This window comes from Nocardiopsis coralliicola (assembly GCF_054779695.1).
Map to the genome: position 1 here is coordinate 1 of NZ_BAAGXT010000029.1, position 56,931 is coordinate 56,931.

Annotated in this window: 48 protein-coding genes (1 of these 48 only partly in view); 22 read left to right on the forward strand and 26 right to left on the reverse strand. The window is 75.1% G+C overall.

Annotated features, from left to right (window positions below):
- Positions 1 to 581 precede the first annotated feature (581 nt).
- On the reverse strand, positions 582 to 1,709 hold the full coding sequence (locus ACYVGT_RS18865; protein ID WP_460860170.1) for a hypothetical protein: 1,128 nt from the start codon (positions 1,707 to 1,709) through the stop codon (positions 582 to 584).
- Positions 1,710 to 1,778: 69 nt separating this feature from the next.
- Positions 1,779 to 5,780: a tetratricopeptide repeat protein gene (locus ACYVGT_RS18870; protein WP_460860173.1), complete on the reverse strand. Its 4,002-nt coding sequence runs from the start codon at positions 5,778 to 5,780 to the stop codon at positions 1,779 to 1,781.
- A gap of 192 nt (positions 5,781 to 5,972) precedes the next feature.
- Here ACYVGT_RS18870 and ACYVGT_RS18875 point away from each other — a divergent pair, with 192 nt between their 5' ends.
- Positions 5,973 to 6,194: a hypothetical protein gene (locus tag ACYVGT_RS18875; RefSeq protein ID WP_460860175.1), complete on the forward strand. Its 222-nt coding sequence runs from the start codon at positions 5,973 to 5,975 to the stop codon at positions 6,192 to 6,194.
- A gap of 59 nt (positions 6,195 to 6,253) precedes the next feature.
- On the opposite strand, the gene ACYVGT_RS18880 is transcribed toward ACYVGT_RS18875, so the two are convergent.
- The gene (locus ACYVGT_RS18880) at positions 6,254 to 6,763 is read right to left on the reverse strand and encodes a hypothetical protein (protein ID WP_460860177.1); all 510 of its coding nucleotides are present in this window, start codon (positions 6,761 to 6,763) and stop codon (positions 6,254 to 6,256) included.
- 474 nt (positions 6,764 to 7,237) lie between these two features.
- Between ACYVGT_RS18880 and ACYVGT_RS18885 the strand changes: the two genes are divergently transcribed.
- Together ACYVGT_RS18885 and ACYVGT_RS18890 are read left to right on the forward strand one after the other, a co-directional pair.
- Positions 7,238 to 9,328: a heavy metal translocating P-type ATPase gene (locus ACYVGT_RS18885; protein ID WP_460860178.1), complete on the forward strand. Its 2,091-nt coding sequence runs from the start codon at positions 7,238 to 7,240 to the stop codon at positions 9,326 to 9,328.
- A gap of 125 nt (positions 9,329 to 9,453) precedes the next feature.
- The gene (locus ACYVGT_RS18890; protein ID WP_460860180.1) at positions 9,454 to 9,906 is read left to right on the forward strand and encodes a PaaI family thioesterase; all 453 of its coding nucleotides are present in this window, start codon (positions 9,454 to 9,456) and stop codon (positions 9,904 to 9,906) included.
- 111 nt (positions 9,907 to 10,017) lie between these two features.
- Here the strand turns inward: ACYVGT_RS18890 and ACYVGT_RS18895 are convergent, their stop codons facing one another.
- From ACYVGT_RS18895 to ACYVGT_RS18905, 3 genes are all read right to left on the reverse strand, one after another.
- Positions 10,018 to 10,605: a Dps family protein gene (locus ACYVGT_RS18895; protein ID WP_460860182.1), complete on the reverse strand. Its 588-nt coding sequence runs from the start codon at positions 10,603 to 10,605 to the stop codon at positions 10,018 to 10,020.
- A gap of 151 nt (positions 10,606 to 10,756) precedes the next feature.
- Positions 10,757 to 11,284, reverse strand: a complete 528-nt coding sequence (locus tag ACYVGT_RS18900) for a class I SAM-dependent methyltransferase (RefSeq protein WP_460860185.1) — start codon at positions 11,282 to 11,284, stop codon at positions 10,757 to 10,759.
- A gap of 570 nt (positions 11,285 to 11,854) precedes the next feature.
- Positions 11,855 to 13,075, reverse strand: a complete 1,221-nt coding sequence (locus ACYVGT_RS18905) for a GNAT family N-acetyltransferase (RefSeq protein WP_460860189.1) — start codon at positions 13,073 to 13,075, stop codon at positions 11,855 to 11,857.
- Positions 13,076 to 13,295: 220 nt separating this feature from the next.
- Between ACYVGT_RS18905 and ACYVGT_RS18910 the strand changes: the two genes are divergently transcribed.
- A complete protein-coding gene (locus ACYVGT_RS18910; RefSeq protein WP_460860192.1) occupies positions 13,296 to 13,907 on the forward strand; it encodes a carboxymuconolactone decarboxylase family protein in 612 nt (203 codons plus the stop codon).
- A 185-nt stretch (positions 13,908 to 14,092) separates the two neighbouring features.
- On the opposite strand, the gene ACYVGT_RS18915 is transcribed toward ACYVGT_RS18910, so the two are convergent.
- The 3 genes from ACYVGT_RS18915 to ACYVGT_RS18925 all read right to left on the reverse strand — a co-directional run bounded on the left by ACYVGT_RS18915 (position 14,093) and on the right by ACYVGT_RS18925 (position 18,645).
- Positions 14,093 to 15,883, reverse strand: coding sequence for a BCCT family transporter (locus tag ACYVGT_RS18915; protein ID WP_460860194.1), 1,791 nt, complete (start codon positions 15,881 to 15,883; stop codon positions 14,093 to 14,095).
- Between the two features lie 490 nt (positions 15,884 to 16,373).
- Positions 16,374 to 17,357: an aldo/keto reductase gene (locus ACYVGT_RS18920; protein WP_460860196.1), complete on the reverse strand. Its 984-nt coding sequence runs from the start codon at positions 17,355 to 17,357 to the stop codon at positions 16,374 to 16,376.
- A gap of 514 nt (positions 17,358 to 17,871) precedes the next feature.
- Entirely contained in the window at positions 17,872 to 18,645 is a 774-nt protein-coding gene (locus ACYVGT_RS18925; protein WP_460860198.1) for a TetR/AcrR family transcriptional regulator, read from the reverse strand.
- A 329-nt stretch (positions 18,646 to 18,974) separates the two neighbouring features.
- On the opposite strand from ACYVGT_RS18925, the gene ACYVGT_RS18930 reads away from it, so the two are divergent.
- The 13 genes from ACYVGT_RS18930 to ACYVGT_RS18990 all read left to right on the forward strand — a co-directional run bounded on the left by ACYVGT_RS18930 (position 18,975) and on the right by ACYVGT_RS18990 (position 34,411).
- Complete coding sequence (locus ACYVGT_RS18930) at positions 18,975 to 21,101, forward strand: acetate--CoA ligase family protein (RefSeq protein WP_460860200.1); 2,127 nt, start codon at positions 18,975 to 18,977, stop codon at positions 21,099 to 21,101.
- A gap of 125 nt (positions 21,102 to 21,226) precedes the next feature.
- A complete protein-coding gene (locus tag ACYVGT_RS18935; protein WP_460860202.1) occupies positions 21,227 to 21,964 on the forward strand; it encodes an enoyl-CoA hydratase-related protein in 738 nt (245 codons plus the stop codon).
- A 34-nt stretch (positions 21,965 to 21,998) separates the two neighbouring features.
- Positions 21,999 to 23,576 carry an ABC transporter substrate-binding protein gene (locus ACYVGT_RS18940; protein ID WP_460860203.1) on the forward strand — a complete coding sequence of 526 codons (1,578 nt, stop codon included), beginning with the start codon at positions 21,999 to 22,001 and terminating at the stop codon, positions 23,574 to 23,576.
- A gap of 103 nt (positions 23,577 to 23,679) precedes the next feature.
- Positions 23,680 to 24,624, forward strand: a complete 945-nt coding sequence (locus ACYVGT_RS18945) for an ABC transporter permease (protein WP_460860205.1) — start codon at positions 23,680 to 23,682, stop codon at positions 24,622 to 24,624.
- A complete protein-coding gene (locus ACYVGT_RS18950) occupies positions 24,621 to 25,580 on the forward strand; it encodes an ABC transporter permease (protein ID WP_460860207.1) in 960 nt (319 codons plus the stop codon). The genes ACYVGT_RS18945 and ACYVGT_RS18950 overlap by 4 nt, the downstream gene beginning before the upstream one ends.
- 7 nt (positions 25,581 to 25,587) lie before the next feature.
- Entirely contained in the window at positions 25,588 to 26,676 is a 1,089-nt protein-coding gene (locus ACYVGT_RS18955; RefSeq protein WP_460860209.1) for an ABC transporter ATP-binding protein, read from the forward strand.
- A complete protein-coding gene (locus ACYVGT_RS18960; RefSeq protein WP_460860211.1) occupies positions 26,673 to 27,743 on the forward strand; it encodes an ABC transporter ATP-binding protein in 1,071 nt (356 codons plus the stop codon). Before ACYVGT_RS18955 ends, ACYVGT_RS18960 begins: the two co-directional genes overlap by 4 nt.
- 142 nt (positions 27,744 to 27,885) lie before the next feature.
- Entirely contained in the window at positions 27,886 to 29,043 is a 1,158-nt protein-coding gene (locus tag ACYVGT_RS18965) for an acyl-CoA dehydrogenase family protein (RefSeq protein ID WP_460860213.1), read from the forward strand.
- A gap of 50 nt (positions 29,044 to 29,093) precedes the next feature.
- Entirely contained in the window at positions 29,094 to 30,215 is a 1,122-nt protein-coding gene (locus ACYVGT_RS18970; protein WP_460860215.1) for an acyl-CoA dehydrogenase family protein, read from the forward strand.
- A gap of 105 nt (positions 30,216 to 30,320) precedes the next feature.
- Positions 30,321 to 31,184, forward strand: coding sequence for an enoyl-CoA hydratase/isomerase family protein (locus tag ACYVGT_RS18975; protein WP_460860217.1), 864 nt, complete (start codon positions 30,321 to 30,323; stop codon positions 31,182 to 31,184).
- A 260-nt stretch (positions 31,185 to 31,444) separates the two neighbouring features.
- A complete protein-coding gene (locus ACYVGT_RS18980) occupies positions 31,445 to 33,031 on the forward strand; it encodes a class I adenylate-forming enzyme family protein (protein WP_460860220.1) in 1,587 nt (528 codons plus the stop codon).
- Between the two features lie 89 nt (positions 33,032 to 33,120).
- Positions 33,121 to 33,513 (forward strand): peptidase inhibitor family I36 protein, encoded by a 393-nt coding sequence (locus ACYVGT_RS18985; protein ID WP_460860222.1) that lies wholly within the window; start codon positions 33,121 to 33,123, stop codon positions 33,511 to 33,513.
- 103 nt (positions 33,514 to 33,616) lie between these two features.
- Positions 33,617 to 34,411, forward strand: coding sequence for an SDR family NAD(P)-dependent oxidoreductase (locus ACYVGT_RS18990; RefSeq protein ID WP_460860299.1), 795 nt, complete (start codon positions 33,617 to 33,619; stop codon positions 34,409 to 34,411).
- A 51-nt stretch (positions 34,412 to 34,462) separates the two neighbouring features.
- On the opposite strand, the gene ACYVGT_RS18995 is transcribed toward ACYVGT_RS18990, so the two are convergent.
- A complete protein-coding gene (locus ACYVGT_RS18995; protein ID WP_460860224.1) occupies positions 34,463 to 35,251 on the reverse strand; it encodes an SDR family oxidoreductase in 789 nt (262 codons plus the stop codon).
- A 163-nt stretch (positions 35,252 to 35,414) separates the two neighbouring features.
- A complete protein-coding gene (locus ACYVGT_RS19000; protein ID WP_460860225.1) occupies positions 35,415 to 36,023 on the reverse strand; it encodes a TetR/AcrR family transcriptional regulator in 609 nt (202 codons plus the stop codon).
- Between the two features lie 80 nt (positions 36,024 to 36,103).
- Between ACYVGT_RS19000 and ACYVGT_RS19005 the strand changes: the two genes are divergently transcribed.
- From ACYVGT_RS19005 to ACYVGT_RS19015, 3 genes are all read left to right on the forward strand, one after another.
- The gene (locus ACYVGT_RS19005) at positions 36,104 to 36,553 is read left to right on the forward strand and encodes a nuclear transport factor 2 family protein (RefSeq protein WP_460860228.1); all 450 of its coding nucleotides are present in this window, start codon (positions 36,104 to 36,106) and stop codon (positions 36,551 to 36,553) included.
- A 58-nt stretch (positions 36,554 to 36,611) separates the two neighbouring features.
- Positions 36,612 to 37,616, forward strand: a complete 1,005-nt coding sequence (locus tag ACYVGT_RS19010; RefSeq protein ID WP_460860229.1) for a DUF2804 domain-containing protein — start codon at positions 36,612 to 36,614, stop codon at positions 37,614 to 37,616.
- A gap of 314 nt (positions 37,617 to 37,930) precedes the next feature.
- On the forward strand, positions 37,931 to 38,194 hold the full coding sequence (locus tag ACYVGT_RS19015) for a twin-arginine translocase TatA/TatE family subunit (RefSeq protein ID WP_460860231.1): 264 nt from the start codon (positions 37,931 to 37,933) through the stop codon (positions 38,192 to 38,194).
- 823 nt (positions 38,195 to 39,017) lie between these two features.
- Here ACYVGT_RS19015 and ACYVGT_RS19020 read toward each other — a convergent pair.
- The 5 genes from ACYVGT_RS19020 to ACYVGT_RS19040 all read right to left on the reverse strand — a co-directional run bounded on the left by ACYVGT_RS19020 (position 39,018) and on the right by ACYVGT_RS19040 (position 45,122).
- Positions 39,018 to 40,610 (reverse strand): N-acyl-D-amino-acid deacylase family protein, encoded by a 1,593-nt coding sequence (locus ACYVGT_RS19020; RefSeq protein ID WP_460860233.1) that lies wholly within the window; start codon positions 40,608 to 40,610, stop codon positions 39,018 to 39,020.
- Between the two features lie 114 nt (positions 40,611 to 40,724).
- Positions 40,725 to 42,260 (reverse strand): Na+/H+ antiporter NhaC family protein, encoded by a 1,536-nt coding sequence (locus ACYVGT_RS19025; protein WP_460860237.1) that lies wholly within the window; start codon positions 42,258 to 42,260, stop codon positions 40,725 to 40,727.
- Between the two features lie 244 nt (positions 42,261 to 42,504).
- Positions 42,505 to 43,620, reverse strand: coding sequence for an o-succinylbenzoate synthase (menC, locus tag ACYVGT_RS19030; RefSeq protein WP_460860301.1), 1,116 nt, complete (start codon positions 43,618 to 43,620; stop codon positions 42,505 to 42,507).
- A 3-nt stretch (positions 43,621 to 43,623) separates the two neighbouring features.
- On the reverse strand, positions 43,624 to 44,361 hold the full coding sequence (locus ACYVGT_RS19035; protein WP_460860239.1) for a MurR/RpiR family transcriptional regulator: 738 nt from the start codon (positions 44,359 to 44,361) through the stop codon (positions 43,624 to 43,626).
- Positions 44,361 to 45,122: a GNAT family N-acetyltransferase gene (locus ACYVGT_RS19040; RefSeq protein ID WP_460860241.1), complete on the reverse strand. Its 762-nt coding sequence runs from the start codon at positions 45,120 to 45,122 to the stop codon at positions 44,361 to 44,363. The genes ACYVGT_RS19035 and ACYVGT_RS19040 overlap by 1 nt, the downstream gene beginning before the upstream one ends.
- A gap of 318 nt (positions 45,123 to 45,440) precedes the next feature.
- On the opposite strand from ACYVGT_RS19040, the gene ACYVGT_RS19045 reads away from it, so the two are divergent.
- Complete coding sequence (locus tag ACYVGT_RS19045; RefSeq protein ID WP_460860245.1) at positions 45,441 to 46,637, forward strand: M20/M25/M40 family metallo-hydrolase; 1,197 nt, start codon at positions 45,441 to 45,443, stop codon at positions 46,635 to 46,637.
- 264 nt (positions 46,638 to 46,901) lie between these two features.
- Here ACYVGT_RS19045 and ACYVGT_RS19050 read toward each other — a convergent pair whose 3' ends face one another.
- The 6 genes from ACYVGT_RS19050 to ACYVGT_RS19075 are packed head-to-tail and all read right to left on the reverse strand — an operon-like array spanning position 46,902 to position 52,037.
- Positions 46,902 to 47,702, reverse strand: coding sequence for an ABC transporter ATP-binding protein (locus ACYVGT_RS19050; protein WP_460860247.1), 801 nt, complete (start codon positions 47,700 to 47,702; stop codon positions 46,902 to 46,904).
- A 59-nt stretch (positions 47,703 to 47,761) separates the two neighbouring features.
- Complete coding sequence (locus ACYVGT_RS19055) at positions 47,762 to 48,526, reverse strand: ABC transporter permease (protein ID WP_460860248.1); 765 nt, start codon at positions 48,524 to 48,526, stop codon at positions 47,762 to 47,764.
- Positions 48,523 to 49,335 carry an ABC transporter permease gene (locus ACYVGT_RS19060; RefSeq protein WP_460860250.1) on the reverse strand — a complete coding sequence of 271 codons (813 nt, stop codon included), beginning with the start codon at positions 49,333 to 49,335 and terminating at the stop codon, positions 48,523 to 48,525. The genes ACYVGT_RS19055 and ACYVGT_RS19060 overlap by 4 nt, the downstream gene beginning before the upstream one ends.
- Positions 49,332 to 50,321 carry an ABC transporter substrate-binding protein gene (locus tag ACYVGT_RS19065; RefSeq protein ID WP_460860252.1) on the reverse strand — a complete coding sequence of 330 codons (990 nt, stop codon included), beginning with the start codon at positions 50,319 to 50,321 and terminating at the stop codon, positions 49,332 to 49,334. The genes ACYVGT_RS19060 and ACYVGT_RS19065 overlap by 4 nt, the downstream gene beginning before the upstream one ends.
- A gap of 55 nt (positions 50,322 to 50,376) precedes the next feature.
- Positions 50,377 to 51,201 carry an SDR family NAD(P)-dependent oxidoreductase gene (locus tag ACYVGT_RS19070; RefSeq protein ID WP_460860255.1) on the reverse strand — a complete coding sequence of 275 codons (825 nt, stop codon included), beginning with the start codon at positions 51,199 to 51,201 and terminating at the stop codon, positions 50,377 to 50,379.
- Positions 51,198 to 52,037, reverse strand: a complete 840-nt coding sequence (locus ACYVGT_RS19075) for a sugar phosphate isomerase/epimerase family protein (RefSeq protein ID WP_460860257.1) — start codon at positions 52,035 to 52,037, stop codon at positions 51,198 to 51,200. Before ACYVGT_RS19075 ends, ACYVGT_RS19070 begins: the two co-directional genes overlap by 4 nt.
- Positions 52,038 to 52,280: 243 nt before the next feature.
- On the opposite strand from ACYVGT_RS19075, the gene ACYVGT_RS19080 reads away from it, so the two are divergent.
- A complete protein-coding gene (locus ACYVGT_RS19080; protein WP_460860259.1) occupies positions 52,281 to 53,177 on the forward strand; it encodes a LysR family transcriptional regulator in 897 nt (298 codons plus the stop codon).
- 105 nt (positions 53,178 to 53,282) lie between these two features.
- Here ACYVGT_RS19080 and ACYVGT_RS19085 read toward each other — a convergent pair whose 3' ends face one another.
- The 4 genes from ACYVGT_RS19085 to ACYVGT_RS19100 form a co-directional block, all read right to left on the reverse strand.
- The gene (locus ACYVGT_RS19085) at positions 53,283 to 54,473 is read right to left on the reverse strand and encodes a beta-1,3-glucanase family protein (protein ID WP_460860262.1); all 1,191 of its coding nucleotides are present in this window, start codon (positions 54,471 to 54,473) and stop codon (positions 53,283 to 53,285) included.
- A gap of 242 nt (positions 54,474 to 54,715) precedes the next feature.
- A complete protein-coding gene (hflX, locus tag ACYVGT_RS19090) occupies positions 54,716 to 56,143 on the reverse strand; it encodes a GTPase HflX (RefSeq protein ID WP_460860264.1) in 1,428 nt (475 codons plus the stop codon).
- A 182-nt stretch (positions 56,144 to 56,325) separates the two neighbouring features.
- Positions 56,326 to 56,766, reverse strand: coding sequence for a nuclear transport factor 2 family protein (locus ACYVGT_RS19095; RefSeq protein WP_460860266.1), 441 nt, complete (start codon positions 56,764 to 56,766; stop codon positions 56,326 to 56,328).
- Between the two features lie 88 nt (positions 56,767 to 56,854).
- Positions 56,855 to 56,931: the final stretch of an urea carboxylase-associated family protein gene (locus tag ACYVGT_RS19100; protein WP_460860268.1), read on the reverse strand. 754 nt of this gene lie beyond the right edge of the window; 77 of the gene's 831 nt are visible here — the last part of the coding sequence; its start codon lies off the right edge, out of view — the gene reads right to left on this strand; its stop codon occupies positions 56,855 to 56,857.

A 56,931-nucleotide genomic window follows, 5' to 3' on the forward strand; every position in this document is an offset into this window, starting at 1 on the left:
CGGCAGGGCCGCCGGTGCGTTCCGGGCCGGGCGCCGCCGGTCCCCGATCCGATCCGGAGACCCGCTGCGGCCCCGCGCCGGCCGGGACGCGTGCGGGGCGGGCCGCGCGGCGGCGGGGCCGGGAGCCGCGCACGGCCCAGCCGTTCCCCGGGGCGCCCCGATGGCCGATGCCCTCCGCCACCGCCCCGGCGCCTCGCCGGCGTCCTGCTCGTGCCGGTGCTGCCCTGACTGCCCGGTGCCTCCTTCGCCGAGCTGCTCGCGGGGACGGCGCGGCTGCCCCTCACTCCGGCCGGAACGGTGCTGCCGGTCCCCGGTGTCACCGCCGGTGCGGTTCTGATCGGCGCTGCCGGCGTACCGCGCGTGCCGCCGCGCGCGTCGCCGACCCCGGCGGCCGTGTTCCCGGCCTGCGCGGCCGCCCTGCTCGCCGCGATACGGCGATGAACAGGCCGCTCCTCGGCGCGAGGCCGGCCTTCTACGGCGGTCGATCGCTCCGGGCTTCTATCTCCCGGCCGGCGGCCTGCTCCTCAGCTGAATCCGGCTGCGGGGCGCGGGCGCCGTCCGCCCACCGCCCGCACCGCCGGTCACGGGGTCGGGGACAGCGGCATGCCGTACAGGCGCAGCCGGTACCGGAGGCTGCGGCCGGAGAAGACCAGGACGGGGTCGTCGGAGCCGTCGAGCGGCATGAGGCCGTCCGGTCCGGTGACCCCGAGCGCCCGCGCGCTCGCCCCGAGCAGCCGGGCCATGGCGCGGCCGTCGACGTCGGCGGCGTCGACGGCGCGGGTGTGGAAGGGGACCGGGTCCTCGGGGTCGTGCTCCAGCTCCGCGGGCTCCTCCGCCGCGCTGACCCACCCCAGGCCGCCCACCCCGGCGGCCTCCAGCTCGGCGCGCTCGGCCGCATAGGGGAAGATCGCCATCTCGAACCGGCGGCCCGCCATGATGCTGAACAGCATCGGGCTGTCCCGGGGCAGGCGGCCGTACATTCCGAGCTGGAAGTCGTGGCCGAGGGCCGGCGCCGCAGCCGCCACCGACTCCAGCAGCGCACCCGCGGAGCGCTCCCACTCGTCCCAGTCGGAGTCGGGGATGCGCCCGCCCGGCGTGTACTGGCCGATGTTCTCCTCCACGAGCGCGTCGCCGAGGAACCCCTCCGGCATCCCGTTCTCGGTCGCCCAGGTGAAGTGCCCCTCGGTCCAGTCGGTCTCGTGCAGGACGAGTTCCAGGCCGCCGCAGACGGGGCGCAGCGTCAGGCTGGACCCGGGCCGCCGCCAGCGCACGAAATAGGGGGCGTACTCGCCGGCGCAGCAGAGCGCGTCGGCCCAGTCGCTGCCGCCGCCGAACACCGACGGCGGCCGGTCCAGCGCCTCGGTGACCGTGCGCGCCGCAGCCGCGAAGCGGTCAGCGCCGTCGCCGCGGAACACCGCGACCGGGACGTGCAGCGAGAAGTAGCCGCCGCTCTTCTCCCCGCGGGGCACCCGCGACAGCGGCAGGAGCAGCGGGCTGCCCGCGGCCGGGGCCGGAACGGGGCCGGCCGCGGGCGCGGGCGCGCCGGTCTGCAGGGCCACGGCGCCGTCCTCGCCGTCCTCGCCCCACGTCCAGCCGAGCGCCCGCACCAGCGAGCGGAGCTCCTCCTCGCGCCATCGGCCCGTGTCGGCGGAGTCGAGCAGCCGCGCCAGCCGGCCGAGCTCGGGCGGGGTGAGGAAGGTGTCGGTCACTGCGGGAGCCTTTCCTGCGGTCGGTTGGGGCGCGCCCGCGAGGGCGGTGCGGCCCGGGGCGGGAGGGGGTCAGCCCGGACCGGGCCGGCCCGGCTGCCGGTCGGACGCGGCGAGGATGCGCTGCACGTGGGCGCGCCACGCCTGGGCGGTGGCGTGCTCGCCGAGCTGCTCTGCGGTGCGGACCAGCGCCTGCGCGGCGCCCGCGTGGTCCTGCCGGGCGGCCGCGTCGTAGTGGTTGATGGCCTCCTGCAGGCGGCCGTCCCCGGCCAGCAGCTCGGCCAGGGCGAACGCGGCATCCGGGTCGCCGGCCTGCGCGGCGATCCCGAACAGCTCGGCGGCCTCGGCGCGGTCCTGCCCGGCCAGCGCCTCGCGGCCGAGTCGCAGCGCTGCCCTCGCGTCGCCCTGCTCGGCGGCCTCGCGCAGCGCCCGGTGCTGCTCGCCGCGCCACCGGGCGAGCCGTCCGCGGTCGTCGACGGGCTCGGAGAGCATCCGGACCAGGGCGTCCACCGCTCCCTCGAAACCGCCCTCGGCCGCCTTCTCCATCCAGTCCAGCGCCGCGGCGCGGTCCCCGCCGGCCTGCAGCGCCCGCGCCAGGTTGACGGCGCCCGCGAGGCTGCCGCCGTTGGCCGCGCGCCGCACCCAGCGGTCGGACTCCTCCCGGTCACCGCGGGAATCCAGCGCCCGGGCGTACTCGTTCATCGCGTCGGCGTGGCCGCGGTGTGCGGCGCGGTCGAACCACTCGGTGCTCTCGTCCGTGCGCTGCTGCTCCGCCAGCATCTGGCCGAGCAGGAACATGGCGTGCGGACCGTCCTGCTCCGCGGCATCGCGCAGGCACTGCTCGGCCGCTGCAGCGCGGCCGTCCGCGGTGAGAACGGCGGCGAGGAGGCGCAGGCCGTTCTCCGAACCGGCCTCGGCTGCGGTGCGCGCCTCCTCTTCGGCCTCACCGGTGCGGCCGGCATCGCGGAGCACCTCGACGAGGTTGCAGCGGGCGCGGGTATCGCCCTTCGCCGCGGCGCTGCGGAACCACTCCTCGGCTTCGCCCGCGCGGCCGAGCCGGCGCAGCGCCTGCCCGACATTGCGCAGGGCCTCGTCGAAGCCGGCGCCGGCCGCGGCCCGGAAGGCGGCCTCGGCCTCCGCGGTCCGCCCGGCCTCGAAGTGCAGGACGCCGATCCGGTTGGCCGCCTCGCCGTCGCCCTCGTCGGCGAGGGGCTGCAGCGCAGCCGCGGCCTCTGCGGTGCGCCCCGCCCGGGCGAGAACGCCGGACAGGTTCCAGCGGACGCCGGGACCGCCGCCGGCCTCGACGGCGCGGCGGAACCACTCCTCGGCCTCGCCGGGGCGGCCCTGCTCCCGCAGCACCACGCCGATATTGCGCACGGCCTCGTCGGAGCCGGCCGCAGCTGCGGCGCGGAAGTCCGCCTCGGCCTCGGCGTAGCGCTGCTGCTCGAAGAGGTGGCACCCGATCGTGTTCGCGGCGTCCGCGTCGCCGGCGTCCGCCAGCGGGCGCAGCACGTCCACCGCCTCGTCCCGGCGCCCTTCCCGGCCGAGGAGGCGGGAGAGCAGGTGGCGCGCCTCGGTGTAGTCGTGGTCGTCGATGGCGCGGCGGTACCACGTTTCGGCTTCGCCGGGCTGGTCCAGCTTCTCGTGCGTCACCCCGAGGTTGTAGGCGCCGTCGACGGATCCGGCTTCGAACGCCGCGCGGAACCACGGGACGGCATCGGCCGGGGAGTCCCTGCGCATGTGGCACCGGCCGATCTCGGTGGTGGCCCACCGGTCTCCGTCCTCGGCGAGCGGCCGGAGCGCGGCGATGGCGTCGTCATGGCGCTCGCCGCTGATGAGGAGGTCGGCGAGGTTGCGGCGGGCATCGGCGCTGCCGTGCTCGTCGGCGGCGCGGCGGAAGCTCTCCTCGGCCTCGGCTGTCCGGTCCTGCTCCAGCAGGACCAGCCCGAGGTTGTAGGCGCCGTCGGCCGAACCGGCCTCCGCCGCTGCCCGGAACGCCTGCTCAGCCTCGCTGTCGCCCTTCTGGGCGCGGAGCCGGCAGCCGAGGCTGTTGAGGGCCCGCGCGTCGCCCGCGTCGGCGAGCGGTCGGAGGACGGCGATGGCGTCGTCATAGCGGCCGCTGGCCGCATAGATCCCGTCGAGCGCGTGCCGCGCGTCGGCATAGTCGTGCTCGCGGACGGCGCGGCGGAAGCTCTCCTCGGCCTCGGCGGCCCGGTCCTGGCCCTTCAGGGCGAGCCCGAGATTGTAGGCGCCGTGTACGGATCCGCGCTCCTCAGCGGAGCGGAACCACGACTCCGCCTCGGCATAGTCCTTCCGGCGCAGGTGGTGGCGCCCGATCTCGTTGGTGCCGTAGGCACTGCCCGCATCGGCGAGGGGACGGTAGGCCGCGATCGCCTCGTCGGCGCGGCCGGCTTCGGTGAGCAGGTCGCCGAGGTCGCTGCGGGCCTCGTCGCTGCCGTGCTCCTCGGCCGCGCGGCGGAACCACTCCTCCGCCTCGCCGGGGCGGTCCTGCTCCCGCAGCGCCAGCCCGACGTTGCGCACGGCGTAGTCGGCCCCGGCGTCGACCGCCGCGCGAAACCACTCCTCGGCCTCGTCGAAGCGGCCCTGGGCGAACCGGCAGCGGCCGACCCCGTTGGCCGCGTCCGTGTCGCCGCCGTCGGCGAGCCCCTGCCACAGGGCGGCCGCCTCGTCGAACTGCCCGAGTTCGAACAGCGTCGCGGCCAGGCGGTTGGCGGCGCCGTCGACCCCGCGGTCGTGCGCCAGCCGCAGCGGCTCCTCCGATTCGGTGAACCGCTGCTGCCGGCGCAGCAGCTTTCCCAGCCGCAGCGCGGCCTCGGCGTGCCCGGTCCGGAACGCCCGGTGCAGGACGTCCTCGGCCTCGGTGGTGCGCTCCTGGTAGACGTAGAGCCGCCCCAGCGCGGCGAGGGCGCTGGGCGTGCCGGCGCGCACGAGCGGGTCGAGCAGCTCCTCGCTGGCCTGGTCGAACTCCTTGTACTCCACGAGCACATCGGCGAGTTCCGCGGCATCGCTGCTACTGAGCTCGCCGCGGCGGCGCCCGGCGGGGAAGGCCGCGGTGGCGGCGCGCAGCGCCTGCTTCGCCTCGGTGTGCCACTTGCCCTTCAGGAAGAGCGCGGCCAGCCGGGTGAGCGCCCGCACGTCGCCGCTCTCGGCCAGTGCGGGCAGCAGGCCCGCAGCCCGGGGGAACCAGCCCAGTTCGCTGAGTGCCGCCGCCTCGCCGGCTGCCGCCGACTGCAGCCGGAGGCCGCCGTCCACCCGCGCCTTCCGGTACAGCTCCGCGGCCTCGGCGTAGCGCTTGGCGTGCAGGCGGCGGGAGGCGAGGTCGGCGGTGGGGCGCGGGTCGGTGCGCACGTCGACAGCGGCGAAGCAGAGGTCGGCGTCCTCGTGCAGCGGCGACCCCCGCAGGGAGCGGCCCAGGCCGTAGAGGGCCGCCGGGTCGCCGGCCCGGGCGGCCTCCTCGAAGAGGGCGCCGGCGGTGGCGATGTCGCCGCTGGGCGAGGACTGGACGCGATACCCCTCCTGGGTAAGGCAGAGCAGCTGCCATGCTGCCGCGACCGGAGACGACGGGGGGAGCTCGGCCGCGGGAGCGCCGCCGGCGCCGCCTTCTCCGGCGGCCGGGGGAGCGGCGAGCCACGCGGGCAGCGCTGCGGCCTCGCGCGGGTACATCTCGCGCTCCTGCCGCAGGGTCTGCTCGCGCTTCAGCACCCGGATCGCGGGTTCGCCGTCGTAGTCGTAGGAGACCGTGAACGCCCGGTCGGCGCCGATGCGCAGCGCCAGCGTGAACCAGGTTCCGGCGCCCTCCCGGTACATCCCCTTGCGCAGCTGCGCCACCAGCCGGTACAGCGCCGGCGGGGTGCCCGGGCGGCGGGTGGCGCGGGTGCAGTCCAGCTCGATGGCGTACTCGCTCTGCGTGGCGAGGGAGGCCACCCGCATGCGGAGCTCGCTCCACTCCTCCTCCCGGTGCGCGGTCTCGGCGTCGGCCATGTCGGCCAGGGCCGCGCAGACCGACTGCAGGAGCTCGTGCTGCTCAAGCGGGGTCAGGGACTCAGTTGGCACGGGGGCGCTCCGGGCGGGGGTCGGGGGCTGGGCAGCCCTGGCAGTGCGGGGTTCCGCACTCGATGACGGTTGGGGCGCCCGTTCGGTTCCGTGGCGCCTTCACGTTCTCGCTACGCCCGGATCGGGGAGAATTCCGGGCGACGGTGCCGCACCACCGCGCGGGCCGGCCGTGCAGACGAGGAGACCGACGACGTGTTCCAGCCCGACATGAAGCGCATCCGCCTCGCAGTCCCCGACCAGCCGGAGTTCGCCCCCATCCGCGACCTCGACGGAACCCTCACCGAGGTCGCCGACCCCAAGGACGGCTACCGCTACAAGCGGGGCGACGCCACCTACGAGTTCTCCGCCTCCGGCCACCGCGCCGACACCGACGGCACCCCCGTCGAAGTCTTCACCGCAACCGGAGTGAAGTAGGGCCCGCCCGCCGGGCCGCGCCGCCGAGCCACGGCGCGGCCCGCCGCTCTGCTGCGGCTTTACCAGTTGCCGCTCAGGCGCTCCAGCCTTCTGGCGACGGATTCCAGGTGCTCCGCCAGCGACGGCAGATCGCTCAATATCACGGCGGCGCCGTACAGCCTCCCCACGACATCTTCGTCGAGCCGTCCCCGCAATTCTCGGCTGGCGAGGTAGAGGGTTTCGACGGACTCGGGATTGAGAATTGTGGATCTCCGGAGAGTTTCGAGTTCCTCCATCATCTCGCGGAGTTGCCCTGCTGCTTCGAGATCCACGGATTCCAGCTTGTCGATGGCGCCCTCGACCTTTTTGGTCTGCTGTTCTAGGGCAGTGGCGATGAGTTCTTGGAGACGGTCTTCTGTGATATTTCTTAGCCCCGAGAGAGCGGACTGCCCATCGGCCTCTCTCGTTGATTTCCACTGGTAGAGAGTTTCTGGAGGGAACTTTTCTGGTGCCCGTTTGTCGACCACATTGTGGTGTGCGTGGCACAGGAGGATTAGGTTTCCGAACGAGTTCCTTGCTTCATCGCTCATGCCCTCGCGATAGCGAGGTCCTCCTCGTTCAAGTGCGTGGATATGGGCCACTTGAAGGTTGCTCTCCGGGTTTCCTTCCACGAATCGAATGACCGGTTCCCCGCAGTCTGGCCAATAGCAGGATCCTCGGCTCAAGGATGTGAGGGCGGCCCTAGTTCCTGTCGTGTAGTTGCGCTTATCGGCCAATTCTGACCTCCTCGGTCACTTCAGGATTCTCCTTGGCCGGCTGAAGGGAAGGGAGGGCGTGGCCGCATCGGGCCGCCCGCCCTCGGTTCGGTGTGCAGTGCGGACGACCTCCGTCCTGTGTGCGTGGTGCCTTTGCGCCTTCGGTCTTCAGGGGGGCGCCACTGGACAGACATACCCCCCAAGGGTATAAAGGGAGATGCCCCCGGGGGGTATGTCGGCTCCGGGGTGCGGCGGGCCGGTGGGCGCGTCGCGGACGCTGTCGTCGAACCAGGCTCGGAGAATGCCGCTATGAACGCACACGCCGGACCGCACAGCCATGAAGGCCACCAGGAGCCGGCTGGCAGTGCCGAGCACGCCGGACACGGGGGAGGACACTCGGGCCACGGCGGGCACGGGGACCACGTGGGGCAGTTCCGCCGGCTGTTCTGGGTGATGCTGGTGCTGGCGGTGCCCGTGGTGCTGCTGTCGGACATGTTCGCGATGATCGTCGGCTACCGGCTCCCGGACCTCCCCGGAATCGGCTGGGTGTCCCCGGTACTGGGCACCGTGATGTACGTGTGGGGCGGGTGGCCGTTCCTCACCGGCGCGGTCAGCGAGGTCCGGTCCCGCAGGCCGGGCATGATGCTGCTCATCGGGCTCGCCATCACCGTCGCGTTCTTCGCGTCGTGGGGCGCCGCGCTCGGCCTCCTCGACCACCAGCTCGACTTCTGGTGGGAGCTCGCGCTCCTGATCGTCATCATGCTGCTGGGCCACTGGATCGAGATGCGCTCGCTGGCCCAGACGACCTCGGCGCTCGACTCCCTGGCCGCGCTGCTGCCCGACACGGCCGAGCGGATCGAGGACGGCGCAGTCACCGCCGTCGCGCCGGCCGACCTGCGGGTCGGCGACACCGTCCTGGTGCGCCCCGGCGGCAGCGTCCCCGCCGACGGCCAGGTGACCGACGGGCACGCGGCGATGGACGAGTCCATGGTGACCGGCGAGTCCCGCCCCGTCGGCCGCGGCGTCGGCGACCGGGTCACCGCCGGCACCGTCGCCACCGACTCCGGCCTGCGCGTCGAGGTCACCGCCACCGGCGACGACACCGCGCTGGCCGGTATCCAGCGGCTCGTCACCGACGCCCAGAACTCCACCTCGCGCGCCCAGCGCATCGCCGACACCGCCGCCGCCTGGCTGTTCTGGTTCGCACTCGGCGCGGCGGTCGTGACCGCGCTCGCCTGGACGCTGCTGGGCCTGCCCGACGACGCTGTGGTCCGCGCGATCACCGTCCTCGTCATCGCCTGCCCGCACGCCCTCGGCCTCGCCATCCCGCTGGTGGTCTCCATCGCCACCGAGCGCGCGGCCCGCGGCGGTGTTCTAGTGAAGGACCGGCTCGCCCTGGAGAGCATGCGCACGGTCGACACCGTCCTGTTCGACAAGACCGGCACCCTGACCCGCGGCGAGCCCGCCGTCACCGGCGTGGAGCCCGCCGCAGGCTACGACGCCGGCACCGTGCTGCGGCTCGCGGCGGCCGCCGAAGCCGGCAGTGAGCACCCGCTCGCGGCGGCCGTCGTGGCCGCGGCCCGCGAGCGCGGCCTGGACATCCCGGAGGCGGCCGACTTCCGCTCGGCGCCCGCGGTCGGCGTGTCCGCGACCGTGGAGGGGCGCGCGGTGCGCGTCGGCGGTCCGCGGATGCTGGCCGAGGCCGGCGCGGAGTCCGGCGAGGCGGGCGCGGCGGAGGAGTGGCGCTTGGAGGGCGCTATCGTCCTGCACGTGCTGGTGGACGGCGCCGTCGCGGGCGGGCTCAAGCTGGCCGACGCGGTGCGTCCGGAGTCGCGCCGCGCGGTCGAGGCGCTGAACCGGCTCGGCGTGCAGACCGTCATGATCACCGGCGACGCCGAAGCGGTGGCCCGCTCGGTCGCGCGCGAGACCGGCATCGACCGCTACTTCGCGGGCGTGCGGCCGGAGGACAAGGCGGCGACAGTGCGCGAGGTCCAGGGCGAAGGGCGCCGCGTCGCGATGGTCGGGGACGGCGTGAACGACGCCCCGGCCCTGGCCCAGGCCGACGTCGGCATCGCGATCGGCGCCGGCACCGACGTCGCCATCGCCTCCGCCGGCGTGATCCTGGCCAGCGACGACCCGCGGTCGGTGCTCTCGGTGATCGCGCTGTCCCGCGCGGCCTACCGCAAGATGAAGCAGAACCTGTGGTGGGCCGCGGGCTACAACCTGGTCTCCGTGCCGCTGGCCGCCGGCGTGCTCGCCCCGGTCGGGTTCGTGCTGCCGATGTCGGTCGGCGCCGTACTGATGTCGCTCTCCACGGTGATCGTCGCGCTCAACGCCCAGCTCCTGCGCCGCCTCGACCTGCGGCCGGAGCGCAGCGCCGACGACGTCCTGGAGCACTGATCCGGAGCGCAGCGCCCGCGCCGTCCGGGGCGCGGCTCGGGCGCTGCGGGCCGGGGGCGGGGATCCCTTGACCGGAGTGCGGCGGCGCATCATGCTCGGTTGCCGACCGCGCGAGACGGAGGACTATGGACACCCGAACCGCGATCACGGTGGAGGACGCGCGCCGCGTGCTGGCGGCGCAGCCGTTCAGCTCCCTGGTCGGCGCCGAACTGGAGGAGTTCGGCGGCGGCCGGGCCACCCTGGTCATCGACGTCCGCGACGCGCTGCGCCAGCAGCACGGATTCCTGCACGGCGGCGTGCTCGCGTATGCGGCCGACAACGCGATCACCTTCGCCGCGGGCACCGTCCTCGGCCCCGAGCTGCTGACCCTCGGCATGGCCATCGACTACCTCCGGCCCGTCCGCGGCGGCCGGCTGTACGCGCGGGCCTCCGTCGCCGGGTCGGGCCGCAGCCGCGCGACCTGCCGCTGCGACCTGCTCGTCCTCGACGGCGCGGAACCGCAGCTGTGCGCCGTCGCCCAGGGCACCGCCGTCGTCCCCACTGCCGGTGCTCCGCAGCGCGCCGGTACCGGGGACTGAGGCCCGCCCGCCGGGGCCGCGCCGGCCCCGGCAGACGCCGGCGGCCGGGCCCGTCCGGGCCCGGCCGCGCAGCTCGGCCGCCGCTGTGCGGACCGGGCGGGCAGAGCGGCATCACACGTGCACGAGCGGCGTGTCCACCAGGTGCTCGGCGACGAACCACGTCTGCAGCTCGTTGGTGCGGATCACTTCGGAGACCAGCACGTCGTTGGTGCCGTCGTCGCCCATCTCCTGGGTGCGCGCCGCGGCGTCATGCGCCTCGGTCAGGATGATCTCGTGCGCCTCCAGCAGGCGGGAGAGCATCGCCGGGACCTCCTCGGCGCCGTTCGGCGGCCGAGGCACGTTGGTGAGCTCCGCGACGTGCCGCGGATCGCCGACCGCGATGCCGCCGAGGGACTGCACCCGCTCGGCCATCGTGTCGATCAGCGCGAGCTGCTCGTCGTTGTGCTTGTCCATCAGCAAGTGGAGCTGGTAGAAGGTCGGCCCGCGCATGTTCCAGTGGCACTTCTTGTACAGGCTCTGCATGATGCGGGTGTCGGCGAGGACCTGGTTCAGCCGCTCGCAGGAGTACATCCGCGCGTCGTAGGACAGCGCCACCGGGAACTGCCGGACCGTGCCGAACTCCTGGACCTCCACACCCTCCTGGTGCAGCCAGGGCTGGCTGCTCCGGGGCTTGGGCGTCTGCTTCTGCGTGGTGGCCACGTTGGCTCCCCTTCTCTGCCGAGCAGGAACACGTTCGATCAGCCAGTCTTCGCCACCGCGCGTAATCAGCCCTCCAACTGGCGCTCATGGACCGGCAAGACTTCGCCCACCGCCCCGGAGCACCCGCACATCGGGGTCCGGACGAGGAGCGTCAGCGAGGCGCGCCCGCCTCGACCAGCCGCCAGCGCACGCTGTCCAGCATCGGGCCGACTGTGTCAGCCTCGGCCAGCAGCGTGTCGGCGGCGGTAGCTCCCAGGTCGGCCCGCAGCGCGTCGGCATGCTCGCGGAACGCCGCATACAGCCGCCGCCACCCGTCGGACAGGCCGGGCAGCTCCACCCCCGGCCCGGGATGCAGCCCGGCCGCGCGCAGCAGGCCGGTCCAGGGACAGGCGCCCTCGGCCGGCGCCGCGGCAGTGAAAGCCAGCCGGCCGCCGGGGCGCAGCAGCCGGGCGGCCTCGGCGGCCGCCGCCTCGGGGTCCGGCGCCAGCGGAAGGGCGTCCAGGGAGACGGCGGCGTCGGCGCACGCGCCGGGCAGGCCGGTGTCCTCCAGCGTGCCGACGCGCAGGTCGACCCGGTCGGCCGGCAGCCGCGCGCCGGACCGGCTGCGCGCGGTCTCCACCGCGACGGCCGAGAAGTCGACGCCGATCAGGCGGGTGGCGGTGGCGCGGGCGAGCCACATGCCTGGGCCGCAGAGGGCGTGTGGGGTGGGTGGCGTTCGTCGCGAGCGGTGTCCTGGTGCACCCGTCGCAAGGCCGACGAAGGAGTCAGGGCGGGTTTTTTCCCTGTCGATTGAGGAGAACGCCGCGAGGGGCGTGCCAGGGCGCCGCGCAGCAGGGCAGTTGCCCACCACACACGCCCTAGCCCGCACCCCATGTCGACGAGCACACCGCCGTGCGGCGGCCGGAGCGAGGCCGCCGCGGCGCCGAGCACCGGCCAGGTGCAGGCGCTGAACGGGGCGGCTTCGCGCGGATAGCCCGCACCCCGCGGCTCGGCCCAGATGCCCGCCAGGAGTGCGCTGTCGGCCTGCGCGCGGAACCGGGCGTCGAACGCTCCGGGGGCCGGCACGGCCGGATCCGCGGCACAGCACCAATCGGCCCGGGGGAGACGGCTGCCACCTCAAGGGTGCGCCGCAGCCGGACGCCGCGCCGGGGCGGCCCGCCACCGAGGGCGGCACACCGCCGGTCGGCACGGCTCAGCCCCCCGCGGAGCTCCGCCGCCCTCCGGACCCGCTGGGCAGGGCGCGGCCGGCTCAGAAGTCGTCGGCGGCGTGCGGCCGGAACGGGGTGCGCAGCGCCGCGGAGAGCGCGGCCGCCGCCCCGGGCGTGTGCTCGGCGAGCACGCCGGCTGCTGCAAGGTGCACCGGGTCGGCTCCGCCGGTGTAGGCGGCGGCGAGGTCGCGTACGTCGACAGCGAGGTCGGCGCGGTCCCGGGCCGGGGTGCAGGAGCAGCCCCCGGGGCCCGCGGACAGCCGGAACCGGCCCGCGTTCGCCGGCACCTGCGCGTCGGCCACGTCCAGCACCAGATCGACCGGCGCCGCCCAGGACCGCGCCTCCATCGCCGCGCGCACGTCCAGCAGCCGCGCCCACAGCGCGGGCTCCACACCGGTGACGCGCACCTGGTCGCGGTCGGCAGCGGCGGCCAGCAGCACGTCGTCGCCGGGACGGTTCTGCGCGCGCACCGTGGACGCCAGGTCGATCGAGGCGAGGTAGGACCACAGGGCCGCGGCGACCGCCGGGGTCTCCGCCTCCAGCTCGTCGACCAGCACCGCGCCCTGCCCGCCGGTACGCCGCGTGCGGTAGACCGCATAGCCCTCGGCCGGATCGCCCTGCACCACGGTCAGCGGCGGCCCCGCGCCGGGCTGGCCGGCGTCGACCGGGTTGAGGACCTCCCGCTCCCACCACTGCGCCGAGCGGGAGAACCGCCCGGCCCGGCGTGCGCGCGAGCGCTCGTACACCGCGCCCACGGTGTTCAGGACCTCACCGGCCGGCACGAGCCGGAGCGGGCGCGGGTCCGGCTCGGTGCGCAGCCGGAGCGGGGTGCGCGCGTCGATCTCCACCGTGTGGGCGTGCGAGGCGGCGCCGAAGCCGAACCGCCCGTAGATCGCCGCTTCCGAGGCCCACAGCCACGCGACCGGCGCCGCGGGCCCGGCATTCTCGAACAGCAGCGCGCGCAGCATGCCGGACAGCACGCCGCGCCGCCGGTGCGTGGGCGCGACGGCGACGAACGAGACCGCAGGCCCGGGGAGGTCCGCGCCCGGTACGGAGAAGGCGAACGGGAACGCTGCCGCGAGGCCGACGAGCGTGCCGCCGTCGTAGGCGCCCACGCGTTCGGCCGAGGCGAGCGCCTCGCGCATGCGGGCGCGCAGTGCGGCGTCCGGCGTCTCGTGGAACACCAGCAGGGCAAGGTCCAGTGCCTCGTCGAGGGTGTCGGGCCCCACACCGCCGATCTCCGGGGTCGCGCGCAGATCCATGGCGGGAACGCTAGCCGCTGCCTCTGCGCAGCGCACGCCCATTTTCCGAGTGGCGCGGCGGTCCCGGAACCCGCCCGGTCTGCCGCGGACCGCCCGCCGCGCCCGCTCTGCGGCCCGCCCGTGCGGAGCGGACGCGGCGGGGCGCGGCTCTCGCCCGCCGGCGGGTCCGGCAGGATGGGCGCGGATGCGGCCGGGCAGCCGCAGCGGAGGGAGCACACCGATGGACGCCGAACGCCTGCCGCGCCTGGCCCCCGAGGAGCTGGACGCCTCCCAGCGCGCGCTGCGCGCTGCCATCACCGGCGGTCCGCGCGCGGCGGGGCCGCGGCACTTCGCGCTGGAAGGCCCCGACGGTGCACTGAACGGCCCGTTCGGCCTGATGCTGCACGCACCGGAGCTCGGCGCGCCCCTCCAGGAGCTCGGCGCCGCCATCCGGTACCGCACCGGGCTCAGCGCCCGGGCCCGGGAGATCGCGATCCTCACCGTCGCCGCGGCCGCCGACAGCGCCTTCGAGCGGCACGCCCACGAGCGCGTCGGTGCTGCGGCGGGGCTCACCGGCGGCGAGCTCTCCGCGCTGCGCAGCGCCGCCTTCACCTCGCCCGACCCGGTGGAGCAGGCGGTACACACCGCCTGCCGTGCGCTGATGGCGGACCCTGGGCCGTGGGACTCCGGCCGCTACGCCGCGGTCGAGGGCGCCCTCGGCGCCGGCACCCTGCTGGAGCTGACCGTGCTGGTCGGCTACTATCGCACGCTCGCCCAGATGATGAACGTCTTCGGCGTCGGTGCGCCCGGTGCGGAGCACGGGGCCGGCGGAGAAGGTGCTGCAGGCGGCTGACCGGCGGCGTGTGCCGGCGGCGGAGCTGTGTGCCGGGACCGCGCGGGCGTCCGGAGCCGCGGCGGGCGGGGCGCGCGGCCGTCCGCGCCGGCCCCGGAGACGCCGCAGGGCGGCCCGGCGCTCTGCCGGTGCCGCCCTGCGTGCGGTGCGGCGGCGGAGACCGCCGCCGCTGCAAGCCGGTCCGCCTACTTCGGCGGGTCCGCCTTCGTCTCGTCCGCGTCCGCGGTCGAGCTTTCCGTGCTGTCGCCGTTGAGCGGGCTCGTGACGATCTCGAACTCGCCGTGGTGCTCGCGGGCACCGGTCACCACGGCCGCGCTCACCACTTCGTCCGCCACCGCCGAGCGCAGCACCAGCGGGTCGCGGCGCAGATCCTTGATCAGCGCTGCGGCCATGATGAGCATGACGATGGTCCACGGCGCCGCGACCAGGATGGTCAGCCGTTGCAGGCCGTCCAAGGCGGTCGAATCACCGCCGGAGGCGGACAGCATGATCGCCGCCACCGCCGCCATGAGGACGCCCCAGAACACGGTGATGAGCCGGTTGGGCTCGTTCGCACCGCGCTGGGAGAGCGTGCCCATCACGATCGACGCGGAGTCCGCACCGGTGATGAAGAAGATCGCCACCAGGATCGCCACGACCACGCTGACGAACGTGGCCAGCGGGAACTCGGCGAGCAGCCCGTAGAGCATGCTCTCCTCGTTGCCGTCGCCGTAGACGTTGGTGCCCGCCTCCTGCAGGTTCAGCGCGGTGCCGCCGAGGATGGCGAACCAGATCAGGCTCACCGCGGACGGCACCAGGATGACGCCGCTGACGAACTGGCGGATGGTGCGGCCGCGGCTGATCTTGCCGATGAACATGCCGACGAACGGCGTCCAGGAGATCCACCACGCCCAGTAGAAGACGGTCCAGCCGGTCAGCCAGCCGTCGACGTCCTCGCCGGAGCTGGCGCCGGTGCGGCCCGCCATGCCGAAGAAGTCCTGCAGGTAGGCCCCGAGCGAGGTCGGGATCATGTTGAGGATGTAGACCGTCGGGCCGACCACCAGCAGGAACACCAGGATCAGCGCGGCCATGCCCATGTTGATGTTGGACAGCCACTGGATCCCGCGCTCGATGCCGGAGACCGCCGAGGCCACGAACGCGACCATGAGCGCCGCGATGATGCCGATCAGCAGCCCGATGCTGAGCGTGCCCACCCAGCCGAGCTCGCGGAAGCCGCCGGCGATCTGCAGTGCGCCCAGGCCCAGCGAGGTCGCCGAGCCGAACAGGGTCGCGAAGATGGCGAGCACGTCGATGAGCTTGCCCACCGGTCCGTTGGCGGCCTTCTCGCCGATCAGCGGAATGAACGCGGCGCTGATCAGCTGCCGCCGGCCGCGCCGGTAGGTGCCGTAGGCGATGGCCAGGCCCACCACGGCGTAGATGGCCCACGGGTGCAGGGTCCAGTGGAAGAGGGTGGTCGCCATGGCGACCGCGGGGTCGGCTTCACCCGTGCCCGGGGGAGGCACCACGTAGTGCCCGAGGGGCTCGGCCACGCCGAAGAACATCAGGCCGATGCCCATGCCGGTGGCGAAGAGCATCGAGATCCAGGAGATCGTGTTGAACTCGGGCTTCTCGCCGTCCCGGCCCAGGGTGATGTTGCCGTACTTGCTGAAGGCCAGCCAGAGGGAGACGACCACGAAGGCAGAGGCGGCGAGGACGAAGCCCCACCCGCCGTTCGCGATCAGGCCGTTCAGCGCCCGCTCGGAGACGCTCGCGAGCGTGTCGGGCATCAGCGCGCCCCACACCACGAAGGCGATGGCGAGGAACCCCGCGATGGAGAAGACCAGCCAGTCGGTGCGGGGGCGGAGGCCGGCCTGGGTCTGCGCCGGGGGCTGCCACAGGATCTCCTCGGCGAGCTCCTCCGGGGTCAGACCGGCGGTGCCCTCCCCGTTTCCGCCGGCATCCGGGCCGGAACCGTTGTGCGTATCGTTTACCGCCACTGTGCTGCGGCGCTCGGGGCGCCGCCTCCTTTCAACTCGTCGGTGATCCGGTGTTCCGCGCGGGCCGTCCACTTGGGGGAGGGGGCGGCCGGCCCCGTCGGGCGGACCTGGAGCAGGATAGGGGCTCGAAGGCGAGCGCTCGGTTCAGCGGTTGCTCGATCGACCGCGTTCGGGCACGCACCGTCACCGTGGCGCGGTGCAGGGCGCGGCGGAGTGGGACGTGCCGAGGACCCGCTGAGTATCCCCGATTGGCGGGCTGTTCACGCGCGCGGGCGCACATGGTCACCAGACCGTGCCCTCCTCGGGATGGACCCGTCACTGTTCGCGGCGAGCGGACAGCGGGCCCTCGCGGAATCCGCCCGCTGGCGTCCGGTGCCGGCGCCGGCGGTGCGCAGGGCGCAACGGATCGGTGCGCGGAGTGTCGATTGCGGGGCGAAAGGGACACGGATTCACTCAGCGGTGAACAAGTCCATTCTCCGGACATGCGGGATCACTGAGCGTAGCCTTCGGGGGCGCGCGGGGTGTAGTGCTCTTCCAACCGGGCGACCTCTTCGCCGGACAGCTCCAGTCCGACGGCTGCCAGGGCGTCCTCCAGGTGGGCGGCGCGCGTGGCGCCGACGATGGGCGCCGTCACCACCGGCTTGTGCAGCAGCCAGGCCAGGGCCACCTGGGCCCGCGCCACCCCGCGCTCGGCGGCGATCGCGGCGACGGCGGCCGCGGTGCGCCGGTCGGACCCCTCGTCCTGGCCGTACAGGGTGGCGCCGAACGCGTCGGTGCGGCTGCGCTCGGTCGCGCTGCCCCAGTCGCGGGTGAGCCGTCCGCGGGCCAGCGGGCTCCACGGGAGCACGCCGACACCTTCGGCCGCGCAGTAGGGGAGCATCTCGCGCTCCTCTTCGCGCATCAGCAGGTTGTACTGGTCCTGCATCGACACGAACCGCGTCCAGCCGTGCAGGTCGGCGGTGTACTGGGCCTGGACGAACCGCCAGGCGGGCATGGAGGAGGCGCCGATGTAGCGCACCTTGCCGGCCGTGACCAGGTCGTGCAGCGCCGCCATCGTCTCCTCGATCGGCACCTCCGGATCGTGCCGGTGGATCTGGTAGAGGTCGATGTGGTCGGTACCCAGCCGCCGGAGGCTGGCCTCGCACTGGGCGATGACCGCCGCGCGGGACAGGCCGCTCCCGGTCGGACCGGGGCCCATCCGGTTGCGCACCTTGGTGGCGATGACGACGTCGTCGCGGCGGGCGAGCTCGCCGAGCAGCCGTCCGATGATCTCCTCGCTGGCGCCCAGCGAGTACACGTTGGCGGTGTCGAACGCGGTGACGCCGGCCTCCAGCGCCCGCCGCACGATCGGGCGCGCCTCGTCGATCCCCAGCACCCAGTCGTGCGTGCCGCGGCCCTTCTCGCCGAAGCTCATGCAGCCGAGCATGATCCTGGAGGTCTGCAGCCCGGACGCGCCGATGCGGGTGTACTCCATGGCAGCTCCATCCATCTCGCCGTTGCGCCGGCCCCGACGCTACTCCGGGCCGAATCGGCGCCCCTGCCCGGGAGCTGCCGTGCGCTCCGTGCCGCCCAGTCCCGGAAGGGGCGCGTGCCCCGCGAGCGGGGGAGGAGCGCGGTCGGGGGAGGGCGATGGCGGCAGGGTGCGCTTGCCGCGGCCGCCGTGCCGGAGCCGGAGCAGCGTGTCGGCGGCAGGGCGTCCGCGGCCGGGGTGTCCGGGCCGAGGGCTGCTGCCGGCCGTACGGGAGGGGAACTCCATCGCGTCCGACTCCGCTGCGCACCGCGTCGCGATCGCCGATAGCGGCACGGCGGAAGCGGCCCACCGGGCCGGGGCCGACGGCGCGCACGCGGCCCCGGCAGCGCTGGGCGGCGGCGAGCAGCGGGAGCCGGCCGGGAACGCCGAGTGGCTCGACGCCGCGGTCCAGGCGCGCGTGCAGGACCGCGGCTGCGCCGAGCAGGCGGGCGGGTACCGCCTGAGGTGCGCCCCACGCTCAGTCCTTCAGCTCCAGGGCGGAGGCCCACAGGCTGGTGAGGGTGTGCACGGCCTGGTCCTCGCCGTAGTCGCCCTCGCCCATCACGATCCAGAAGTGCGAGAAGTTGCTGACCATGGAGACCAGCGCGGAGGCCGCGGCGAGCGCGTCGAGGTCGGTGCGGACCAGCCCCTGGGCCCTCCACCGCAGGATGCTGCGCCGGATCCGCTCGACCGAGACCTGGCGGACGACGAGGCGCAGGTCCCGCACTTCGTCGTCGTGCGAGATCATCTGCTCCATCTGCGCGAGCATCGCCGCGTTCTCGCGGAACACCTGGACGAACCGCCGGTTGCCGCGCTCGATGCGCTGGCGCGGTGTGAGCTCCCCGGTGCGGTCGGCGGGCGGGCCGCCGCCGGCCTCCTCCGCGCCCCCGGTGCCGCCCGCGGCGGTGCCCGCGTTGGTGTCGTAGACCTTCGCCATGACGTCGGCGACGATGATGCGGAACACCTGCGGCTTGGAGTCGAAGTAGGTGTAGAAGGTCCCGTGCGCGACTTCGGCCTCGGCCGCGATGTCGGCGATGCGCGCGGCGAGGAAGCCGTCCCGCTCGAACACGGTGCGTGCCGCCCGCAGCAGCCGCTCCCGCGTGCGGCGCCCCTTCGCCGAGGTCGGCACCGTGCCGAACGCATCGGGGGAGAGGAACGTCGGGCGCGCGGGCGCCCCGGCGGCGCCGGCCGCCCCGGCCGGAGCGGTGGCGGGCGGGTCCGCGAGGCGCTCCGCGGTGCCGTCGTCTGCCACGGTCGTCCACCCCCGGTCGCACGGTGCTCCGGCCGGTGCCGCGCCCGCCATCGGTCGTCGTCGGTCGGCGGGCCGCAGGCCCGCCCGGCACCCAGCGTAGCGAAGTTGATTCCGGCGTCAATATTGCTCCGACGGGTTATTGACATCGACCTCAACTTCAGTTTTGATCGGCGCGTCACCCCCCGAAGAGTGGCCCGCATCACAGGACTGCTCGCCCCCTGGAGGCGCACGTGCGCGATGCCGCCGATGCCGTAGCCGACCCCGCGTCCCCGCCCGCCGGCCCTGCCGGTTCTGCCCCCGAGCCTGATCCCCGCACGCTGCTCCGGCGGATGCTCGCCCCGCGCGCTGTTGCGCTGGTGGGTGTGTCGGGACGTGCAGCCAGCATCGGCTCCCGTCCGCTGCGCTACCTGGCCGAGCAGGGCTTCGCCGGCGATGTGTACCCGGTGAACCCGCACTACAGCGAGCTCGGCGGGTACCGCTGCTACCCGTCACTGGACGACCTGCCCGGCCCCGTCGACCTCGTCCTCGTCCTGGTGCCCGCGGCCCGCGCACCCGGTGTGGTCCGCCAGGCCGGGCGCGCCGGCGCCGCCGCGGCCGTCGTCTTCGCCTCCGGCTTCGCCGAGACCGGCCCGGACGGGGCGCGGCTCCAGGAGGAGCTGGTCCGCGCCGGCCGCGAAGCCGGCGTCCGCGTCCTCGGCCCCAACTGCCAGGGCGTGCTGTACGGCCCCACCCGGATGGCCGCCACTTTCACCGCGGCGGCCGACGCCCCGCTCGGCGACGGCAGCGGCGCCGCCTACGTCGGCCAGAGCGGCGCGGTCGGCGGGTCCGTCCTCGACCTGGCCCGCGAAGCCGGCCTCGACCTGACCGCCTGGGTCAGCACCGGAAACCAGGCCGACCTCGACCTCGTCGAGATCGCCGCCGGCCTCGTCGCCGACCCCGCCGTGCGGGTACTGATGCTCTACGCCGAGGCGGTCTCGGACGGCGCCGCCTACACCCGGCTGGCCGCCGCCGCGCGCGCCGCCGGCACCCGCCTCGTCGTGCTCTCCTCCGGGCGCAGCGACGCGGGGCGCCGCGCCGCCGCCTCGCACACCGGCTCCATGCTCGGCGACGATGCCGCGTTCCGGCTCGTCTCGGCGCAGCACGGCGTCGTCCTGGTGGACGACGTCGACGAACTGCTCGCGGTGGCGGCCGTGCTGCTGCGGCACGGCCGGCCCGCCGGGCGCAGGGTCGGCGTCGTCACCACCTCCGGCGGCGCGGGCAGCCTCGCCGCCGACCACGGCACCGACCACGGCCTGGCGCTGCCCGAGCTCACACCGGCCACGCAGGAGGCGCTCGCGCCGGCCATCCCCGACTTCGGTGCGCTCGCCAACCCGGTCGACGTCACCGCCCAGCTGTTCAACCGCGAAGGCGGCGACCGCGCGCTCGGGGAGGTCTGCCGCACGGTGGCCGCCGACCCCGGCGTGGACGCCGTCGCCGTCGTCCTCACCATGGTCACCGGCGCGGCCGGCGAGCGCATCGCCGCCGACCTCGCCGAGACGGCCGCGGACCTGGAGGCGCCGCTGCTGGTCGCCTGGCTGGCCGGGCGCGAGCAGACCGCCGCGGGGCGCGCGGTGTTCCGCAGCGCCGGCGCCCCGGTGTTCGGCTCGGTCGCCGCGCTGATGCGCACGGTGTCGCTACTCGCCGACGGGCCGGCGGCTTCCGCGGCACCGGACCGCGGCCCTGCGGCGGGGGCCGGTGAGGATCCGGGCGCCGCCGCGGCAGCCGGTGCGCTGCGTGCCGCGCTCGCCGGGCACGCCGCTGCCGGGGCCGGAGGCGCCGTCCTCGATGCGCTCGGCGTGCACCGCCCCGCCGCGCAGCTGTGCGCCACCGCCGAGGAGTCCGCGGCGGCTGCCGAGCGGCTCGGCTTCCCCGCGGTGCTGAAGCTCCAGGCCGACGGCCTGGACCACAAGTCCGACATCGGCGGGGTGCGGCTCGGGGTGGCCAGCGCCGCCGAAGCCGCCGCCGTCCACACCGAACTCCTGGACACCGCCCGCCGGCACGGCGCGCGCGGCGTCCAGGGCGTGCTGGTGCAGCAGACCGCGCCCGCCGGAGTCGAACTGCTGGTCGGCGCCACCTGCGCCGGCGACGGCTATCCGCCGGTGGTCACCGTCGGCATCGGCGGCGTCACCACCGAGCTCTACCGCGACACCGCCTCGGCGGCCGGGCCCGTCACCCCGGAGCGCGCCGCCGCGCTGATCGGAACCCTGCGCGGCGCACCGCTGCTGGACGGCTACCGCGGCGCGGCGCCCGCGGACGCCGCCGCGGCGGCGTCGGCGGTCTCGGCCGTCGCGCGCGCCGCCGCCGCGCTGGCCGCACAGGACCCCGCCGCCGCCTTCGAGTTCGAGATCAACCCCCTCATCGCCGCCGAGCGGGGCCGCGGCGCCCACGCCGTCGACGTCCTCGTCCGCGCAGGCTGACTGGCGCCCCCGCGGCACCCGCGCCAGGCTGCTGCGTCCGCGCGCACCGCTGCCCCGCCGGCCCCCGCCCGGCGCCCGCAGCCGGAACCGACCCCGCCCCACCGCACGAGAAGAGAGGCCCCACCGTGGGACACGTCAGCCTGGAGACCGCGGACGGCGTCGCCGTCTTCACCGTCACCTCTCCCGAGGTCAAGAACGGCCTCACCCCCGACATGGGCCGCGAGCTCGCCGCGCACTGCGACACCGTCGACGCCGACCCCGCCATCGGCGCGGCCGTCGTGCGCGGCGCCGGCGGCACCTTCTGCTCCGGCGCGGACCGGCGCACCTGGGATCCCTCCCGCGACCAGTCCGAGGACGCCGCCTTCAAGGACACCGGCGCCGTCTACCGCTCCTTCAAGCGGTTCGGCGAGCTGAGCGTGCCGACGATCGCCGCGGTGCGCGGCGCCGCCGTCGGCGCCGGCGTCAACCTGATGCTCGCCGCCGACCTGCGCATCGTCGCCCTCGACGCCCGCATCCTCGCCGGCTTCCTCCGGATCGGCCTGCACCCCGGCGGCGGCTTCTTCACCATCGCCGGCCGCACCGCCGGCCGCGAGGCCACCGCCGCGATGGGCCTGTTCAGCGAGGAGGTGGACGGCGCCCGCGCCCGCGAGGCCGGCCTGGCCTGGGACGCCCTGCCCGACGCCGGCGTCGAGGAGCGGGCGCTGGCACTGGCCCGCCGCGCCGCCCGCGACCCGGAGCTGGCCCGCGAGGCGGTCCGCTCCTTCCGCACCGAGCTGGGCCCGCCCGGTATCGGCTGGGACGCCGCCCTGCACTTCGAGCGCGCGACGCAGATGTGGTCCCAGCGCCGCCGCAGCCGGCCCTGACCCGGCGCCCTCCCGCACCCCGAAGGAGGAGACCATGCCATCGCACCGCCCCCTCGCCCTCCTCGGCTGCGCCGTGCTGGTGCTGGCCGCCGGCTGCTCCGGCGGAGGCCAGGGCACCGCGGCCGTACCGCGCAGCGGTACCGAGGAGTGCCCGCCGCTCACCGGCGACGTCGCCGAGAGCGAGAGCTTCACCTGGATGTACAGCGTCGGCAACTCCAGCTTCGACCCCGACGCGATCAACACCAACAACAGCCTCATGTACCTGTTCCCGGTCTACGACAGCCTCGTGCACATCGACGAGCAGGGCGTGCCGCAGCCGATGCTCGCCGAGGACTGGGAGGTCGGCGACGGCGGTGACACGCTGCGGATGGACCTGATCAGCGACTGGGAGTACCACGACGGCGAGCCGTTCGACGCCGACTCGGTCGTGGCCAACATCGAGCGCGCCAAGGAGCCCGGCTCCTTCAACGAGAACGCGCTGCGCATCGTCACCGGAGTCGAAGCCGAGGACGACGGCACCGTCGTGTTCACCACCGACGGCGCCGCCGGTGCGCTCGTCGGCGTGCTCGGCGGCGCGCCCGGGATGATGATGAGCCCCGCCGTGATGGACGACGAGGGCCAGGGGCTCGCGCCCACCGGCGGATCCGGCGCCTACGAGATGACCGAGTACGTCTCCGGCAGCCGCGTGGTCTACACCGCCGTCGACGACTACTGGGACCCGGACGCGCAGAACACCGCCGAGATGGTCTTCCTCATCTCCGGCGACGACAACGCCCGGCTCAACGCCGTCGCCACCGGCTCCGCCGACGCCGTCTTCCTCCGCGCCAGCATGTACGGGCCCGCGAAGGAGGAGGGCCTGGTGCTGTGCGAGCAGCCCAGCCTGTCGGCCTACAACCTCAACCTCAACACCGAGCGTTCCGAGTTCGCCTCCCGCGAGGTGCGCGCGGCGCTCAACCACGCCATCGACCGCGAATCCGTCTCCGCCATGACCGACGGCTTCTGCGAACCGGCCATCCAGTCCTTCCCGGACTGGTACTACGCGCACGGCGACACCGTCGACCCCGCCGACTTCGCCTACGACCCCGACCGGGCCCGGGCACTGCTCGCCGACGCCGGCCTGGCGGAGGGCTTCAGTTTCGAGCTGGAGGTGATCAACCTCCAGCTCTACCAGCAGATCGCCGAAGTGGTGCAGGCCAACCTCGCCGACATCGGCGTCACCATGGAGATCCGCCCCGTCGAGATCGACGCGATGGGCGAGAACTTCTCGGTGCACCAGACCGCCGACGCGTCCCTGAGCGAGCAGAAGGCCGAGGCCGACCCCAGCATCCTCACCTCCTCCTACTTCCTCCAGGACGGCTTCAACAACCCCGGCGGCTGGGGCACCCCCGAGATCGCCGAGCTCAACGACGCGGCGATGGCCGGCGCCACCCCCGAGGAGCGCAGCGGCGCCTACGACGAGCTGTTCGCCGCGGTCGCCGACGAGGTCGCCCCGAGTATCTCCCTCTGCCACCTGACCACGCCGTTCGCGATGAACGACCAGGTCAAGGGGATGGAGATCTACGCCGACGGGTCCCGCCAGTTCCGCGGCGTCGGCATGGAGCCGAGCGGATGAGCCCGCGCCCCGGGGCGCACCCTGCGGAGCGCCCCGCCGCGCAGCCGGCGCGGCCCGCATCCCTACCGCAGCCAAGGACAGGCCCCAGCCCCCGGAGGCCCCAGTGATCCAGCTCCTCGCCCGCCGGCTCCTGATGACCGCGCCGCTCCTGCTCACCGTGAGCCTCCTCGTCTTCGCCCTCGTCCACCTCGTCCCCGGCGACCCGGCAGTCGCGCTGGCCGGCGAGAACCCGACCCCGGAGCAGATCGCGGCGGTCCGCGCCGAACTCGGCCTGGACGACCCCTTCCTCGTGCAGTACGCGCACTGGCTGGCCGCCGCCGTCCAGGGCGACCTCGGCACCTCGCTGTTCAGCGGCGAGCCGGTGGGGGCCGCGATCCTCTCCCGGCTGCCCGCCACCCTCTCGCTGGCCCTGCTGTCGCTGCTCATCGCGGCCGTCCTCGGCGTCGCCGCCGGCGCGGCGGCCGGCCTGCGCCCCGGCACCTGGATCGACCGCGCGGCCACCGTCACCGCCAGCGTCGGCGTCGCCGTCCCCTACTTCTGGGTCGGCATGATCCTGGTCCTGCTGCTGGCCATCGAGGTCCCGCTGCTGCCTGCGGTCGGCTACAGCCCGATCAGCGCCGGAGCGGGGGAGTGGCTGCGCCATCTGGTGCTGCCCGCCGTCGCGCTGGCCGTCGCCCCGGCCGCCGTCATCGCCCGCCAGACCCGCGCGGCGCTGGCATCGGTGATGGACGAGGACTACGTGCGCACCGCCCGCGCCAAGGGGCTCGCCCCGGTGCGCGTGGTCGGCAAGCACGCCCTGAAGAACGCCGCGGTGCCGGTGGTGACGGTGTTCGGCCTGGAGGCCAACCGGCTCATCGGCGGCACCGTGGTCATCGAGCAGCTGTTCGCCGTGCCCGGCGTGGGCCAGCTGGCCTTCCAGTCGGTGTTCGCCCGCGACCTGCCGATGGTGCAGGGCGTGCTGCTCACCACGGCCGCCATGATCCTGCTCATCAACCTGCTCGTCGACGTCTCCTACGGCTACTTCAACCCGAGGATCAGGCAGACATGACCGACGACACCCCCGCCCGCTCCGGCGCTCCCGCCGCCGGCGGCGGCACCGCACCCGCGGACGGCCCGGCGGGTCCCGCCGCCGGCGCCTCCGCCGGCACCGCCCCGCGGCCCGGTGCGGCGGCCCGGTTCCTGCGCCGCTTCGCCGCCAACCGCCTCGCCCTGGCCGCCCTCGCCGTCCTCGCCGTGATCGTCGCGGCGTCGCTCGGCGCGCCGCTCCTGGCGCCGTTCCGCCCCGAGCAGATCGACGTCGCCAACCGGCTCGCCGCGCCCTCGGCCGAGCACTGGCTGGGCACCGACGCACTCGGCCGCGACACCCTCACCCGCCTGATGTACGCCGGCCGGGTCTCGCTGGCCGCCGCGGTGACGGCGGTGGGCATCGCCGTCGCGGCCGGCGTGCCGCTCGGCCTGGTCGCCGGCTACTTCGGCGGCTGGGCCGACTGGGGGCTCGGCCGCGCCGCCGACGTGCTGCTCACCTTCCCCGCCGTCGTCCTCGCCATCGCCATCATCGCGGTGACCGGGCCCGGTCTGACCAACGCCATGCTGGCGCTCGGCGTGGTCTATGCGCCCCGGCTGTTCCGGGTGGTGCGCGGCGGGGCACTCGCGGTGCGCCAGGAGACCTACGTCGAAGCCTCGGTCAGCATCGGCACGCCCGCACCCGCCATCATCCTGCGCCGCGTCCTGCCCAACGTGCTGTCGCCGCTGCTGGTGCAGGTCTCGCTCCTGCTGGCCGCGGCCCTGCTCGCCGAAGCGGCGCTCAGCCTCCTCGGCCTGGGCGTGGTGCCGCCGACGCCCAGCTGGGGCAACCTGCTCGGCCGCGGCTTCACCGAGATCCGGACGACGCCCGAGCTCGTCTGGTTCCCGGGACTGGCCATCGCCGCCACCACCCTCGCCTTCAACCTCATCGGCGACGGCCTGCGCGACGCCTTCGGGCGCGAGACCCGGAAAGGGGACTGACACCGCCATGGCCGAAGACAGCACCACACCCCGGTACCGCGGCGGCCACCGCCGCGAGGAAGGCCCGCAGGGCGCCGGGGCCGACGGCGGCCGGGAGACTGCGCCCGGGCTGCTCGCCGTTGAAGAGCTGCGCGTCGACTTCGCCACCGGCCGCGGCTGGGCCACCGTCGTCGACGGCGTCTCGCTCACTGTCGGCGACGGCGAGACCGTCGGGCTGGTCGGCGAGTCCGGATCCGGCAAGACGGTCACCGGCCTCTCGGTGCTGGGCCTGGTGCCCTCGCCGCCCGGCCGGCGCAGCGGCGGCCGCATCCTGCTGCGCGGCGAAGACCTCGCCGCCGCGGACGCCGCGCGGCTGCGCGCGGTGCGCGGCGCGGAGATCGCGATGATCTTCCAGGAGCCGATGACCAGCCTCAACCCCGCGTTCACCGTCGGCGACCAGATCGCCGAGTCCTACCGGCTGCACCGCGGCGCCTCGCGGGCCGCGGCACGGCGGCGGGCCGCCGAAGTCCTGGACCTCGTCGGTATCCCCAACGCCGCGCGGCGGCTGCGCGACTACCCGCACGAGTTCTCCGGCGGGATGCGCCAGCGCGCCATGATCGCGATGGCGCTGGTCTGCGAACCGCAGCTGATCATCGCCGACGAGCCCACCACCGCGCTCGACGTCACCGTCCAGGCGCAGATCCTCGACCTGCTCCTCGCGCTGCGCGCGGAGCTGGGGATGGGGCTGCTGCTGATCACCCACGACCTCGGCGTCGTCGCCGAAGTGTGCGACCGGGTGGCGGTGATGTACGCCGGCCAGGTCGTGGAGGAGTCGCCGGCCGCGCCGCTGTTCACCGAGCCCCGCCACCCCTACACCGACGGCCTGCTCACCGCGATGCCGCAGGTGGGCGGCAGCGCCGGATCCGGGCGGCTCGCGTCGATCCCGGGGGCGACGCCGGAGCCGTGGGCGATGCCGCCGGGCTGCCGGTTCGCGCCGCGCTGCCCGCACGCCGCCGACGCCTGCACCGCACCCGTGCCGCTGGCCGCGGCCGGCGGCACCGACCGCTCCGTCCGCTGCGCGCGCAGCGGCTCCATCGAACTGCGAGGGATCCGATGACCGCAGCGACGGGCGCTGGCAGCAGCGCCGCACCCGCAGCACCCGGAGCCCCGGACGGCCCGCTCGTCCGGGCCCGCGACCTGTCCGTCCGGTTCCGCACCCGGCGCGGCTTCGCCCGGGCGCGGACCGTGCGCGCCGTGGACGGCGTCGGGTTCGACATCGCCGCCGGAGAGACACTCGGCCTGGTCGGCGAGTCGGGCTCGGGCAAATCCACCACCGGACGCGCTCTGCTGCGGCTGGTCCCACTGGCCGGCGGCAGCGTCACGGTGGACGGCCGCGAGCTGTCCGGACTGGGCCGCGGGGAGCTCCGCGCGGTCCGCCGCGACATGCAGATGGTGTTCCAGGACCCCTACTCCTCCCTGGACCCCTCGGCGACGGTCGCCGCCAGCATCGCCGAACCGCTGCGGGTGCACGACGGGTTGACGGCGGCGCAGGCGCGGCCGCGGATCACCGAGCTGCTGGAGACGGTGGGGCTGCGCGCCGCGCACGCCGACCGCTACCCCTACGAGTTCTCCGGCGGCCAGCGGCAGCGCGTCGCCATCGCCCGCGCGCTGGCCACCCGGCCGCGGCTGGTGGTCTGCGACGAGGCGGTGTCGGCGCTGGACGTGTCGACCCAGAACCAGGTCATCAACCTGCTGGAGGACCTGCGCAGCGAGTTCGGGCTGTCCTACCTGTTCATCGCGCACGACCTCGCCGTGGTGCGGCACATCGCGCACCGGGTGGCCGTCATGTACCTGGGCCGCATCGTCGAAGAGGGCTCCGCCGAGCGGGTCTACACCCGGCCCGCCCACCCCTACACCCGCGCCCTGCTGTCCGCGATCCCGGTGCCCGACCCGCGGCGCCGCGGCACCGCGGCCCGCTCGGCACTCCGCGGCGAGCTGCCCGATCCGGCCGCGCCCCCGTCCGGCTGCACCTTCCGCACCCGCTGCCCCGAGGCGATGGACATCTGCGCCCGGCAGGTTCCGGTGCCGGTCCCGGTACCCGGCGGCGGCACCGCGGCCTGCCACCTGCTCACCGCCGGCCCCTCCCCGTCCGGCGGCGCGCCGGACGCCGGACCGGCCGGGTAGCACCGGTGAGCGCCGCCAGGGCCTCTCCGCGGGGCGGCCGGGTGGTGTGTCCGCATCCCCCCGATCCCTTCCGAGCCCCCGTCGCGGCGCACGCCGCGGTACGACGGCGCCCCGGCGCCACAGAACAGAGCACGGAGCACTGATGGAATTCGCCGCCGCACCGCTCACCCGCGCGGAACTGGACCTGCGCGCCGAGGTCCGCGCCTTCCTCGCCCGGGAGCTGCCCCGCGACCGGGTCCCCGGGCTCGGCATGGCCGCCGGACACGACCCCGCCTTCTCCCGCGCGCTCGCCGCCGCCGGCTGGGTCGGCATGGCGATACCGCCGGAGTACGGCGGGCACGGCCGCTCTACCGTCGACCGGTTCGTCGTCACCGAGGAGCTGCTCGCCGCCGGCGCCCCCATCGGTGCGCACTTCGTCGCCGACCGGCAGACCGCGCCGGCCATCCTCAAGTTCGGCACCGAGGAGCAGCGCCGCTTCTTCCTGCCGCGCATCTGCGCCGGCGAGTGCTGGTTCTCGCTGGGCATGTCCGAACCCGACTCCGGCTCGGATCTCGCCTCGGTGCGCACCCGCGCCACCCGCACCGACGGCGGCTGGCTGGTGAACGGCACCAAGGTGTGGACCACCGGCGCCCACCGCAACCACTACTTCGCCGTGCTGTGCCGCACCGCGCCCGCCGACGGCGACCGGCACCGCGGCCTCAGCCAGCTCATCGTCGACCTCGGCGCGCCCGGCGTGGACATCCGGCCCATCCCGTTCCTCAACGGCGCGCACTCCTTCAACGAGGTCGTGCTCGACGACGTGTTCGTTCCGGACGCGATGGTGCTCGGCGAGCTCGGCTCCGGCTGGCGCCAGGTCACCTCCGAACTGGCCTATGAGCGCTCCGGCCCCGACCGGTTCCTCAGCGCCTTCACGCTGTTCCGGCACTTCCTCGCCGCCTACGGGGCCGGCAGCGGCGACGGCGGTGCGCCCGCGGCGGAGGTGCAGGCCGCGGTCGGCGAGATCACCGCGCGGTTCTGGACCGTGCGGCAGCTGTCGCTGTCGGTGGCCCGCGCACTCGACCGCGGATCGGCGCCTGCCGTGGAGTCGGCCCTGGTCAAGGACATCGGAACCCGGTTCGAGCAGCAGGCCATCGAGCGGCTGCGGGCCGCGGCCGAGACCGAGCCGGGCAGCGGCGCCGCCCGCGAGGACCTCTTCCACACCCTGCTCGCCGAGGCCGTCGTCACCGCCCCCAGTTTCACCCTGCGCGGCGGCACCACCGAGGTCCTCCGCTCCATCGCCGCCAAGGCCCTCCGCGCCTGACCCGCCCTGCGCTGCCGTCCGCCCGCACCGCTGACGAAAGGGAGACCCCCATGACCAGCCCGTCCACCCGCGAGGACCGCGCCGGGATCGCCGACGCCGCCGGCGCGATCCTCGCCGACCACGCAGCATCCGATGCGGAGGCGCTCGCGGCGCAGGAGCGCGCCGGCTGGAACGCGCCGCTCTGGACCGCACTCGCCGACTCCGGCTTCACCCTGGTCGGGGTCGCCGAAGAGGCCGGCGGTTCGGGGGGCGGCGCGGCCGAGGCGTGCGCCGTGCTGTACGCGCTCGGCCGGCACGCCGGTGCCGCACCGGTCGCCGAGACCGGCCTGCTCGCCGGCTGGGCGCTCGCGGCGGCCGGCCTCGACCTCCCCGCCGGTCCGGCCACGGTGCCCGCCGGCCGTCCCGGAGCCCAGCGGCTGGAGCTCCACCGCGGTGCCGGCGGGCTGCGGGTTTCCGGCCGGCTGGACCGCGTGCCGTGGGCCGAGCAGAGCGAGCGGCTGGTGGCCGCCGTCCCCGACCCGCACTCCGGCGGCGGCACCGCGCAGGTGGTGTCGGTCCCGCTGGACTCCCGCGGCGCCCGCATCAGCCCGGGGCGCAACCTGGCCGGGGAGTCGCGCGACACCGTGGAACTCGACGGGGTTCCGCTCACCGGCGCCGACGCCGCACCCGCCCCGGACGGCCTGGACGCCGCGGCGCTGTTCCGCCGCGGCGCGCTGGCCCGCTCCGCGGCGATCGCCGGGGCGCTGGAGCGGGTCAGCGAGCTGACCGTGGCGCACACCGCCGTGCGCGAGCAGTTCGGCCGGCCGCTGGCGCGCTTCCAGGCGGTGCAGCGGCACGTGGTGCGGGTCGCCGAGGCGACCCAGTCCGCGGCCATCGCGGCCGAGGCGGCGGCGCTCACCACCGGCACCGGCGCCGCCGACCTGTTCGACGCGGCCGCCGCAAAGATCACCGCCGGCCGGTCGGCGACCGACGCGGCCCGCGCGTCCCACCAGGCGCACGGCGCGATCGGCATGACCCTCGAATACGAGCTCGGCCGCCTCACCCGGCGGCTCTGGGCCTGGCGCGACGAGTTCGGCTCCGAGGGCTACTGGAGCCGCGACCTGGGCGCCCGCGTCGCCGCGGCCGGCCCCGACGCCCTCTGGCCGCGCATCGCGGCCGGAGTGCCGTCCTAGCGGCGGCCCGCTGCGGCACCCCTTGCCGCAAGCGTGCCGCAGCGCAGAAGCAGAGCAGGGCGGCGGCCCGGCGGGCGCCGCGGACGAAGGACGAAGGGAGCCGGTATGGCAGGCGGCGGTGCGGCCGACAGCGGAGGCAGGGGAGCGGCCGGTGCCCGGGGGGCGGAAGCGGTCCCCGGCCCGCAGCGGACGGAGGGCGGGCTGGTCATCGAGGTGGCCGACCGGGTCGCCACGGTCGTACTGGACCGGCCGGAGCGGCTGAACGCGCTGGCCACCGCCACGATGGCCGACCTGGTCCGGGTGTTCGACGCGCTCAGCCGGGACGACCGGGTGTGGGCGGTGCTCATCACCGGCGCCGGCGACCGCGCGTTCTCCGCGGGCATCGACCTGAAGGAGAACGCCGGTCCGGACCGCGCCGCGCGGATGGCCGCCATGCCGATGGGCGGCGAGCGCAAGAACGCCTTCGAGGCGATCCTGGAGTGCCGCAAGCCGGTCGTCGCCGCTCTGAACGGCACCGCCGCGGGCGGAGGCTGCGAGGTGGCGCTCGCCTGCGACGTCCGGATCGCCGCGGAGTCGGCCCGCATCGGCCTTCCCGAGGCCAAGCGGGGTATGGGCGCCAACTTCGGAGCGCACGTCCTGCCGCGCCTCATCCCGCAGGGCATCGCCTACGAGCTCCTCTACACGGGCGAGCTCATCAGTGCCGGTGAAGCCCACCGGATCGGCCTGGTCAACCGCGTCGTGCCCGACGCCGTCCTGCACGCCGAGGCCGCCGGCCTGTGCCGCCGCATCGCCGCCAACGCCCCGCTCACCGTCCAGCGCTACAAGTCCGCCATCACCCGCGGCGCCACCCTCCCGCTGGCCGCGGCCCTCCGCCTCGATACCACCCCCAACCCCTACACCAGCCGCGACTCCGCCGAAGGCGTCGCCGCCTTCCTGGAGAAGCGCCCGCCCCGCTGGGAGGCCCGCTGACCTCTGCGCCCCGCCGGCGCCTTTCAGCGACCGCCTCGTCTCCGGACTGGCGCGGGCATCCGTTTCGGATGGCCCGTTTCGGCGGGCCGGCCGGCGTGAAGGCGCCCCCAGAGCGGGACAGCCCCGCCCGAACCGGCGGGTGTCCCGACGCGGACACCAGCGGATCCGCGCGTCCGGGTGGGCCGGCCCGCGTTCTCGGGCAGGGCGGTTGCGGTGGGCCCGCGCACCCGGCGCGGGCCCCGCGACGCGGAAGGGCGACGATGGTGGTGGAACGAGTACTGCAGGCCTTGGCGGACGACCCGGACCGGATCGCGATCAGTGACCCCCGCGAGGCCTACACCGCGGGCCGCGTGCGCCGGGAGGCCTACCGGACCGGCCGTGCCCTGCTCGCCCGCGGGGTCGGCGCCGGAACGACCGTCGCCCTGTCCGGCCGGGTCAGCCCGCGGATGTACATCCTCACCCTCGCCATCCGCCTCGTCGGCGCGGCCCACCTGGACGTGCCTGCCACCCTGTCCCCGCGGGAGCAGGCCGACCTCCTGGCCGAGTGCGGAGCCGGCCTGATGGTCATCGACCCCGACCAAACCGGCGCGGGCGCCATCCGCACGCTGGCCGCGGCCCCCGGCCTGGACCTGTGCTCCCTGTCCCCGTCGGCGTGGGCCCAGGACCTGTTCGCGCAGGCCTCCGGCCATTCCGGGGCCCCCTTCCCGGCATCGGTACGCCACGGCGACCCCTGCCGGATCTCGACAACCAGCGGTACGACCGGGCGGCCCAAGGTGATCGTGCGGACCTACGCACCCGCCCCGGCCCGGCCCTCCGGCCCCTCCTGGATCGGCGAGTGCTTCACCCCCCACCGGGGCCCGTCGCGCTTTCTCCTGACCGACCGCTTGTCCGGGCTGCCGCATACGCTGGCCGACGCGGCCCTGGGCACCGGCAACCGGTTGCACACCCTGCCCGAGCACGGCGTCGGGGAGCTGCTGTCGACCGTGGCGTCCGAGCGCATCACGCACCTGTACCTGTCCGTGCACAAGCTCGCCGAGATGGTGGCTGCCGCCGAGTCCGCCGAAGCCGACCTGTCGTCCCTGACGTCGGTGATCACTGCGGGAAGCGCGGTCTCGCCGGCACTGCTGCGCCGGGCGGTGGACCGGCTCGGGCCCGTTGTCCACTCCCTCTACGGCCAGACCGAAGCCGGCAACATCTGCGTCCTGTCCCCTCGGGACTACACCCCCTGGAACGACACGGCCGCACGCAGCGTCGGACGGCCCCTGCCCGGAGTGGAGATCCGGATCCGTCCGGACGAGGACCAGCGCTCGGCCCCGGAACAGGGCGACGGCGCCCGTGCACGCGGGCGGGTGTGGGTCCGCGCGCCCCGGCTCATGGACGGGTACCTGAACCGGCCGGAGGAGACCGGCCGGGTGCTCCGCGACGGTTGGCTCGACACCGGCGACGTCGGGCACCTGGACGAGGACGGGCGCCTGGTTCTGCTGGGCCGTTCTGCGGACGCCGTGACCGTCAACGGGCGGATCGTCTTCCCCTCGGAGATCGACGCGGTGATCCAGGAACACCCGGAGGTGCAGGACAGCGCCACCTTCGATGTTTCGGGCTCCGACGGGGCCGAGCTGCACACCGCGCTGGTGTACGAGGCCGGCGCGCGACCGGATACCGAGGGCCTGCTGCGGCGGGTGGAGAAGGCACTGGGCCCAGGGCTCGCCCCCGCCTCGGCCGCCGTCGTGCAGCGCATCCCCTACACCTTCTCCGCCGACCCGTGCCGCCGCACCCTGCGCCAGTGGCACGCCCAGAGGCAGGCCACCGCGGACGATCCGCCCGAGAACCGCACCGTGCTCAACTGACGGCTCCATCGGAAACCCCTGCGCCCGGGGCCGTGCGCTGGGAGCATGGGGCTGGACCGGCGCGGGGGCGCCGGGGAAACGGGGGGCTCATGGGGTACGGGAAGCGGGCGGCGGCGCTTGCGGTGGCGGCGGGGGTCGCGGCGGGAGCGGCGCCCGCGGAGGCTGCCGCGGCGGGGTACGCGCGGTGTGCGGAGGGGGCGTTCTGCCTGTTCTCGGATTCCGGCGGGCAGGGCCGCGTCGTGGGGGTCACCGGGATCGGAGCCCCCGACCTGCGGCTGGCGGGGATGGACGACGACGCCGAGTCGGCCTGGAACCGGTCCGACCGGGCCTTCTCCGTCTTCACCCAGCCGGGCTACGCCGGCGGCGAGGTGCAGGCGCAGCCCGGCGGCCGCGGCGACGTCACCCCGTCCTGGCGCGACGAGATCAGCTCGGCGCGGCCCAGCGACGGCTCCGGGGGGCTGTTCGACCTCCTCGGCGGCTGAGGCGCCGCGGCCTGCCGGGCCCGGCAGTCCGCGGTCCCGGCGGTAGCCCGCAGCTGCAGCGGCCGCGGGACGGTCCCGGGCGGCAGGAGGAGGCAGCATGGCGCTGGGGATCGACCTGGCCGGGCGCACGGCGCTGGTCACCGGATCCACGCAGGGCATCGGGATGGCCATCGCGGTCCGGCTGGCTGAGGCGGGCGCGCGCGTCGCCGTCAACGGCCGCACCGCCGAGCGGGTGCGCGGCGCCTGCACGGAGCTGCGCGCGGCCGTGCCAGGGGCCGACGTGCTGGAAGCCGCCGGCGACGTCGCCACCGCGGAGGGGGCGGAGCAGGTCACCGCCGCCGTGCCGCACGCCGACATCCTGGTGAACAACCTCGGCGTGTTCGGGCCCCGCCCGGCCCTGGAGATCGACGACGACGAGTGGCGCCGCTACTTCGAGGTGAACGTGCTCTCCGCCGTGCGGCTCACCCGCGCCTACCTGCCCGGGATGACCGGTGCCGGGTGGGGCCGGGTGCTGGCCATCGCCAGCGACTCCGCCGTGGTGGTGCCGGCCGAGATGATCCACTACGGAATGACCAAGACGGCGCTGCTCTCCCTCACCCGCGGTTTCGCCAAGGAGGCCGCGGGCACCGGCGTGACCGTCAACTCCGTCATCGCCGGACCGACCGCCACCGGCGGCGTCGAGGACTTCGTGTACGCGCTGGTCGACCGGGACCTGCCGTGGCCGGAGGCCCAGCGCGCCTTCATGCGCGAGCACCGCCCCCTGTCGCTGATCCAGCGGCTCATCGACCCGCAGGAGATCGCGAACATGGTCGCCTATCTGTCGTCGCCCCTGGCCTCGGCCACGACCGGCGGCGCCCTCCGCGTCGACGGCGGCTACGTCGACTCGATCCTGCCCTGAACCGCACCGCGCAGCTTTGCCGCGCCGCCCGGCCGGAGCGTCGCGCGGCGGTCAGAGGCCGTGCTTGCGGGCGGTGATCCGGTGGATGGCGGCGCGCGGGAGCAGGCGGCGCAGCGGGAAGACGAGCGGGCCGCCGCTGCCGACGGCGTAGAGCGGGCGGGGGCGGGCCGCGCCGATGGCGCGGAGCACCGTCGCCGCGACCCTCTCGGCGGGGACGCCGCGCGCCTCGTTGGCGTCCAGCGCCGCGATCATCGTCCGGTGCTCCGCGGCGTAGGGCGAGTCGTCGGCGCAGTAGGAGGTGCGCCGCTCGCTGATCCCGGTGTTGATCGACCCCGGCTCGACCGTCGTGATGCCGACGCCGTAGGGCGCCACCTCGCGGCGCGCCGCGTCGGCGAACCCCTTCAGCGCCGCCTTCGACGCCACGTAGGACGACCGGTAGGCCAGCGGGAAGCTCGCCAGCATGGAGCCGACCATCACCACCCGCCCGTAGCCGCGCTCGCGCATGCCCGGCAGCAGGAGCTGGGTGAGCTGCACCGCCCCGAACACGTTGGTGGCGAAGACCCGGCGCACCGCCTCGACCGGCAGCTCCTCCAGCGGGCCGTTCTGGCTCTCGCCGGCGTTGTTGACCAGGATGTCCACGCTGCCCGCCGCTTCCGCGCACGCCCGCACCGAGTCGGGGTCGGACAGGTCGAGCGGAAGCATCACCGCGCCCTCGGGCGCTGCGGCCCGCTCCGGGGCGCGGCTGGTGCCGTAGACGGTCGCGCCGCGGCGCAGCAGAGCGGCCGCGACCGCGGCCCCGATCCCCGAGGACGCGCCCGTGACGAGCGCCGTGCGGCTCACCGCCGCCGCCCGGCAGGGGAGCCCCCGCCCGTGCACCGGATGGTCGTCTCGGCCACTGCGCCCTCCTCCGTCGCCGCCGCGCGGGCCGCGCGGACGGGCCGCATCCTACTGCCCGCCGCACGGCCGGCGGGGGAGTCGGAGCGGGAAGCAGCAGGGCGGTTGTTCACCGGCCACGTCCCAGCAGGCGGGCGAAGGCGGCATCGACCGCACCGGGCAGCCGCTCGGCGTCGCCCGCCGCGTCGGCGCGCCCGGCCGCCACGCAGGCCAGGCCGACCTCGGCGGCCAGCCGCGCGGTTTCCGGGTCGGCGCCCCACCGGTGCAGGAGCTCGGCCATCGCATCGGCGTAGCCCCGCTGCTTGACGAGGCTGCGGCCCTGCAGCTCGGCGGCTGATGCCACCAGCCGCTCATGCCGTGCGTAGCCGACCGGGTCGGCCGCCAGCTGTGCGGACAGGGCGGCCGCCGCCGCGCGGACGCAGTCCAGGGCCCGCGGCAGCGAGTCGCCGATCGGCCCCTCCGGCTCGGCGGTGGTGAGGCCGGCCAGCGCCGCGGCGTCGGGACGGGGACTGCCGTCGAACACCACTTCCTGCTTGTCGCCGAAGTAGCGGAAGAACGTGGCCCGGCCGACCTCGGCGCGCGCCGCGATGTCGGCCACGGTCACCGCGTCGAAGCCCTTCTCGTCGAAGAGGGCGTGCGCGGCCTCGGTGATCGCCGCGCGGGCGCGCTGCCGCTTGCGCTCGCGCAGCGGCGGATCTGCGGAGGGTGCTCGGTCCATGCGGCCATCGTAGACTCCCGATACCGGAACCCGTATGATCCTCGGTATCGAATGATACCCAGTCTCAAAAAGGAGCCGTTGTGGAGACCACTGCCCCCCGCACTGCCGATCCCGCGCCGCACCAGGCCGCCGAGCGCACCCGCGCCTACCTGGCGGCGCTGGAGGGCGGGGACGCCGCAGCGCTGGCCCGGATGACCGGCGACGGTGCCGTGCTGACGATCCCGCTCTCCTTCGACGGCGCCCCGGAGCCCGCCGCGCGCTTCACCGGCGCCGCGGAGGTGCTCGGGTACCTGGACACCGTGCTGCAGAACATGGAGCGGATCCGCTTCACCGACGTGCGGGTGACCGCCTCCGCCGACGGGGCTACCGCCTTCGTGCAGGCTCGCGGCGACTTCACCGCCGCCGGCGGCGCCCCCTACCGCAACGTCTACGTGCTCCGCGTCGACTGGGACGGCGACCGCGTCGCGGCCGTGGAGGAGTACGCCAATCCGGTCGCCTTCACCGCGGCCTTCGGGCCGCCGCAGGGGTAGCGGAGTGCGGCGGGGCCGCAGCGCCGCCGGCGCTGCGGCGCCCCGCTATCCTGCCGCCATGGCGACGCATGAGCGGGAGATCACCGGGCCGGTCGACCTGTGCCGGGCCGACGGGGCGCTCAACCCGGACGCTGCAGGGTGGTCCCGGCGGCCGGTGCACCGCACCGCCGTGCCGGGGTGGGGGCGCACCAAGAAGTGGGAGTACTGGGCGGTGGCCACCCCCACCCACCTGGTCGCGCTCACCCTCGCCGACATCGACTACCTCGGGCTCGCCGCCGTCTACCTGGTGGAGTTCGGCGGCGTGGAGACCGGCAGCACCGGACTGTCGCCCGGCGCCGCGGCTGTCCGGTTGCCCGACACCCTCGACGGCGGCCCGGCGGCCTCGGTCGGGCCGGTCCGCGCCGCGATCACGCCCACCCCGTCCGGCACCCGGCTGCGGTTCTCCTGCCGCACCGCCGAGGGCCCGCTCAGCGGCGACCTCGAAGTGGCGCTGCCCGACGGCCACGAGGTCCTCTCCGTCGTGGTGCCGTGGAGCGGGCGCCGCTTCCAGTACACCTCGAAGCACACCGCCCGCCCCGCCAGCGGCGAAGTCCGACTCGGCGGGCGCGCCATCCCCTTCGATGGCGGCTGGGGCGTCCTGGACCACGGCCGCGGCCGCTGGCCCTACGCCACCGCCTGGAACTGGGGTGCCGCCTCCGGCACCGCCGCCGGGCACACGGTCGGCCTCCAGTTCGGCGGCGGCTGGACGGCCGGCACCGGCACGACGGAGAACGCGCTGTGCATCGACGGCCGCCTCACCAAGATCGGCGAAGAGCTCGACTGGGAGTACGACACCGCCGACTTCACCGCCCCCTGGCGGCTGCGCACCCCCGCCTCCGACCGCGTCGACCTGGTCTTCACCCCGGTCCACGAGCGCGCCGACCGCATCTGGGCGGGCCCGGTCTCCAACGACACCCACCAGTGCTTCGGCCACTACTCCGGCACGGTCCGCCCCGACGAGGGCGGCCCGATCCGCATCGACGGCCTCCTCGGCTGGGCCGAGCAGGTGCGCATGCGCTGGTAGCCGCCGCTCCTGCGGCAGGGGCGCGGTCGGCGCCGCGGCGCGTGCCGCCCCCGAGGCGCGCGGGGGCCGGTGTGCCCGCTGCGCGGAGCTGCGGTGGGCCGCTGCACCGGATCCGCCCTGCCGCGGCCGCCGGTGCGCCGCGGCGAAGCACCGCCGCGGGCCCCGGTCCCCGCGCCGGTCCACCGGGCCGACCTCGGGGCGCGCTCTGCGCCGCCAGGGCCGGGGTGCGCGCCGGTCCGCGCGGAGCGGGCGTATCCTCGCAGGGAACAGCGCCGGCTCAGTCGGCGCCTCCACGACGAACCGGAGGGTCGGACATGGGCCTCGGCGGACGAGAGCTGCTCATCCTCCTCTTGATCGCGCTGCTGGTCTTCGGCGCGAGCCGGCTTCCGCAGCTGGCCCGCTCGCTGGGCCGCAGCGCGCGCATCCTCAAAGCGGAGACCCGCGGGCTGGCCGACGAGGACGGCGACGGCGGCACGGGCACAGCGGGCGCGGCCACCGAACAGCGCCCCACCGCCACCGCCACCCCCGACCCGGCTCCTCCGACCGCCCAGGACGGCCAGCGCCCCGCCGGCCCCTGAACCCTGCGGCCCCGGCCGTGCTCTCGGCATGCGGGCGGAGCACGCCGCAAACGGCCCCGGCGGGTGCCGCCGGAGCCGCGCCGCGGAGTGCACGGGCAGCCGCTGCGAGGACGGGTGCGGCGCTGCCGGCGGCGCGCCCGCTCCGCGCCGGATGCCGCTGCCCCCGGCGTCCTGCGACCCGTCCGCTCCGCGCGCCGAGCCGGGCCGGCGCCACCTCCGCTGCTGCCGGGCGGGAGGAGCCCGAAGGCTCCGGGAAGCCACCGGTCCGCCTGGCGCTGCACCACGAGGAGCCCGAGGCCGCCGCGGGCCGCCTGTGCGCTGTACACGGCCCCGCCTCCGGCCGGGGCAGCGCCTGCCCCCGGTCCGCCGAATGCCGGCGGGCCGCATGCGGCCGCGCGGGCTCAGCGACCCAGCCGCTGAACTGCGGCCTGCGGCTGGCGGGCCGGACGTGCGCTGCGGGTGGGCGGCGGCTGCGAGCCGGCGGCGGGGAACGCGGGGCGCGGGGCAGGCCCGGAAGGTCTGAGCCGGCCCCTGCACACCGGACCCCGGCTGCCCGCCCACCGGGCGCGCGGGGCGCATCGGGCGATGCCGTCCCCCCGCTCGGCCGCTGATCGGCCGATCCGCGCCCCGGGGAGCGGAGGGATCCGCAGGCCGGTGCCGGCCGTGAGCGGCGGTGCCGCCCGCCGGAGTCCGAGCCGTGCCGCACGGGCCCGGACCCGGGATCCGCCCACCGGCCGCCGGCGCAGCGCCCCCGCCCGCTCGCGGAAGGCGGGCGGGGCGGCGCCTGTTGCCCGCCGGCGCGGTTGGCGTGCTGCCGGCCGGGTCAGGCCGGGCGGCGGAGGGTCCGGCCCGGACGGGCGCCGGTCGCAGCCGCGTCGAGGAGGGCGGGGACACCGTCCACGAGGACGGCGGAGACACCCGTCGAGAGCTGCCACGGATCGGTGAAGGTGGCCCGGTCGGCCACGGTGTCCGGGTCGAAGACGGCGATGTCGGCGACCGCCCCCTCGGCGATGCGCCCGCGGTCGGCCATACCGAGCCGCGCGGCCGGCAGCGACGTCATCTTGCGCACCGCGTCCGGCAGCGACAGCACGCCCCGCTCGCGGACGTAGCGGCCGAGCACCCGCGGGAACGTGCCGAAGCTGCGCGGGTGGGTGGTGCCGTCGCCGTCGGCGGTCAGGGCCCAGCCGTCCGAGGCCACCGCCACCATCGGGTGCGCCAGCACCGCGCTCACGTCGTCCTCGCTCATCGCGTGGTTGACGATCGTCGCCGCGCCGCCGTGTGCGGCGAGCACGCGCAGCGCGGCCTCGGCCGGGTCGGTGCCCTCGCGCCGGCCCACCTCGGCGATGCTCAGCCCGGTCGAGGCGGTGTAGGGGCCGTCGCGCAGCTCGGCCAGCACCACGCCCTCGGGGTCCACGTCGCGGCCGAACCGGGCCCGCAGCCCGTCGGCGATGCGGCCGCGCTCGGCCGGGTCGGCCAGCCGCTGCAGCAGCGCGGGCGCGCCGCCGTCCATCGCCCACGCGGGAAGCCGCGACGTCAGCGTGGTGCTGGAGGCGGTGTAGGGATACACGTCGGCGGTCGCGTCGACACCGCGCTCGCGCGCAGCGTCCAGCGCCTCCAGGGCCGCGTGCACCGCGCCGTGGTTCTGCGGCCCCATCGCCTTGAGGTGGGAGATCTCCAGCCGCGCGCCGGCCGCCCCGGCTGCGCCCAGTGCCTCGTGCACCGCCTCGAGCAGGGTGCCCGACTCGTTGCGCATGTGCGTGGAGTACAGCAGGCCGCACGCCGCTGCCTCCGCGACCAGCGCCCGCACCTCGTCTTCGGCGGCGAACGTGCCCGGCGCGTAGATCAGGCCGGTGGAGAAGCCGTAGGCGCCCTGGCGGGCGGCGCTCCGCAGCAGCGCCCGCATCGCGTCCAGCTCGGCCGGCTCGGGCGCCCGCTCGGCGTCGCCCATCGCCGCCAGCCGCAGTGCGGCGTGGCCCGCCTGCAGCGCGATGTTGACGGCCGGGCGCGCGCCGTCCACCGCGTCGGCGAAGCCGCCGGCGTCGGTGTGTGCCCATGCGGTCTGCGGTGCGAGGAACGCGCTCCAGGAGCGCAGCAGGCCGCCCGGGTCGACCGGGAACGTCGACCAGCCGCAGTTGCCGGTGACCAGTGTGGTGACGCCCTGGTGCAGCTGGCTGCCTGCCGCGGGAGCGCCCTCGACGGCGAAGTCCGCGTGCGAGTGCAGGTCGATGAAGCCCGGCGCGACGGCGTGGCCGGATGCGTCGATCTCGGTGCGCCCGCGCGGGCGCACCCCGGCCGTCCCGGGCTCGGCGATCCGGGTGATGCGGCCGCCGTCGACGGTGACGTCGGCCCGCCGCCCCGGAGCGCCGGTGCCGTCGATGACGGTGCCGCCGGCGATGACGATGTCGTGCTGGTCCACAGGTTCCTCCAGGGGAGAAGGGCGTGCCGCCCGGCCGCGGCAGGGCCGCCGCGGCCGGGCACCGGGCAGGGGAGGGGGAGCGGGGCTGCCGCGCGGCAGCCCCGCTCCGGCCGGTCAGGCGGTGAGGAAGTACAGCATGATCACGTACATGGCGCAGGCCGGGATCAGCAGCGCCCAGCCGGTGATCAGCATGTTCTTCAGATTGGACGACCGGGCCAGGCCCATCGCGCCGATCATGTTGCCGTTCGGGAAGGGCCCGTAGGTGTCGGCCTTGGAGGCGAACAGCAGCACGATCACCCAGGCGCCGGCGGACACGCCGATGTTGGCCGCCAGGCCGCCGAACACCTCGTCGAGCAGCACGACCTGTGCGGCCGTCGCCCCCGGCACGCCGACCCAGCCCAGCATGGCGATCAGCAGGGCGAAGACGAACGCGGAGCTGCCCGCCAGTTCGGCGCCGAACACGTCGATGATCACCTCGAACGGCGCCAGCTGCTCGATCAGCAGGAACAGCGCCGCCAGCAGCCAGAACAGCAGGAAGATGCTGATCAGCTTGGACGCGCCGCGGTACAGCAGCTCGGTGATCCGGGTGCTGCCCAGCCCGGCGGCGAGGCCGGTGGCCACGCCCAGCAGCGGCAGCGCCAGCAGCGGGAAGGCGGTGCCGGCGTTGGTCGCGGTGGCGTAGGCGACGGTGACCGCCAGCACGGCGAAGAACACCGCGGTGGCGCGGCCGGCGGTGCGCGGCCGCTCCGACTCCTCAGCGGCGCCGCCGACGTCGGCGGTGGTGTAGAAGTCGCCGGTCTTCTCGGTGCGGCGCTGCATCCACGGCACCACGAACAGGCCGAGCACGATCGACAGGATCGCGAGCGGCCCCGCGCCGTGCACGACGTAGCTGAGGTAGCTCACCTCGGCGGCGTCCATGATCGCGACGTTGGAGCCGGCGAACGGGGCCAGCGCCAGGCCGGCGCAGCCGCCGATGAAGATGGTCGCCGCGGTGGCCGACCGGGTGAAGTTCATCCGCGCCGCGATCGGCAGCAGGATCGGGGTGGCGATGGCCAGCGCACCGGCCAGCGTGCCGAGGCTGGCGACCAGCACCAGCGGAGCGATCATCATGCCGAACACGACCGCGGTGCGGTTGCGTTCGCCGACGACCCGCATGACGCCGCGGACGATCGTGTCCGCCACCCCGGTCACCTTCAGGACCTCGCCGACGCCCGCGCCGAGCATGATGATGAGCCCGATCAGGGTCACGTCCTGGGCCAGTGACTCGCCGAGCAGGGTGCCGATCTCCAGCGGGCTGAGCTGCGCGATGGCCACCGCGGACACGATCGCGGCCAGTGTGGCGACCACGATGTCCATGCCGAGCAGCGCCAGCACCGCGTACAGCACGATCGGCAGCAGCCCCCAGATGGTGGGGGCGCCGCCGAAGAAGCCGGCGACCACCGACCCGGCCACGCCGAGCACGGCGATGGTGTTTATGGTGCGGCGCCGGGCCGGGGACACCGCGACGTCGTAGGCGTTGGACGACTCGGTGCCGCCCGAGCCGTCCGCGCTCCCGGAGCTGCCGGCCGCGGCGGCGTCCGGACCGGCGTCCGGAGCGGTGTCCTCTGGGCTGGGGCCCGGCGCGGGGCCGGAGCGCGAGTCTGGGTTCATGGTGCTTCCTGTTTCGTGAGGGGGTTCGTGAGGGGTGTCGCGGGACGCGACGGTGGGGTTGCCGCCGGGCGGGAACGGGGATCCGGCGGTGCTGGGGGCCGAGCCGAGCTCGGGAGGTTCCGGGTGCTCGCGGGAGCGCTCCGCGGGCGCGGGGCGCCGCGCGCCAGAAGAGGGCGGATGCGCCGTGGGGCAGGGCGGAGGCTGCGTCCGGGCCCGGGGGTTCCGGGCCCGGGAGGGAGCGGGGTCAGGCGGTGACGGTCGCGGTGCGCAGGCGGTTCTCGGCGATGAACGCGGTGTCGACCGCGTGGCCGAGCCCGGGGCCGGTGGGGACCGCCACGCTGCCCTGGTCCGCGGTGACCGGCGGGTCGATCACGTCGCGCGCGTAGTACTTCGACGACGCCGACACGTCCGAGGGCAGGGTGAACCCGGGCAGGCTGGACAGGGCGACGTTGGCCGCCCGGCCCACGCCGAACTCGTGCATCCCGCCGCACCACACCGGGATGCCGTGCTCTCCCGCCAGGTCGTGCGCAGCGGCAGCGGCGGTCAGGCCGCCCATGCGCGACGCCTTGATGTTGAGCACCCGCACCGCGCCCAGCGCGAGCGCGGTCCGCAGGTCGTCCAGCTCCTCCACCGACTCGTCCAGGCAGACCGGCGTGTCCATGCCCTTCTGCAGCTCCGCGTGCGACAGCAGGTCGCGGGGTGCGAACGGCTGCTCCACCATGAGCAGGCCGTAGCGGTCCAGCCCGCGCAGCACCGCCATCGACTCGGCGTCGCCGGGGTAGGCGCCGTTCGCGTCGACGTGCAGGTCGGTGTCGGGAAACGCCTCGCGGACCACCCGCACCGGCTCGCGGTCCCAGCCGGGCGCGATCTTCAGCTTCACCCGCGGGTAACCGGCCTCCACCTGCCGGGCGACCTGGGCGAGCAGGGCTTCGTAGGTCGGCTCGATGCCGAGCGAGACTCCGGCGGTGACCGACGAGCGGGTGCCGCCGAGCGCCGCGGCCAGCGAGACGCCGGTCTCGGCCGCCCACAGCGCCCAGCCGGCCGCGTCCACCCCGGCGGCGGCGAAGCGGTTGCCCCGCACCCGCCGCCACAGCTCCGGCAGCTGCGACGGGTGGTCCCATTCGGCTCCGGCCACGGCCGGCAGCAGGTACCGCTCGGCGGTCAGCCAGGCGGTCTCGGTCGTCTCGCCGCAGTAGTAGGGGTCGGACGGGGAGGCGATCTCGCCCCAGCCCTCCGCGCCGGACTCGGTCGCCAGGCGCACCAGGATGTGGTCGAGGTGGTCCTTGCGGTGCGAGCTGGTCTCGAAGGCGTGCACCAGCGGGAGCCGGACCAGGTGCAGGGATGCCTCGGTGATGCGGATGGTTCAGTCCTCCAGGTAGGTGCCGAGCGTGCGGCTGATCCGGCCGCGTTCGGCGAGCCGGCGCCGGGCGCCCTTGGAACTGGCGGTGGTGAGTGTGGTGAGCAGGTGGACGACGGCCGCGACGGCGGTGGGGGAGTCGGCGTAGGAGGCGCTGTCGGTGGTGACCGCGATCGTCTCGTGCGCGGTGGCCGACAGCGGCGCGGCCGCGTCGTCGGTGATGGCGACGACCCGGCCGCCGGCCGCCGCGAAGTGCTCGGCGAACGACACCGTCTCCCGCCGGTACCGGCGCATCGACACGGCGACCAGCACGTCGCTGGAGCGGACCTCGGCCAGCACGTCCAGCGGGCGCGCCACGGCGCCGTCCACGAGCACGGTGTTCGACAGCCCGGCCGCGAGGTCGGTGGCCAGCAGCGACGCGTAGGCGAAGGACTTCCCCGCGCCGGTGATGAAGCGGCGGCGCGCTGCGACGACCGCGGCGGCGGCGCGGGCCACCGAGCCGTCCGCTTCGACGCGCTGGAGCGCCTCGCGCAGGTTGCGGGCCTCCTGCTCGATGAGGCGCCGCTGCAGCGCCTCCGACGACGAGGGCCGCTGCAGCCGCGCGCTGAACCGGTCCTCCTGGCTGCGCAGGCGCCGGTTCTCAGCGTGGTCGGGACCGGCGGCGCCGGCGGGATCGGAGTGTCCGGCGGCGGGGGTCGCGGGGTCGGCGGGGGCAGTGTCGGCGGGAGAGGGCGGGAGGTCCATCAGCAGCGCTCCAGTCGGTACAGGGCCGTGCCGCTGCCGCGCACCGTGCACGAGACCGCGGCCCAGCCGTCTGCGGTCAGTTCCCCCAGTGTCGCGGCCGTGGCGCGGCGCGCCTCCGCGGCGGCACCCGGATCGGTGCGCTGCAGCGCGGCGGTGTCCGCGGGGACCGGGATCCAGACCCTGCTGCCGTCCTCGATCGGCCGCCCCCACGCGGTGGCCGCGGCATCGGGCGGCGACGCGGGAGCGGTGCGCGGGCCCGGCTCGGGCACGAGGTCCCAGTCCACGGTGACCCGGTCGGTGCCGTCGCCGTAGTAGCCGGGCGAGAACCAGCGGCCGACGGCGCCGAGCACGTCCAGGTTGAAGTGCGCGTTGCGGGCCAGCAGCGGGTCGTAGGTCCACCGCATCCGCGTGGTGCCCCAGGACAGCGCCACCTCGCGCTGGGCGGCCTTCAGCGCCCGGCCCAGGCCGCGCCCCTGGTAGGCGGCGTCGACCACCGCGGCCTGGGAGTAGTGGTACGTGCTGCGGCCGTCGGTGCCGAGGAAGCCGTAGGCGAAGGCGACGATGCGCCCATGGGCACCGCGTGCCCCCACCACCGAGCCGCCGTTGCTGCGCAGCGCGGTGAGCAGCCGCGGGCTGGCGCCCTGGCGCTGGTCGGTGTAGCCGAACACGTCGCGGTAGAGCGCGGTCGCCTGGTCGAGGTCGGCGGCGCTGGTGAGCGTCTCGACCACGGGTGCTGGCGGAGGCGGTGGAGCGGAGGGCATGGGCGGCGGTCTCCTCGACGGGCGGCGGATCAGCGGGGTGAGCAGGGGGGCGATCGCCGATGATTCGGAACATATTGCTTGCTGATAGGAAGTGGTACCAATCACGTGATTGCCGTGTCAATCCATCGTGTCCAGCGAAATCAGAAATCAACACGAGAAGGAGGCGGGTCTGGACGGCGCGCGCGAGGTGTATATACGTTTCGTATATCGGTCGAGCGCGGGCTTCGATGCCCACCCGTGCCGGACCCGCCACCGATCCGCGGCGGACTGCACCGTCCCCCGCCGCCCCGCCCGTGATCCCGACCCCGAGGACTGCGCATGACCCCCGGCCCCGCCGCTCCGCACCCCGCCCCCTCCGATGCGCTGCTCGCCGGCCTGCGCGGCCGCAGCGCCGAGCTGCTGGAGCGGGTCCGCTCCTACGTCGAGCACGAGACGCCCACCGGTGACCGGGAGGCACTGGACGCCTTCGCCGACCGCCTCATCGCCCGCTACACCGCGCTGGGCTGCGACGCCCGCCGGGTACCGGGCGCCCAGGGCGACCACGTCGCCGCCGACCACCCCGGCCACCCGGACCGCGCCGGCGAGGAGCCGGTCCTGTTCATCGGCCACCACGACACCGTCTGGCCGCGCGGCCACCTCGCCGGACCGATGCCCTGGCGCGCAGAGGCGGCCGGCCCGGACGGCCCCGCCACCGCGGCCGGCCCCGGCGCGTTCGACATGAAGAGCGGCCTCGTCGTCATGGAGGCGGCGCTGGAGGCCGCCGCCGCGCACGGCATCGCGCACCGGCCGGTGCGCATCGTGGTGGTCGCCGACGAGGAGGTCGGCTCGCCCACCTCGACCGGCCTGGTGCGCTCCCGGGCCGAGGGCGCCTGTGCCGCGCTCGGATTCGAGTCGCCGCATCCGGGCGGCGCGCTCAAGCGCGGCCGCCGCGGAAGCACCCGGCTGCGGCTGTATGCCGACGGGCGCGCGGCGCACGCGGCGCTCGACCCGGAGCGCGGCGTGTCAGCGGTGGACGAACTGGTCGACGCGCTGATCTCCGTCCGCCGCGTCGTCGCCGAGCACGGCAGCGGCGTGCTGTGCAACGTGGGCACGCTGGCCGGCGGCGGCCGGACCAACGTGGTGCCCGAAGCGGCCAGCGCCGATATCGGGCTGCGGTTCACCGACGCCGCCACCGAGCGCAGCGTCCTCGACGCGATCGCCGCCCTCGAACCGGTGCGCCCCGGTGCCGCGCTGCGCACCGAGATCCTGTCCAGCCGCCCCACCTGGGCGCCCGGCGGCGCCTCCGACGCCCTGGTGCGCGCCGCCGAGTCCGCTGCGGACCGCCTCGGCCTGGACTGCAGCGCCGCCCCGGCCGCCGGCGCCGCCGACACCAACACCGTCGGCGCCCTCGGCCTGCCCACCCTCGACGGCCTCGGCCCCACCGGCGCCGGCGCCCACGCCCTGCACGAGCACATCCACCCCGCCGCACTCCCCGACCGCGCCGCCTTCACCGCCGCCCTCCTCAGCGAACTGTAGGGCGCGCCGGAGCAGCGCGGCCCGGCGCAGCGCGCACACGACGAAGCGACGAAGCGACGAAGAGAGGCACCGCGGTTCTCCGCGGTGTGCGGAGTCCGGCTCCGCCGGGCGGTGCCCAGCAGGCCGCGCTTCGGCCGGACCGGGAGCGCGGCCTGTCCACCGCACCCGGACCGGGGCCGGACGGGAGAACGGAGAACGCACGGGCCGGTCCCGCGCAGCTTCTCGCGGCTGCGCGGGACCGGCCCGGCGGCGGTGCCCTGCCTGTCAGGCGGCGCCGGACTCGGCGGACTCTGCCGCAGCTTCGGCGGCGGGGCGCTTGACCTCGCGGTAGATCCGCGTGCGGACCGTGCTGAACTCGGGCAGCGCCTTCGTCTCCAGGTGGTTGCGCCCGGCCGGCAGGTCAACCGGGACGACCGTGCGCACCTCGGTCGGCGACGGCGTGAGGACCACGACGCGGTCGCTGATATAGGCGGCCTCGTCGATGTCGTGCGTCACCAGCAGCACCGTCATGGAGAACCGGTCCCGGACGGTGCGGACCAGGTCCTCCAGGTCCTCCCGGGTCTGGGCGTCGACCGAGGCGAACGGCTCGTCCATCAGCATGATCCGCGGCCGGTAGGCCAGCGCGCGGGCGATGGCGGTCCGCTGCTGCATGCCGCCGGACAGCTCGTAGGGGCGCCGCCCGGCCGCGTCGGCCAGCCCCACGGCCTGCACGGCCTCCTCCACCCGCCGCGCCTGCTCGGCCTTGTCCAGCCCCTTGCCGCGCAGCGGGAAGCGCACGTTGTCGCGCACGCTGAGCCAGGGGAACAGCGACCGCGAGTAGTCCTGGAACACGACGGCCATGCCCTCTGGAGGGCCGTCCACCGGCCGCCCCTCCAGCAGCACCTCGCCCGCCGTGGGCTCCATCAGCCCGCTCACGCATTTGAGCAGGGTGGTCTTGCCGCAGCCGGACGGTCCGACCACGGTGACGATCTCGCCCTCGCCGACACCGAAACCGACGTCGCGCAGGGCGAGGTGGCCCGAGTCCGGCGCACCGTAGCGCTTGGCGATCCCCGACACCTGCAGCATGCTCTCTCCTCCGTTGCCTGTCTCCGCGCCGCCCCGACGCGGCCCTGCCGCGCCGGCGCTCACGCTGCACCCCGGCTCTCGTGCTGCCAGCCGACGACGCGCCGCTCCAGCCGCTCGAACGCCAGGTTCAGCAGGTAGCCGATAATGCCCAGCAGCACGATGCCCGACCACATGTCGGCCAGCGCGAACGACCGCTGCGCCTGCAGCACGAAGAAGCCGATCCCGTTGGTACTGCCGACCAGCTCGCTGATGACCATCGTGATCACCGCCAGGGACAGCGCCGTGCGCAGGCCTGCCATGATGCGCGGCAGTGCCGCGGGCAGCAGCACCTCCAGCAGCAGCCGGCGCCGGCCGACCCGGAGCGTGCGCGCCGTCTCCACCATGGTCCGGTCGGCGCCGGCGAACCCCTCGGTGGTGTTCAGCAGGATGGGCCACACGCAGACCGTCACGATCAGGAAGATCTTCATCTGGTCGCCGATGCCGAACAGCGCCACCGCGAACGGCAGCAGCGCCGGCGCCGGCACCGCGCGGAAGAACGCCGCGAACGGCTCCACCAGCCGGCCCACCCAGCGCACCGACCCGGCCGCCATGCCCAGCGCGACTCCGATCAGCGCCGAGGCGGCGAAGCCGGCCAGGAGCCGGTAGAGGCTGGGCAGGACGTCGGTGACGAGCCGCTCGGAGAACCAGTTATAGGCGAAGGCGACCGCGATCTTGTCCAGCGGCGTCAGGTAGAAGGAGTCCGACACCCGCGACACCAGCCACCACAGCCCGACCAGGACGACCGGTACGCCGATCTCCAGGGTGAGGGCGATCCGATTCCTCAACGTGCACCTCGCTGGGACGCGTGCCAGGAGATCAGCCGCCGCTCTGCCGCCGCCACGGCGGCGTTGCAGGCGTAGCCGAGCACACCGGTCACGATGATGAGCGCGTACATGGACGGCAGGTCGCCCGACTGCTGGGCCACCGTGATCTGCTGCCCCAGCCCGGGCATGCCGATCACCAGCTCCGCGGTGATGGCGAGGACCAGCGAGATCGAGAAGGCGATCCGCAGCCCGGTCAGGATGTAGGGCGCCGCGCTGGGCAGCACCACCGAGGTGAAGGTGCGCAGCCGCCCGGTGCGGAACGTGCGCGCCGTGTCCAGCGCGACCGGGTCGAGATCGCGCATGCCGTACACCGTCTGCACCAGCATCGGCCAGAAGCAGGCGAAGGCCACCAGGAACAGCGCCGCCTCCCGGCCGGTGCCGTAGGCCAGTACCACCAGCGGCACCAGGGCCACCGACGGGATCGGGCGCAGGAACTCCACGACCGCCCGGACCGACCGGTAGGCGAGCTCGTTCGAGCCGATCACGGCGCCGGCGGCCACGCCCAGCGCGGCGGCGATCGCCAGCCCGATCAGGGCACTGGCCATGGTGTCGGCTGCGGCGCGCCACAGTTCGCCGCCGGCCGCCATCTCGGCCAGCGTCCCGCCGATCACGGCGACGCCGGGGAAGTGCGCCGCGGGCAGCACTCCGGTCGACACCAGCAGCTGGAAGCCGCCGACGGCCGCGGCGGCCGAGAGCAGCGCCCACACGGGGCCGGGCAGATCGCGCGGGCCGGCGTCGCGGCGGGCGCGTACCGCGGGTGCGGCGCTCATCGGGCCTCCCCGGCGATCAGGCCCGGGTCGGGTCGGGTGTGCGCCATGTCGTAGGTGACCATCATGTCGGCGAGCGCGCCGATGGACTCCCAGTTGATCTCCGGACTCCAGTACGGCAGTTCGATGCGCTCGGCCTCCTCGGGCGTGATGTCGGTGTAGGCGGGGATCATCGCGCGGGCCGCGTCGGGGTGCTCGCCGGCCTCGGCCAGGGAGCGGTCCATCGCGCGCGCGAACGCCTCCACCGTCTCGGGGTTGTCCTCGGCGAAGGCGTCCGAGGTGAAGAACAGCGCGTTCTGCAGCCCGGGCACGGTGTCGGTGTAGGGGCGCAGCACCGGCACGTTGCCCGCATCGGCCATCGAGGTTGCGAACGGCTCGGCGGTCTTCGCCGCGTCGATCCGGCCCTGGGACAGGGCGAGCGCCTGCTCGGCGCTGGACATCTCCACGATCTCCACGGTGTCGCTGTCGCCGCCGTGCGCGTCGATGCTCGCCTTCAGGGTGAGGTCGACGATGCTGTTCAGCGACGCCACCCCGATCACCGCGCCGTCCAGGTCGGAAGCGTCCCGGATGCCGCTCCCGGGCGCAGCGCTGAGCAGGTCGAACGTCGGCTCGTCGGGAGGCGGCAGCGGCGCGTCGGGATCGCCGGAGAGCGCTCCCGAGGACACCACGCTGAGCTCGATGCCCTGCTGCGCCGCGAGCAGCAGGGTGACCGGGTTGGACCAGCCGATGTGCATGTCGCTCTTGAGGACCGCCGGCAGCAGGGCGGCGCCGCCGCTGGAGACCTCGGCGCGGACGTCCAGGCCCTCCTCGGCGAAGTAGCCCTTCTCGATGCCGAGGTACAGCGGAGCGGCCTCCGCCACCGGGATGGTGGCGACGTCGACGACGGTCAGCCCGTCGCCGCTGGTGCTCAGGGCGGTGTCGGTGCCCGTGCAGCCGGCAGCGCCGACCAGGACGGCCGCCGCGGCCGCCAGCACCGGGGGGATGCGCATGGCGTCCCTCTCCTTTCGTGTTCCACCGGTCCGGAGGGACCGGACCGGGCGCGGTTCAGGGGGCCGCGGCCAGCTGTGCTCCGCCGCAGACGTGCAGGACCTCGCCGGTGATGAAGCCGGCGTGCGGGCCGGCCAGGAAGCCGACCGCCGCGGCGACGTCGTCGGGCGAGGCGAGCCGCCCCAGCGGCGTCATGGCGGTGTGCCGGCGCCGGAACGCGGCGTACTCCGCGTCGGTGCGGGCGCCCCGGGTGAAGGGGGTCTCCACCATGCTCGGCGCCACCGCGTTCACGGTGACGCCCAGCGGTCCCAGTTCGAGCGCGAGCGAGCGGGTCAACCCCACCAGTCCGGCCTTGGACGCGGTGTAGGCGGGGGGCCCTCCGCTGAGCCAGGTGCGCGAGGCGATGTTGACGATGCGCCCGCCGCCGTCCCCCCACAGCGGCAGCATGGCGCGCGCCACCTGCATCGGCCCGCGGACGTTGACGGCCATCACGGCGTCCCAGTCGGCCGGTGCGGTGTCCTGCAGCGCCCGGTGCCGGGTTACCGCCGCGTTGTTCACCACCTGGTCGACCCGGCCGAACCGGTCGGCCAGCCACCCGGCAAGAGCGGCGACCTGCCCCGCGTCGGCCACGTCCGCGCCGTAGCCGAGCACCTCGGGGCACCCGCCTCCGCCGCCGTCCAGCTGCCCGGTGAGCTCTGCTGCCGCGCGCTCGGCTGGACCGGCGTCGCGGTCGACGAGGATGACGCGGGCGCCGTCGCGCGCCAGCCGGGACCCGATCGCGGCCCCGAGTGCGCCTGCTCCTCCGGTGACCACGGCGACCGGGGCGTCCGGCGGCTGCGCCGCGCTGCGCGGCGGGGCGGGGGAGGGGGTCTGGGGCCTCATCGGGCGTGCCTTCCCGGGGAATGGGCCTGCGGGCGCATGCCGCGTCCGGTGGCCGGGTGGGCCCGCAGGACGCGGGCGTTGTGCTCCAGGGCCGCGCGCGGCGGGCGGTCGGTGCTGAACTCCTCCACCGAGATCCACCCGCGGTACCCGGCCGCGTCGAGCGCGTCCAGCAGTGCGCCGGTGTCGAGCAGGCCGTCGTCCAGCGGCGACCACCGGTGCCGCCACACGCCGCCGCCCGGGGGGCGCTCGTAGCGGGCGTTCTTCACGTGTACGTGGGCGAGGTGGCCGCCGAGGAGCTCCAGGGCGAGGCTGTGGTCCTCATAGCCCTCGACCAGCAGGTTGCCCGCGTCGTAGTTGACGCCGATGAAGTCCGGGTCGAACCGGCCCGCCAGCCGCATGCCGAGCGAGGCGCTCGGGCAGATCGACCGCTGGTGCAGTTCCAGCACCGCTCGGATGCCGGTGCGCCGGGCGAGGGCGGCGACGTCGGCGAAGTGCGCGGCAGCGCGGTCGAGCAGTACCCGGTAGGGGCTGCCGTCCCGCCAGGGCGCCCGCACCCGCACCATCGGAGCGCCGGCCGCGCGGGCGAGCCGCATCGCCGCTTCGACCCCGGCAATGTCGCTGAACTCGGTGTAGGGGCAGAGCCCGATGACGGCCAGTCCCGCCGCGGCGCACCGCTCGGCCGCCTCCTCCATGGCCGCGGGGTCGGGCGGGAGCGTGCAGTGGTTGGCGGTGAGGGCGTCCGGCTCGGCGGCGGGCGGGGGAGGGTCTGCGACACGCCATTCGATTCCCGCATAACCAGCGCGATGGACAGCGCCGATGGCGTCCCAGGGGGACATATCGGGCAGTGAGATCGAGTAGACGCCGGGAAGCACGGTGCGGGTGATCCTCTCCAGGGGGCGGCCGGCGGCGGCACGGTGAGCTACTCAGGTGCAGCTGGCAGGGGTGATCGCCGATGAAATGCGGCCGTAACGCGGTGGCGTGCCCCATTACAGCCCATGGCGTCCGTCACGTCCAAGTCCCGTCGGGTACCTGGGATATGCTCCCCGCCTATACCCCCCCGCGTCCCGCACGGAGGCCCCGTGGAATTCCGCCATCTCCGCTACTTCTCCGCGCTCGCCGACGAGGGCTCGTTCAACCGGGCGGCCGCGCGGCTGCACATCTCCCAGCCCTCGCTCAGCCGGCAGATCCGCGAACTGGAGCGGCAGCTCGGCACGGTCCTCGTCGAGCGCGGCCCGCGCGGGATCGGTCTGACCGCCGCCGGCGCCGCGCTGCTTGAGCACGCGCGCCAGCTGCTCACCCTGGAGGCCGCGACGCACGACGTGGTCGCCGGCGTGGAGCGGGCGCGCGAGCTGGTCCGCGTCGGCCTGCCGCCCGGCCTGCCCGCGCACTGGCCGACGGCCGCTGCGCACCGCGTCGCCGCCGCCGTGCCGACCTGCGACCTCGAATTCTCCGAGGAGGGCAGCCTGGGCCAGCTGCGCGCGGTCCGGCAGGGCCGCCTCGATATCGGCGTGGTCCACCAGGCGCCGACCGCGGACCACGCGTCGGTGCTGCTGTGGCGCGAGCCGATGGGCGCTGCCGTCCGACCCGGGCACCCGCTGGCCGCCGCGGAGCGCTTCCGGCTGGAGGACTTGGACGGGCTGCGGGTGCTCGTCCACTCGCGGGAGCAGGTGCCCACGCAGCAGGACGGGATCATCGCGGCGGCGCTGGCCGCGGACGTCCACCCGGTCTGGCGGTTCGCCCGGTTCGCCGAGTACGCGCGGCCCTGCGCCGAAGCGGTGCGCGCCGACGCGGTCCTGGTCGGCGCGCATACGGCAGCCGCGCACCTGCGGGGCTGGACGTGGCGCTCGCTGTCAGGGCTGTCGCTGGCGATGTCGACCTGGCTGGTGCGGCCCCGGCACACGCGCAGTGTGGTCGCGGCCGTCGCCGACGCGATCGCCGCCACCCCGGTGGAGGCCGGCCCGGATTCGTTCGGCTGACCTGCCGCGCGGCCCGCTCTCCCGGGGCGCACGCGCCGCGGCCCGCCTCCGGAAGAGCCGGATGCGGGCCGCGGCCGGGGCGGCGCGCCCTGCGCGCCGTGTGCTCTAGAAGGGGGTCAGGGTGACGGTGACGGCGGTGGGGGAGTGGTCCTGGACGTAGGAGGCGAAGTCGGCGACGTCGTCGAACGCGAAGCCGTACGCCTTTCCGTCGACCATGTTCTCGTGCAGGATGCGCGAGTAGTGGTTGGCGATGTCGGTCAGGTAGAAGTCGGCCGCATCGTCGGTGGGCTGCTCGGCGTGCGAGAGCAGCGTGCCGCGGTTGAAGGCGGCGCCGAGGATCGCCGCGACCGGGCCGGTGAGCCCGTCGTTGGGGGCGGCCAGGGCGCCGTCGCAGAACAGGACGTCGCGGGTGCTGGGCTTGTCGAACGCCTCCACGCCGCCGTCGAAGGTGAACTGGCCGCCCTGGACGCCGCCGGTGAACACGCCCTCGTTCGTGGTGACCTGCAGGCTGTTCTGCGCGTAGTGGTCCCAGACCTCGTCGATGTAGGGCGCGAAGTAGTCCTCGGGGAACAGGCTGGTGTCCAGGCCGTGGCTCGGCGCGATGATGCGCGTGCGGTCGCCGACCAGGAGCGGGGACAGGTCGGGGTCCGCGGCGATGGCGTCGAAGATCGCGTCCCGGCCGCCGTCGACCAGCAGGCCGGTGGTCTGGTCCTGCTCGCCCTGGAGCCGGATCGCGATCGGCACGCTGAACTGGTCCACCATGGAGGAGTTGCAGTACATGCCGTCGGCCTGGTGGGTGAATTCGAAGGTGTCGTAGAGGACGCCGTAGCTCGGGTCGTTCTCGACGTGGCCGGCCGGGTACTGCAGGGCGGCCCGGCCCTCGCCGTCGGTGACCGCCTTGAACCGCAGCTTGTCGCCGAGCGCGAAGTAGATCCGCCCCGACATCGGCTGCGGCAGGTCCAGCACCGTGTCGCCGGACTCCAGCGGGATGCTGTAGTCGGTGTAGCCGTCGTCGGTGTTGTCGGACTCCTCGACCGGCACCATCGAGCCGTCCCGGGTCACGTGCACCATCTCGCCGGTGTCGATGTTGGTGCCCACGACGTAGACGAGCACGTCGGAGTTGGCGAACGACCCGGTCTGGTTGACGAGCGTCACCGGCAGGGCGGCCTGCGCGGTGGAGCGCGCCGTCGAGGCGGCGACTCCGCGCGGTCCGGGGCCGGAGAGCAGGACCCCGCCGGCGCCCGCGGCGGCCGCGGCAACACCGACACCGCCGAGAAAGCGTCTGCGACTAATCATTGAAGACTCCTTCCTATTTCTTCCGGAGCCCAACGTGTCCACCCGGATGCGGCGCGTCAACACCTCCGAATCGCGTTCGGTGACGGCGGTGCTGGTGAGCGGCATGGGGTATGGGATAAGTCACACTTGTGCGTATGGGAGCGCTCTCACTCCACCGGGCCAGCACAAGCGCGCGGCCCGCCCTCCTCGGGGGAGGGCGGGCCGCGCGGGGACGACAGCAGCGGCCGGCGGCCGCCGGAGCCCTAGTGGGCGGCCTCCTCCTCGGGCAGCGCGAAGGGCTCCAGGGCGGCCGCCAGCTCCGGGTGGACGTCGGCGGTGAGGACGGTGCCCTCAGCGGTCTGCTCCAGTGCGTCGATGAGGCCTTCGGAGTGGACCCGGGACACCAGGTCGCCGCGGTCGAAGGGGACCCGGGCGGTGACCCGGACCTCCGGGCGGGGCAGCGCGTTGTCGACGGCGGCGAGCAGCGCGTCCACCCCGTCGCCGGTGCGCGCCGAGACCGCGACCGCGGCGTCGGCCGAGTCGAGCAGCCGCTGCAGCTCCTCCGGGTCGGCGGCGTCGGCCTTGTTGATGACGAGGATCTCCGGCACGTCCACCGCACCCAGCTCCGCCACCACCTCGCGGACCGCCTCGATCCGGCCCTCCGGGTCCTCCTGGGAGCCGTCCACCACGTGCAGCAGCAGGTCGGCGTCTGCCACCTCCTCCAGAGTGGAGCGGAACGCTGCGACGAGCTGGTGCGGCAGGTGGCGCACGAAGCCCACCGTGTCGGCGAGGGTGATGTCGCGCCCCTGCGGCGTGCGGGACCGCCGCACGGTCGTGTCGAGCGTGGCGAACAGCGCGTCCTGCACCAGCACGCCCGCGCCGGTGAGCCGGTTGAGTAGGCTGGACTTGCCGGCGTTGGTGTAGCCGGCCAGCGCCACCGCGGGGACGCCGCGGCGCTGGCGCTCGGTGCGCGTCACCGCGCGGCGGGCCTGCAGCTCGGCGATCTCGGCCCGTGCCTTGGCCATCTTCTCTTCGATCCGCCGGCGGTCCGTCTCCAGCTTCGTCTCTCCGGGCCCGCGGGTGGCCATGCCGCCGCCACCGCCGCTGCCGCCGGACTGTCGGGACAGCGAGCGGCCCCAGCCGCGCAGCCGCGGCAGCATGTACTCCATCTGGGCGAGCGCGACCTGCGCCCGGCCCTCGCGGGACTTGGCGTGCTGCGCGAAGATGTCGAGGATCAGCGCGGTGCGGTCGACCACCTTGGCGCCCACGGTGTCCTCGAGGTGGACGATCTGGGCCGATGACAGCTCGCCGTCGCAGACGACGGTGTCGGCGCCGTGCGCCTCGACGATGTCGGCCAGCTCTGCGGCCTTGCCGGAGCCGATATAGGTGGCAGGGTCGGGCTTGGAACGGCGCTGCACCACGCCGTCGACGACGTCGGCGCCGGCGGTCTCGGCCAGGGCAGCCAGCTCCTGCATCGAGCGGTCGGCCTCGGCCTGGCTCCCGGAGAGCCAGATGCCGACGAGCACCACGCGCTCGAGGCGGACCTTGCGGTTCTCGACCTCGCTGACGTCCTGGCGCTCGGTGGACAGCCCGGGGACGCGGCGCAGTGCGAGGCGCTCCGCGAGCTCCTCCTGGTCGCCGTCGGCGCCGGGGTTCGGGCCGAATGGGGCAGAGGAGTCGTGAGCGGTCAATGGGGTCCCTTCGCAGCGGCTGGGCGGCGCCGTAGCCGGCGGCCGCCGGGGCGCGGTGCGAACAGCGCAAACAGAACCCGCGTCCCCGTGGTCCGGATTCTATGGCGGTGCGTCCCCGGGGCGGCAAGCGGTTTTCCGCCGGCGCGGCGGAAGGCCGCAGCGTCCGCCCTGCGGCCCGCGCCCTAGGAGTGCGGCCGCTCCGCTGCGGCGGCCTCCGGCTGCGCCGCCGCTTCGGCTTCGGCGGTGATCCGGTCGAACTGGGCGTTCATCGCGGCGGCCAGAGCCTCCATCCCGGACTTGGGCCGCACCATCACGGTCACCGCGTCGATCAGCCCGTCGGCCCTGGTGTGCAGGAAGTCGCAGCCCTCGACCTCCTTGCCGCCGACCGTGGCGCGGAAGACGAGCGCGGCATCGGAGCCGCCGGCTCCGTCGTCGGCGGACATCTCCCGGACATAGCGGAAGTCCTCGAACACGCGGATGGCGGCGCGCAGGAACGCCGCGGCCGCCGGCTTGCCGGGGTAGGGGCGGTAGGCGACCGGGCTGGTGAAGACGGCGTCCGGCGCGAGCAGGCCGGTCAGGGACGCGTGGTCGCGGGCCTCGACGGCGCGGCGGAAGGGATGCACGGGTACTCCCGTCAGTGAGTAATCAATTTGTTGATTACATCGACGATAGGGCGCCGCCCGCCGCGCGTCCAGGGGCGGTACCGGACGGTCAGCCGGGGCCGGCAAGGCCGTGGCGGCCGGCGTAGGCCGCCCGCTCCGGCGGGCGCCATCCGTCCAGCAGCCCGT

Bases quoted from the DNA above. Each gene is read 5' to 3' on its own strand.
- ACYVGT_RS18880 (WP_460860177.1), bottom strand. From the start codon at position 6,763: ATGAGCGATGAAGCAAGGAACTCGTTCGGAAACCTAATCCTCCTGTGC.
- ACYVGT_RS18885 (WP_460860178.1), top strand. From the start codon at position 7,238: ATGAACGCACACGCCGGACCGCACAGCCATGAAGGCCACCAGGAGCCG.
- ACYVGT_RS18890 (WP_460860180.1), top strand. From the start codon at position 9,454: ATGGACACCCGAACCGCGATCACGGTGGAGGACGCGCGCCGCGTGCTG.
- ACYVGT_RS18900 (WP_460860185.1), bottom strand. From the start codon at position 11,284: ATGTGGCTCGCCCGCGCCACCGCCACCCGCCTGATCGGCGTCGACTTC.
- ACYVGT_RS18905 (WP_460860189.1), bottom strand. From the start codon at position 13,075: ATGGATCTGCGCGCGACCCCGGAGATCGGCGGTGTGGGGCCCGACACC.
- ACYVGT_RS18910 (WP_460860192.1), top strand. From the start codon at position 13,296: ATGGACGCCGAACGCCTGCCGCGCCTGGCCCCCGAGGAGCTGGACGCC.
- ACYVGT_RS18920 (WP_460860196.1), bottom strand. From the start codon at position 17,357: ATGGAGTACACCCGCATCGGCGCGTCCGGGCTGCAGACCTCCAGGATC.
- ACYVGT_RS18930 (WP_460860200.1), top strand. From the start codon at position 18,975: ATGCTCGCCCCGCGCGCTGTTGCGCTGGTGGGTGTGTCGGGACGTGCA.
- ACYVGT_RS18940 (WP_460860203.1), top strand. From the start codon at position 21,999: ATGCCATCGCACCGCCCCCTCGCCCTCCTCGGCTGCGCCGTGCTGGTG.
- ACYVGT_RS18950 (WP_460860207.1), top strand. From the start codon at position 24,621: ATGACCGACGACACCCCCGCCCGCTCCGGCGCTCCCGCCGCCGGCGGC.
- ACYVGT_RS18955 (WP_460860209.1), top strand. From the start codon at position 25,588: ATGGCCGAAGACAGCACCACACCCCGGTACCGCGGCGGCCACCGCCGC.
- ACYVGT_RS18960 (WP_460860211.1), top strand. From the start codon at position 26,673: ATGACCGCAGCGACGGGCGCTGGCAGCAGCGCCGCACCCGCAGCACCC.
- ACYVGT_RS18965 (WP_460860213.1), top strand. From the start codon at position 27,886: ATGGAATTCGCCGCCGCACCGCTCACCCGCGCGGAACTGGACCTGCGC.
- ACYVGT_RS18970 (WP_460860215.1), top strand. From the start codon at position 29,094: ATGACCAGCCCGTCCACCCGCGAGGACCGCGCCGGGATCGCCGACGCC.
- ACYVGT_RS18975 (WP_460860217.1), top strand. From the start codon at position 30,321: ATGGCAGGCGGCGGTGCGGCCGACAGCGGAGGCAGGGGAGCGGCCGGT.
- ACYVGT_RS18980 (WP_460860220.1), top strand. From the start codon at position 31,445: ATGGTGGTGGAACGAGTACTGCAGGCCTTGGCGGACGACCCGGACCGG.
- ACYVGT_RS18985 (WP_460860222.1), top strand. From the start codon at position 33,121: ATGGGGTACGGGAAGCGGGCGGCGGCGCTTGCGGTGGCGGCGGGGGTC.
- ACYVGT_RS19000 (WP_460860225.1), bottom strand. From the start codon at position 36,023: ATGGACCGAGCACCCTCCGCAGATCCGCCGCTGCGCGAGCGCAAGCGG.
- ACYVGT_RS19010 (WP_460860229.1), top strand. From the start codon at position 36,612: ATGGCGACGCATGAGCGGGAGATCACCGGGCCGGTCGACCTGTGCCGG.
- ACYVGT_RS19015 (WP_460860231.1), top strand. From the start codon at position 37,931: ATGGGCCTCGGCGGACGAGAGCTGCTCATCCTCCTCTTGATCGCGCTG.
- ACYVGT_RS19025 (WP_460860237.1), bottom strand. From the start codon at position 42,260: ATGAACCCAGACTCGCGCTCCGGCCCCGCGCCGGGCCCCAGCCCAGAG.
- ACYVGT_RS19035 (WP_460860239.1), bottom strand. From the start codon at position 44,361: ATGGACCTCCCGCCCTCTCCCGCCGACACTGCCCCCGCCGACCCCGCG.
- ACYVGT_RS19040 (WP_460860241.1), bottom strand. From the start codon at position 45,122: ATGCCCTCCGCTCCACCGCCTCCGCCAGCACCCGTGGTCGAGACGCTC.
- ACYVGT_RS19045 (WP_460860245.1), top strand. From the start codon at position 45,441: ATGACCCCCGGCCCCGCCGCTCCGCACCCCGCCCCCTCCGATGCGCTG.
- ACYVGT_RS19050 (WP_460860247.1), bottom strand. From the start codon at position 47,702: ATGCTGCAGGTGTCGGGGATCGCCAAGCGCTACGGTGCGCCGGACTCG.
- ACYVGT_RS19060 (WP_460860250.1), bottom strand. From the start codon at position 49,335: ATGAGCGCCGCACCCGCGGTACGCGCCCGCCGCGACGCCGGCCCGCGC.
- ACYVGT_RS19065 (WP_460860252.1), bottom strand. From the start codon at position 50,321: ATGCGCATCCCCCCGGTGCTGGCGGCCGCGGCGGCCGTCCTGGTCGGC.
- ACYVGT_RS19070 (WP_460860255.1), bottom strand. From the start codon at position 51,201: ATGAGGCCCCAGACCCCCTCCCCCGCCCCGCCGCGCAGCGCGGCGCAG.
- ACYVGT_RS19075 (WP_460860257.1), bottom strand. From the start codon at position 52,037: ATGTCCCCCTGGGACGCCATCGGCGCTGTCCATCGCGCTGGTTATGCG.
- ACYVGT_RS19085 (WP_460860262.1), bottom strand. From the start codon at position 54,473: ATGATTAGTCGCAGACGCTTTCTCGGCGGTGTCGGTGTTGCCGCGGCC.